This is a genomic window from Martelella sp. FLE1502, assembly GCF_053484255.1.
The window spans coordinates 1-57,671 of the sequence record NZ_JBAKFQ010000031.1 but is presented as its reverse complement, the minus strand read 5'-3'; the positions used below and the strand labels follow the sequence as shown (position 1 = coordinate 57,671).

General features: G+C 61.9%; 50 protein-coding genes, 1 tRNA gene and 3 pseudogenes. 22 read left to right on the top strand and 32 right to left on the bottom strand.

Annotated elements, in window-relative coordinates:
• Positions 1–180: 180 nt before the first annotated feature.
• From V6767_RS19995 to V6767_RS19980, 4 genes are read right to left on the bottom strand one after another with little or no spacing between them, the layout of a single operon-like run.
• The gene (locus tag V6767_RS19995; RefSeq protein ID WP_448475065.1) at positions 181–930 is read right to left on the bottom strand and encodes a M48 family metallopeptidase; all 750 of its coding nucleotides are present in this window, start codon (positions 928–930) and stop codon (positions 181–183) included.
• 1 nt (position 931) lies between these two features.
• Positions 932–3,946, bottom strand: a complete 3,015-nt coding sequence (locus V6767_RS19990) for a type I restriction endonuclease subunit R (RefSeq protein ID WP_448475064.1) — start codon at positions 3,944–3,946, stop codon at positions 932–934.
• Between the two features lie 6 nt (positions 3,947–3,952).
• The gene (locus V6767_RS19985; RefSeq protein ID WP_448475063.1) at positions 3,953–5,197 is read right to left on the bottom strand and encodes a restriction endonuclease subunit S; all 1,245 of its coding nucleotides are present in this window, start codon (positions 5,195–5,197) and stop codon (positions 3,953–3,955) included.
• Entirely contained in the window at positions 5,187–6,677 is a 1,491-nt protein-coding gene (locus V6767_RS19980; protein ID WP_448475062.1) for an N-6 DNA methylase, read from the bottom strand. Before V6767_RS19980 ends, V6767_RS19985 begins: the two co-directional genes overlap by 11 nt.
• 388 nt (positions 6,678–7,065) lie before the next feature.
• Between V6767_RS19980 and V6767_RS19975 the strand changes: the two genes are divergently transcribed.
• The 11 genes and pseudogenes from V6767_RS19975 (at position 7,066) to V6767_RS19925 (ending at position 17,064) form a co-directional block, all read left to right on the top strand.
• Positions 7,066–8,202: a Fic family protein gene (locus V6767_RS19975; RefSeq protein ID WP_448475061.1), complete on the top strand. Its 1,137-nt coding sequence runs from the start codon at positions 7,066–7,068 to the stop codon at positions 8,200–8,202.
• A gap of 116 nt (positions 8,203–8,318) precedes the next feature.
• Positions 8,319–8,408 (top strand) — tRNA-Ser (locus tag V6767_RS19970).
• A gap of 324 nt (positions 8,409–8,732) precedes the next feature.
• Entirely contained in the window at positions 8,733–9,791 is a 1,059-nt protein-coding gene (locus V6767_RS19965; protein ID WP_448475060.1) for an ABC transporter ATP-binding protein, read from the top strand.
• 59 nt (positions 9,792–9,850) lie between these two features.
• Positions 9,851–11,092: an extracellular solute-binding protein gene (locus V6767_RS19960; protein ID WP_448475059.1), complete on the top strand. Its 1,242-nt coding sequence runs from the start codon at positions 9,851–9,853 to the stop codon at positions 11,090–11,092.
• A gap of 66 nt (positions 11,093–11,158) precedes the next feature.
• Positions 11,159–12,079: a carbohydrate ABC transporter permease gene (locus V6767_RS19955; protein WP_230719205.1), complete on the top strand. Its 921-nt coding sequence runs from the start codon at positions 11,159–11,161 to the stop codon at positions 12,077–12,079.
• Positions 12,076–12,933: a carbohydrate ABC transporter permease gene (locus V6767_RS19950; RefSeq protein ID WP_448466700.1), complete on the top strand. Its 858-nt coding sequence runs from the start codon at positions 12,076–12,078 to the stop codon at positions 12,931–12,933. Before V6767_RS19955 ends, V6767_RS19950 begins: the two co-directional genes overlap by 4 nt.
• Positions 12,930–13,601, top strand: coding sequence for an N-acetylmannosamine-6-phosphate 2-epimerase (locus V6767_RS19945; RefSeq protein ID WP_448475058.1), 672 nt, complete (start codon positions 12,930–12,932; stop codon positions 13,599–13,601). The genes V6767_RS19950 and V6767_RS19945 overlap by 4 nt, the downstream gene beginning before the upstream one ends.
• 274 nt (positions 13,602–13,875) lie before the next feature.
• Positions 13,876–14,790, top strand: a complete 915-nt coding sequence (locus V6767_RS19940) for an N-acetylglucosamine kinase (RefSeq protein WP_448475057.1) — start codon at positions 13,876–13,878, stop codon at positions 14,788–14,790.
• A 181-nt stretch (positions 14,791–14,971) separates the two neighbouring features.
• Positions 14,972–15,277 (top strand): membrane dipeptidase, encoded by a 306-nt coding sequence (locus V6767_RS19935; protein ID WP_448475056.1) that lies wholly within the window; start codon positions 14,972–14,974, stop codon positions 15,275–15,277.
• A gap of 130 nt (positions 15,278–15,407) precedes the next feature.
• Positions 15,408–16,055: pseudogene (locus tag V6767_RS19930) on the top strand (diguanylate cyclase domain-containing protein); the annotation flags it as partial.
• A 28-nt stretch (positions 16,056–16,083) separates the two neighbouring features.
• Positions 16,084–17,064 (top strand): putative bifunctional diguanylate cyclase/phosphodiesterase, encoded by a 981-nt coding sequence (locus V6767_RS19925; protein ID WP_448475055.1) that lies wholly within the window; start codon positions 16,084–16,086, stop codon positions 17,062–17,064.
• 163 nt (positions 17,065–17,227) lie between these two features.
• On the opposite strand, the gene V6767_RS19920 is transcribed toward V6767_RS19925, so the two are convergent.
• Genes V6767_RS19920 through V6767_RS19905 form a run of 4 tightly spaced genes read right to left on the bottom strand, consistent with a single transcriptional unit; the run spans position 17,228 to position 18,647 of the window.
• Positions 17,228–17,446, bottom strand: a complete 219-nt coding sequence (locus V6767_RS19920) for a hypothetical protein (RefSeq protein WP_448475054.1) — start codon at positions 17,444–17,446, stop codon at positions 17,228–17,230.
• Positions 17,447–17,498: 52 nt separating this feature from the next.
• Positions 17,499–17,879, bottom strand: coding sequence for a DUF1801 domain-containing protein (locus V6767_RS19915; RefSeq protein WP_448475053.1), 381 nt, complete (start codon positions 17,877–17,879; stop codon positions 17,499–17,501).
• Positions 17,880–17,928: 49 nt separating this feature from the next.
• Positions 17,929–18,327 (bottom strand): SRPBCC family protein, encoded by a 399-nt coding sequence (locus V6767_RS19910; RefSeq protein ID WP_448475052.1) that lies wholly within the window; start codon positions 18,325–18,327, stop codon positions 17,929–17,931.
• Positions 18,324–18,647 (bottom strand): ArsR/SmtB family transcription factor, encoded by a 324-nt coding sequence (locus tag V6767_RS19905; RefSeq protein ID WP_448475051.1) that lies wholly within the window; start codon positions 18,645–18,647, stop codon positions 18,324–18,326. The genes V6767_RS19910 and V6767_RS19905 overlap by 4 nt, the downstream gene beginning before the upstream one ends.
• Positions 18,648–18,743: 96 nt before the next feature.
• On the opposite strand from V6767_RS19905, the pseudogene V6767_RS19900 reads away from it, so the two are divergent.
• Positions 18,744–18,953, top strand: a pseudogene (locus tag V6767_RS19900) (autotransporter domain-containing protein); the annotation flags it as partial.
• 30 nt (positions 18,954–18,983) lie between these two features.
• Positions 18,984–19,153 (top strand): annotated as a pseudogene (locus V6767_RS19895) (IS5/IS1182 family transposase); the annotation flags it as partial.
• Positions 19,154–19,361: 208 nt separating this feature from the next.
• Here the strand turns inward: V6767_RS19895 and V6767_RS19890 are convergent.
• The 4 genes from V6767_RS19890 to V6767_RS19875 form a co-directional block, all read right to left on the bottom strand.
• On the bottom strand, positions 19,362–19,964 hold the full coding sequence (locus V6767_RS19890) for a superoxide dismutase (protein WP_448475050.1): 603 nt from the start codon (positions 19,962–19,964) through the stop codon (positions 19,362–19,364).
• 172 nt (positions 19,965–20,136) lie between these two features.
• Positions 20,137–22,467: a membrane-bound PQQ-dependent dehydrogenase, glucose/quinate/shikimate family gene (locus V6767_RS19885; protein ID WP_448475049.1), complete on the bottom strand. Its 2,331-nt coding sequence runs from the start codon at positions 22,465–22,467 to the stop codon at positions 20,137–20,139.
• Between the two features lie 144 nt (positions 22,468–22,611).
• The gene (locus V6767_RS19880; protein ID WP_448475048.1) at positions 22,612–23,877 is read right to left on the bottom strand and encodes a DUF2254 domain-containing protein; all 1,266 of its coding nucleotides are present in this window, start codon (positions 23,875–23,877) and stop codon (positions 22,612–22,614) included.
• Between the two features lie 87 nt (positions 23,878–23,964).
• Entirely contained in the window at positions 23,965–26,079 is a 2,115-nt protein-coding gene (locus V6767_RS19875) for a S9 family peptidase (RefSeq protein ID WP_448475068.1), read from the bottom strand.
• 179 nt (positions 26,080–26,258) lie between these two features.
• Here V6767_RS19875 and V6767_RS19870 point away from each other — a divergent pair, with 179 nt between their 5' ends.
• Positions 26,259–26,648 (top strand): DUF930 domain-containing protein, encoded by a 390-nt coding sequence (locus tag V6767_RS19870; protein ID WP_448475047.1) that lies wholly within the window; start codon positions 26,259–26,261, stop codon positions 26,646–26,648.
• A 165-nt stretch (positions 26,649–26,813) separates the two neighbouring features.
• Here the strand turns inward: V6767_RS19870 and V6767_RS19865 are convergent, their stop codons facing one another.
• The 10 genes from V6767_RS19865 to V6767_RS19820 all read right to left on the bottom strand — a co-directional run bounded on the left by V6767_RS19865 (position 26,814) and on the right by V6767_RS19820 (position 36,950).
• Positions 26,814–26,957 carry a DUF1127 domain-containing protein gene (locus V6767_RS19865; protein WP_448475046.1) on the bottom strand — a complete coding sequence of 48 codons (144 nt, stop codon included), beginning with the start codon at positions 26,955–26,957 and terminating at the stop codon, positions 26,814–26,816.
• 220 nt (positions 26,958–27,177) lie between these two features.
• Positions 27,178–28,683, bottom strand: a complete 1,506-nt coding sequence (locus tag V6767_RS19860; protein WP_448475045.1) for a tripartite tricarboxylate transporter permease — start codon at positions 28,681–28,683, stop codon at positions 27,178–27,180.
• A gap of 3 nt (positions 28,684–28,686) precedes the next feature.
• Positions 28,687–29,154: a tripartite tricarboxylate transporter TctB family protein gene (locus tag V6767_RS19855; protein ID WP_448475044.1), complete on the bottom strand. Its 468-nt coding sequence runs from the start codon at positions 29,152–29,154 to the stop codon at positions 28,687–28,689.
• Between the two features lie 104 nt (positions 29,155–29,258).
• A complete protein-coding gene (locus tag V6767_RS19850) occupies positions 29,259–30,230 on the bottom strand; it encodes a Bug family tripartite tricarboxylate transporter substrate binding protein (protein ID WP_448475043.1) in 972 nt (323 codons plus the stop codon).
• A gap of 300 nt (positions 30,231–30,530) precedes the next feature.
• Complete coding sequence (locus V6767_RS19845; protein WP_448475042.1) at positions 30,531–31,313, bottom strand: ABC transporter ATP-binding protein; 783 nt, start codon at positions 31,311–31,313, stop codon at positions 30,531–30,533.
• Positions 31,310–32,116: an ATP-binding cassette domain-containing protein gene (locus V6767_RS19840; protein WP_448475041.1), complete on the bottom strand. Its 807-nt coding sequence runs from the start codon at positions 32,114–32,116 to the stop codon at positions 31,310–31,312. Before V6767_RS19840 ends, V6767_RS19845 begins: the two co-directional genes overlap by 4 nt.
• Positions 32,113–32,919, bottom strand: coding sequence for an ABC transporter permease (locus tag V6767_RS19835; RefSeq protein WP_448475040.1), 807 nt, complete (start codon positions 32,917–32,919; stop codon positions 32,113–32,115). The genes V6767_RS19840 and V6767_RS19835 overlap by 4 nt, the downstream gene beginning before the upstream one ends.
• The gene (locus tag V6767_RS19830; RefSeq protein WP_448475067.1) at positions 32,916–33,878 is read right to left on the bottom strand and encodes an ABC transporter permease; all 963 of its coding nucleotides are present in this window, start codon (positions 33,876–33,878) and stop codon (positions 32,916–32,918) included. Before V6767_RS19830 ends, V6767_RS19835 begins: the two co-directional genes overlap by 4 nt.
• A gap of 6 nt (positions 33,879–33,884) precedes the next feature.
• The gene (locus V6767_RS19825; RefSeq protein WP_448475039.1) at positions 33,885–35,375 is read right to left on the bottom strand and encodes an ABC transporter substrate-binding protein; all 1,491 of its coding nucleotides are present in this window, start codon (positions 35,373–35,375) and stop codon (positions 33,885–33,887) included.
• Positions 35,376–35,558: 183 nt separating this feature from the next.
• Positions 35,559–36,950, bottom strand: a complete 1,392-nt coding sequence (locus tag V6767_RS19820) for a helix-turn-helix domain-containing protein (protein WP_448475038.1) — start codon at positions 36,948–36,950, stop codon at positions 35,559–35,561.
• A 193-nt stretch (positions 36,951–37,143) separates the two neighbouring features.
• On the opposite strand from V6767_RS19820, the gene aceA reads away from it, so the two are divergent.
• The 4 genes from aceA to V6767_RS19800 all read left to right on the top strand — a co-directional run bounded on the left by aceA (position 37,144) and on the right by V6767_RS19800 (position 40,810).
• Positions 37,144–38,430, top strand: a complete 1,287-nt coding sequence (gene aceA / locus V6767_RS19815) for an isocitrate lyase (RefSeq protein ID WP_448475037.1) — start codon at positions 37,144–37,146, stop codon at positions 38,428–38,430.
• Between the two features lie 18 nt (positions 38,431–38,448).
• Positions 38,449–38,718, top strand: coding sequence for an SMc00767 family acetate metabolism repressor (locus tag V6767_RS19810; RefSeq protein ID WP_018065003.1), 270 nt, complete (start codon positions 38,449–38,451; stop codon positions 38,716–38,718).
• Between the two features lie 380 nt (positions 38,719–39,098).
• Positions 39,099–39,746: a DUF1007 family protein gene (locus V6767_RS19805; RefSeq protein ID WP_448475036.1), complete on the top strand. Its 648-nt coding sequence runs from the start codon at positions 39,099–39,101 to the stop codon at positions 39,744–39,746.
• A complete protein-coding gene (locus V6767_RS19800) occupies positions 39,734–40,810 on the top strand; it encodes a nickel/cobalt transporter (protein WP_448475035.1) in 1,077 nt (358 codons plus the stop codon). Before V6767_RS19805 ends, V6767_RS19800 begins: the two co-directional genes overlap by 13 nt.
• On the opposite strand, the gene V6767_RS19795 is transcribed toward V6767_RS19800, so the two are convergent.
• The 4 genes from V6767_RS19795 to cysP all read right to left on the bottom strand — a co-directional run bounded on the left by V6767_RS19795 (position 40,811) and on the right by cysP (position 44,593).
• Positions 40,811–41,563, bottom strand: coding sequence for an ABC transporter ATP-binding protein (locus V6767_RS19795; protein WP_448475034.1), 753 nt, complete (start codon positions 41,561–41,563; stop codon positions 40,811–40,813).
• A 12-nt stretch (positions 41,564–41,575) separates the two neighbouring features.
• Positions 41,576–42,412, bottom strand: a complete 837-nt coding sequence (gene cysW, locus V6767_RS19790) for a sulfate ABC transporter permease subunit CysW (RefSeq protein ID WP_448475033.1) — start codon at positions 42,410–42,412, stop codon at positions 41,576–41,578.
• Positions 42,413–42,415: 3 nt separating this feature from the next.
• Positions 42,416–43,261 carry a sulfate ABC transporter permease subunit CysT gene (gene cysT / locus V6767_RS19785; RefSeq protein ID WP_448475032.1) on the bottom strand — a complete coding sequence of 282 codons (846 nt, stop codon included), beginning with the start codon at positions 43,259–43,261 and terminating at the stop codon, positions 42,416–42,418.
• 333 nt (positions 43,262–43,594) lie between these two features.
• A complete protein-coding gene (gene cysP, locus V6767_RS19780) occupies positions 43,595–44,593 on the bottom strand; it encodes a thiosulfate ABC transporter substrate-binding protein CysP (protein WP_448475031.1) in 999 nt (332 codons plus the stop codon).
• A gap of 275 nt (positions 44,594–44,868) precedes the next feature.
• Here cysP and V6767_RS19775 point away from each other — a divergent pair, with 275 nt between their 5' ends.
• Positions 44,869–45,747: a 2-hydroxy-3-oxopropionate reductase gene (locus V6767_RS19775; protein ID WP_448475030.1), complete on the top strand. Its 879-nt coding sequence runs from the start codon at positions 44,869–44,871 to the stop codon at positions 45,745–45,747.
• A gap of 256 nt (positions 45,748–46,003) precedes the next feature.
• Here V6767_RS19775 and mce read toward each other — a convergent pair whose 3' ends face one another.
• From mce to V6767_RS19750, 5 genes are all read right to left on the bottom strand, one after another.
• Positions 46,004–46,405 (bottom strand): methylmalonyl-CoA epimerase, encoded by a 402-nt coding sequence (mce, locus tag V6767_RS19770; protein WP_448475029.1) that lies wholly within the window; start codon positions 46,403–46,405, stop codon positions 46,004–46,006.
• A complete protein-coding gene (gene scpA, locus V6767_RS19765; RefSeq protein ID WP_448475028.1) occupies positions 46,402–48,543 on the bottom strand; it encodes a methylmalonyl-CoA mutase in 2,142 nt (713 codons plus the stop codon). Before scpA ends, mce begins: the two co-directional genes overlap by 4 nt.
• Before the next feature lie 22 nt (positions 48,544–48,565).
• Positions 48,566–50,593, bottom strand: coding sequence for an acetyl-CoA carboxylase biotin carboxylase subunit (locus V6767_RS19760; RefSeq protein ID WP_448475027.1), 2,028 nt, complete (start codon positions 50,591–50,593; stop codon positions 48,566–48,568).
• Positions 50,590–50,967 carry a hypothetical protein gene (locus V6767_RS19755; protein ID WP_448475026.1) on the bottom strand — a complete coding sequence of 126 codons (378 nt, stop codon included), beginning with the start codon at positions 50,965–50,967 and terminating at the stop codon, positions 50,590–50,592. Before V6767_RS19755 ends, V6767_RS19760 begins: the two co-directional genes overlap by 4 nt.
• 171 nt (positions 50,968–51,138) lie before the next feature.
• Entirely contained in the window at positions 51,139–52,671 is a 1,533-nt protein-coding gene (locus V6767_RS19750) for an acyl-CoA carboxylase subunit beta (protein ID WP_448475025.1), read from the bottom strand.
• Positions 52,672–52,792: 121 nt separating this feature from the next.
• On the opposite strand from V6767_RS19750, the gene V6767_RS19745 reads away from it, so the two are divergent.
• Positions 52,793–54,202 (top strand): helix-turn-helix domain-containing protein, encoded by a 1,410-nt coding sequence (locus V6767_RS19745; protein WP_448475024.1) that lies wholly within the window; start codon positions 52,793–52,795, stop codon positions 54,200–54,202.
• An 8-nt stretch (positions 54,203–54,210) separates the two neighbouring features.
• Here the strand turns inward: V6767_RS19745 and V6767_RS19740 are convergent, their stop codons facing one another.
• Entirely contained in the window at positions 54,211–55,137 is a 927-nt protein-coding gene (locus V6767_RS19740) for a LysR family transcriptional regulator (RefSeq protein ID WP_448475023.1), read from the bottom strand.
• Positions 55,138–55,671: 534 nt separating this feature from the next.
• Between V6767_RS19740 and odc2 the strand changes: the two genes are divergently transcribed.
• Positions 55,672–56,805 carry an ornithine/lysine decarboxylase gene (gene odc2, locus V6767_RS19735; protein ID WP_448475022.1) on the top strand — a complete coding sequence of 378 codons (1,134 nt, stop codon included), beginning with the start codon at positions 55,672–55,674 and terminating at the stop codon, positions 56,803–56,805.
• Positions 56,806–56,912: 107 nt separating this feature from the next.
• Positions 56,913–57,500 carry a GNAT family N-acetyltransferase gene (locus V6767_RS19730; protein WP_448475021.1) on the top strand — a complete coding sequence of 196 codons (588 nt, stop codon included), beginning with the start codon at positions 56,913–56,915 and terminating at the stop codon, positions 57,498–57,500.
• Positions 57,501–57,671: the final 171 nt, after the last annotated feature.

Here is a 57,671-nt window from a genome sequence, read left to right as displayed (position 1 = left end):
TTTTTTTGCAAGCGCGGGACGCAATTTAGGAATAGCGGGTTCGCACCAAATCGCTCAGGAGAGTCAATGGCGCGTCTGGCATAGCAGTCGCTGTATTGCAACATTCAGCGCGACCACGCCAGCCAGCGAGCTTCTGTGAGTCAATGGTAACGCTTGTATGCGTGACGTAAGAGCCCAGCCTCACTTCGTCGCTTCGGGGACGATCTTTTCCCAGCCCAGCGTGTGCTCGTTCGTATCGAGCCATGCCTTGCGCTCTTTCCAATCGGGCACGATCCGACCGACTAGGTCCCAGAATTCCGGTTCGTGGTTACGGTGTTTCAGGTGGCATATTTCGTGCACGACGGCGTATTCGAGAACCGGTTTTGGCGCGAAGATGAGGTGCCAGTTGAGATTGATCCGCCTGTCTTGCCCGCAACTGCCCCACATGTGCTTCTGGTCCTTGATCACGATGCCGCGCGGCTTCAGGTCATGTCGATCTCCATGACGACGCGCGAATTCTTGAGCATCATCGCGGACGCGGCGTCTCAGCCACAGCCTCAGGGCACTTTCGATGAGACTGTCTGCTGATCCCGGAGCAAGATCGCGCGGCGTCTGGATGCGGAAGCCGTTGCGGAAGCTGATCTCTACGAGCGAACCGTCGAAGGGCTCGATGTGCAATTTTGTCATGCGTCCGCGATAGGGCACCTTGGCTCCGGTCACGAACTGATAGACGCGGGGTTGGGCCCTGGCGCGCACCTCCATATGCTGCAGGGTTTCGATGATCCAGCCACGGCGGCGCTCCAGCACCGCGTTGATCTGCGCATCGGTAGCACTCTCGGGAACGAGCAGCTCGAAAGCCTGCGGTGTGACGCTCAGATTTGCCCTGCTCGCGCGGGCAGAGCGCCGCACCGTATATTCTATTTCGCGCTCGCCAATACGAAAAACGGGCATCTCAGCGTTCCGCGAAATGCTTGAGAGCGTAGGACTCGACCTCCTCAGGGACCTCGCGGAATTTCGGGAGGCCGGCCTCATGGGCCATGAGACGCACTTGCTGGCGGAGGTTCTTGCGTAGGCCATCTTTTTCCCACCAGCCAGCGGGTGCGGATGTGGGGTCGGTATAGAGTTCCTCTAGCCTGACGGCGAGTTCCGCACCCTTCGAGCCCGCCTCGAAGCCATTGAGGATATGCAAAATGCCGTAGGCATCGGCGGATAGACCTGTGTCCACATGCGCCTCGTCCTCTTCGGCAATCTCCTTTGCCAGTTCTTCTGCGGCCTTCAGCTTGTCGGCCCAGCTTAGCTGCGCATTGTCCAGTTTCTGCAGCAACTGACGAAGGCGCTCGGAGAACTTGCCGTATTGATGCGGATTGTCATCGATCCGCTCGGTCACGGTCTTGCGCAGCTCCGTGGTCTTGCGGATGGCCGCCGTCATCAGGTCCTCGTCCGTCTTGTCAGCCGGGTCGAACTCCTCCCAGAACTCCGGATCGGTGATGTGGCGCAGCTTGACGGTGACGCTCAGACCGGTCGCCTCCAGATGCTGCTCCAGCATCTCGCGGATTTTCTCGCTGTAGTTCATCTGGTCAAAGGCCTCGCGATGCTCGAAGCGGCGTGTGCCGAAGATCAGGAAATTCGCCACCCATTTGAGGTCAGCAGTGAAACCCAGAACACTTGGGTCCGGACTGAGCGTCTCATAGAGAGCGATGAAACTGCGTGCCTTCGCCTTGAAGTCGAACCATTTGTCTTCTGTGCCGAGCAGGTCCAGGAACGCATTGTATTCCGCCAGCAGTTCATCTTTGTTGCGGCCTGAGCGCTTCAGCGGTTTCATCAACGCAGCGACAGCCGCATGCGCGGCCCGCAGCTGGTTGCGAAGATCATCTAGGTCGCGCATGGCGTTCTTCACATCATCGGCGCGGTAGGAGGACAGCGCGGCCTCCAGATGACCGGAAACGCCGATATAGTCGACAATCAGCCCGTTGCGCTTCCTCGCATCGGAGACGCGGTTGGTGCGGGCGATGGCCTGCAGCAGACCATGCTCCTTCAGCGGCTTGTCGAGATACATCACGCTTTCGATCGGGCAATCGAAGCCAGTCAGCAGCTTGTCGCAAACGATCAGAAACTGCGGGTCCTCTCCTCTACGGCCAAAGGCCTTCTTCACCAGCTTCTCCGCGCCGGCATCCAGATAGTTCGCTTTGAGCGCGGTGCGGATCGCCTGCTTGTGGGCGTCCTCGCTCGGCTTGCCGTCTTCCTGGTTGATCGAATAGACGCAGGCCGACATGGCTTCCGCGCGGACCAGGGCCTCGTCGGGCTCCATTCCCTCGGCCTCAAGGTCCTCGGCAATGACTCTCGTCAGCGCCTGCTTGTAAAGGATCACCGCCTCACGATCGATGGCGACGAGCTGCGCCTTGAAACCGTCCGGCCGGGCGTAGGCTTTGAAATGCGTCCAAATGTCGTAGGCGATCAGCTCAATCCGGCGCGGGTGCTTGACCAGATCCTCGATCTGCACGCCGCGCGTCTTGATCTCGTTGAGCTTGTCGTCGTCCAGCTCGGCAAACCATGTGTCGAACAGGATATCGATCTTCGCCTCGTCGATATGCCAGTCGGTCTTGCGGCCGGTATAGTAAATCGGCACGGTCGCGCCATCGGCCACCGCGTCATCGATGCCGTATTTGTCGAGATAGCCTTCGCCCGGCACGCCGAAATTCTCATAGGTGTTCTTGTCGTCCTTCTTCACCGGCGTGCCGGTAAAGCCGAAGAAACGGGCGTTGGGCAGCGTAGCGCGTAGATAGGCGCCGAGATCCTTTTCCTGCGTGCGGTGGGCCTCATCCACCATCACGATCCAGTTTTCCGAGTCGGCAATCGCCTCCTTCGAGCCCTGGAACTTGAAGATGGTGGAAAGCGCGGTGTGCCCGTCCTTTCCGCTGCGGATCAGCGCGTGCAAATCCTTGATGCTCTCGATTGCCGTCGGGTTCGGCAGGCCGCAGGCAACAAAGGTGCCGCTGATCTGGCTGTGCAGGTCGACGCGGTCGGTCAGCACCAGAATGTTCGGATTGGTCAGCGCCTCGGACTGGATCGTCCGGTGCGTCTTCAGCTTCAGCGCTGCAAACACCATGGTCAGCGATTTGCCGCTGCCCTGCGTGTGCCAGATCAGCCCCTGCCGGTGCTTGCCCTCAATCACGCGGTCGACGATGCGGTTGACGGCGCGGAACTGCTGGTAGCGGCAGATTTTCTTGATCGTGCCGGTCTCGGTCTTTTCAAACACGACATAATGCGCGATCAGGTCCAGCAGGCGGCGCGGCTCCAGCAGGCACCAGAGGCCCTTGGCCAGCGTGTCGGGAAAATCGGCGTCCGCCTTCGGCCAAGGATCGCGCCATGCGCCGAAATATTTCGAGCCGGAGCCGGTCGCGCCGTAGAGCACCAGCGCCCCGTCGGTGACGATGTTGAAGACATTGGAGAAGAACAGGCGCGGAATGTCCCGCTCATATTGCCTGATCTGCTCGAAGGCCTCGCCGGTCTTGTCCTTCACATTCAGCGGGCTTTTCGCCTCGATGACGACCAGCGGAATGCCGTTCACATAGACCACCACATCGGGCTTGCGCGTATTTTCCGCCTTCACCCTGAGCTGATGGGTCACGGAAAACCGGTTATTGCCGGGGTCAAGAAAATCGATCACCCGCAGCGTCTGGCGCGTTTCCTTGCCGGTCACCTTACGGGCATAATCGCCGCGCAGCACTTCCAGCCAGGCCTCGTTATCGCTGATCGCCGCAAGCTCACCATAGGCAGCCTCGGCAGAGGCGCGGTCGATCCCGTTGATGCGCATCAGCGCGTCGATGAGGTGCGGACGAAACAGAACCTGGTTCTCGCCATCGCGTAGAGCGGAATGTTCCGCAGGGGCGACGAAGCCATAGCCCATGGCTTGCAGATGCTCGATCGTGGGACGCTCGGCGAAATGCCATTCGGGACCTTGGCTCATAAGTGCTTACTCCGCAGCCACGGGCAGAGCATCGGTGACGCGCTTGCGGCCGGTGAGGAGGTCGGACATCAGGGCGGATTTCAAAAGGCTCAACCGCTTCAGGGTGTTCAGTTGCGTCTTGAGGTTCTTTTCAATTTCCAAAGCGATCTTGCTAATCTCGATCTGCTCTTCGAGTGTTGGGTGCGCCACTAAGATGTTCTCGAAAGTGCTTTTATTCACGATCGGCACTGCCTGCTTACCTGAAATCCTCTGTAGGTAGCTCCGAAGCGAGATGCAGGTTTCATAGACAAACAGTGAGACTTCCTCCCTGCAGCATATCGTATTGATTTGCTGATTGGTCATGCATGGTTCATTAAGAATACCCGTCTTTCCAACTGTTGAACCTATGCAAGTCACTGCTACAGCACCTGCCGGCATTACCCGACCCCGACGTGTTCCGTGCTCGCTCACATATCTGCTTGAATCGACGACGATCGCGCGCTCGTCAGAGAGGTCTCCAGGGGTCACAAACGGGGTGTCTCCTCCCCATGCTTCATCGTCCGAGGTGCTCGGTGTCTTTCCCGTGTAGACCTTTCCAAAACGGCTCAGCGGACCGACTTCCCAGCCCTCGGGGATTTCTCCGATCTCCGTCTGCCTGAAGCGTGTGTGGCCAATGCCTCTGCTCAGTAAGCGTTGCAATATGCCTTGCTTGACCTTTCTGGTCTGCTCGATCACCGCCAGCGTTGCAGCAATGGCCTCATCAACCCCGGACAAGATTTCGGCGATGCGGCGTTGCTCTTCGAGAGGGGGAAGCAAAAAAGAGAATGAAGATATAATTGATTTGCTGAGGCTAGCCTGATTAACAGCAGGTCGGCAACTCGATCGAAAATAGCTTCTTGCAGCCTTGTCCCGGAGAACTGAGAGCAAATATTCTGGCAAAATCTTGCTGCGATCCGCTCTCATCAGCATCAAATTCATGCCATGATACAAGACTTCGTCGGAAGAAAATATAGCAGTCTTACCGATATGAGCTGGACTATTTATGTGACTGAAGAATATGTCGCCTCGCTCTACGCGATATTTCGATAATTTTTCGTCCCAAGGGGTGAAGCCAAAGCGGCTGCTGTTAACGAAGCCGTCTGCGATAGTTTCAATTCGCGAAACGGGGGTGTCGCCGCCCACAGATTGATTGCATGAGAAGCCGTTGCGTAGCACGCTCAGAACCGCTCCAAGCTCAGAGCTCGTCCACCCCTCAGGCATCTCACGCGACATAACCAAGCTCCCGCAGAAAGCCCATCATCCGGGCTTCCGCTGCATCTCGCTCAGTCTGAAGTTCGACCAGCTTTTCCACTTCCGCCGCGACATCGACCGCCTCGGCCTGTTCGCCCAGATGAACATAGCGGCTGATATTGAGGTTGAAGGCATTCGCCTCGATTTCGCTTGTCGGGACCACCCGCGCCAGCCGCTCGGCATCGGTAAAATCACCATAGGCCTTTGCCAGCATGGCGACATTTTCCTCCGAGAGATGGTTCTGCGCCTTGCCTTCGACATACTGCTCCGCGCCGTTGACGATCAGGATTTTGCCCTTGCGCTCGGCCGGTTTGGTCTTCCGCAGGATCAGGATGCAGGCCGGAATGCCCGCGCCGTAAAAAAGGTTGGGTGCAAGGCCGATGACGGCTTCGACCAGATCGTCCCGGATCAGCCCCTCGCGAATCTTGCCCTCTGCGCCGCCGCGAAACAGCACGCCATGCGGCAGCACCACGCCGCAGATGCCGTCTTCCTTCAGGCTCGCCACCATATGCTGCACGAAGGCGAGGTCGCCATAGGATTTCGGCGGGCAGCCATAGCGATCGCGGCCATAGGCGTCGCCCTTCGACCAGACCTCGTGGCCCCAGTTTTTCAGCGAGAAGGGCGGGTTGGCCAGCACCCGGTCAAACGTGCGGATGGCCTTCACGCTGTCGCCCGTCAGGTGCTTCGGCTCCAGCAGCGTATCGCCGCGCGCCACCTGGGCGTCGTCGATATCATGCAGGAACAGGTTCATCTGGCAGATGGCCCAGGTGTTGAGGTTCCGCTCCTGGCCGAACAGCGACAGGCTTTTCGGGTTTTTGCCTTGCCGCTCCAAATGATGCACCGCTTCCAGCAGCATGCCGCCCGAGCCGCAGGTCGGGTCATAGATTGACATGCCTTCTTCCGGCTCAAGGCACTCGACGATCAGCCGCACAACCATTTTCGGCGTATAGAACTCGCCGCCCTTCTTGCCGGCATCATCGGCAAATTGCGCGATCAGATATTCATAGGCCTGACCCAGCACATCCGGCTCGACATCGGACTTGCGCAGGCGATAGGTCTCGAAATGCTGAAGCAGCTTTTCCAGCATGGCATCCGGAAAGCGCTCCTTGTTGTTGAAGTCGACATCCTGGAAGACGCCGCGCAGCTTCATGTTCGCGTCTTCAATGGCGCGGAAGGCGGCGTTCAGATGCGTGCCGATATCGGTGGTTTGCTTGCGCACATCCTTCCAGAAATGACCCTGCGGGATATCGAAGCGGTGCTCCTCCGGATCGGCCGCTATCTCCGCGTCGCCATAGCGTGCCAACCGCTCCTCATATTCCTCCTGCCAGACATCCGAGAGGCGTTTAAAGAACAGAAGCCCGAAAATGTAGTGCTTGTAATCGCCGGAATCGATCGATCCCCGCAGGATATCCGCCGCGCGCCAGAGATGGCTCTCCAGCTGCGAAAGGGTCAATGTTGTCACGATATTCATCCCTCACCGATGCTTTGAAAGCCACAATAGCAAAATGAAGCGCCGGGGCAATTTTTCTGGACATGAATGTTCTGGAGATTGCAGAGTGCCACCCTTGCCTGCTGGCACATGTCGGTCAGGCGGCAAGGCTGATTGCGGACGGGACGCTGCATCTCTATCGGTGTGATAGAGAGCGGCAAAGGGTTGTGAAGGCCGGTTAGCTTGTTGGCTTCCGAAGAAGCTGTAAATTGGAAGCCAACAGGATTTGACTGTCAGGGATGAGAGTCAAAAAGGCTTGAGTTCCAAACGGCGATATTTTTGGTAGACAAAGTTATTTGGCTGCCGCATGTTGCAGTCAAACTAATTTGACTCCCGTATTTCATGAAAATAGGAACTCAAAATGGAGCGTTATCCGGGCCTCGATTTCAGCGATGCGGTTGAATATCATTATGATCAATTTCCGCCGAAAAAAATAGAAACCGGGCGGCTGCTCTCACCCATCGCATCGGCTTCCGCCTCGCTCGCGCGTTATGATCAGATGTTGAAAGGCATGCACAACAGCGAAATTTTGCTTGCTCCATTGAGAAATCAGGAAGCTGTCGTCTCGTCACGTATGGAGGGCACCGTCAGCACGCTTGACGAAGTTCTGCGGTATGAAGCGGATCAGGAAGAAAGCGGAGAAGAGCTTGGCGGCAATTATCGGAATGAAGCTATTGAGGTGTTTCTCTATAGCCGCGCTCTAACTGCCGCTCAACGTTCAATGGAGCAAGGGGCTCCCCTATCCAGCTTTCTGGTTCGCAGCGCTCACCGGGTGCTGTTGGGATTTGGACGGGGCGCACATTTGACACCAGGGGATTTCAAGTCCGAACAGAATTATTTAGCAGATCGAGCACGTCGAAAAGTGCAGTTCGTTCCCATGCGCCCTGAACAACTCCCCGATGGTATGGAGCGTCTTTTCGCATTCATTGAAGATGATAGCTGGCAAATACTAATCAAAACGGCAATCGCACATTTGGAGTTTGAAGCCTTACACCCTTTCAAGGATGGAAACGGTCGAATTGGACGCATGCTGATCACGCTCATGCTATGGCAAAGTCGCGCGATTTCAGCGCCACATTTTTATATCAGTAGCTATTTTGAAGATAGGCGTGATGAATATATCGACCGGATGCGCGAAGTGTCTCGTTCAGGAGCGTGGACCGAGTGGATCGTATTTTTTCTGGAGGCTCTGGAGGCTCAGGCACAAAAAAACCTAGCTACAGCGGAACGGATCCGCGACCTTTATGAAGAGTTAAAAAAAGAGTTTCCCCAATTGCTCTCGTCTCAGTGGAGCACTGCAGCCCTGGACTTCTTGTTTTCCCGTCCGGTTTTCCGCAATAACGTGTTTACGAGCAAATCCGGAATTCCCGAGACCACTGCGCATCGCTTCACTCGCATTTTAGTTGAGAAGCAGCTTGTTCGAACACTTGAACCTTCAGCTGGACGACGCCCAGCGCTATATAGCTTCGAACCATTGCTGAAGATAGTGCGAGACTAAGGTGGAGGACGGCACACCCCGGCCACACGAAACCGGTGCCGCTGCCTCAATCTGCAAGACAAGCCTTTGCCCGCTAAGAGACACCCCGCGTTCAAACGCAGACCACGGCACTTTATGGAGAGGTGGCAGAGTGGTCGAATGCACCGCACTCGAAATGCGGCATACGGGCAACCGTATCGAGGGTTCGAATTCCTCCCTCGCCGCCAGAAAATCTTTTAAATTCAGATATTTATTTCTTTCGCGGCGCCGGCTTCAACTCGTGCGACTGCTTGAGGCCTGTGTGGGAATGATCGAGGGCCACGCTTGCGGCACTTTCCCGTCGCCGAGGGGCGTGTCGGCATCTCCCGGCGGCGGCTGGGAAACATTGCGAGGCCTTCAGCAGCGAAATTCCCCTAACGCAATGATACTTAAAGAAGTTCTATGAATCGGGCGGAAAACAACGCGATCGCTCCGAATTGACTCTTTACAGCCTCCGATAAAACAGCAATGATCCAATTGGTATTCTAATGGTATTGTTGAAGGGCTGATTTTTGGCGCGTCTATCACTCAAGGGTATCGTCAAGCGCTTCAAGGAAACGGAAGTGCTGCACGGGATCGATCTGGAGATCGGGGACCGTGAACTCATCATCTTTGTCGGACCGTCCGGCTGCGGAAAATCGACGCTGCTGCGGCTGATTGCGGGGCTTGATCCGATTACCGGCGGCACGCTTTCGATCAATGACAAGGTCATGAACGACGTAGCGCCCTCGAAGCGCGGGGCTGCCATGGTGTTTCAATCCTATGCGCTTTATCCGCATATGGATGTCTATGAGAACATGGCGTTCGGCGCGCGGTTGATGGGGCTTTCGAAGGATGAAATCGCCTCGCGCATTGCCGAAGTAACCCGGATGCTGAGGCTTGAGGACTATCTGAAACGCAAGCCGCGCCAGCTTTCCGGCGGGCAGCGCCAGCGCGTGGCCATCGCCCGCGCCATGGTGCGCAAGCCTGACGTTTTTCTGCTCGATGAACCGCTTTCAAATCTCGATGCCGCCCTTCGCGCCGACGTGCGCCTCGAGATTGCGCGCCTGCACCGCGATATCGGCGGCACGATGATCTATGTGACCCATGACCAGGTCGAGGCGATGACGCTGGCCGACCGGATCGTGGTGATGAACAATGGCTATATCGAACAGGTCGGCAGCCCCCGCGAACTGTTCGAAACGCCGGCCAACACCTTTGTGGCGACGTTCATCGGGTCGCCGAAGATGTCGCTTCTCGATGTCGACAGCACTGCTGGGAAACTTGCGATAGCGGGCACCGGCGCGATACGGGGCCCGGCCGGCATCGCGGAGGGCGCGCTCACCATCGGCGCCCGCCCGGACGGTCTTTCCGTTGTGGCGGGGCACGCCGGCGAAGGCTTTGCCGGCTCGGTGATCTATACCGAATATCTCGGCGACGATTCATATGTTTACGTTCGGCTGACAAGCGGCGAGCAGGTCACCATCAGGGTGCCGCCGACCGTCTTCTTCGATGCCGACGACGACGTCACCGTGCAGGCGCAGGCAGATGCGCTTCACGTCTTTGACAGGGCGAGCGGCCAGCGTGTTTGATAACGGCTTTACCGCTTGTCATCGGTAATTCAGGGGAACGGAACAAAAGGAGCAATCTGATGACACCCTTTGCCAAGACTTTTCTGGTGGCCACGGCCGTCGCCGGCATGACCGCGCCGGCCTTCGCCGAAGACATTTCCTTCTGGGGCTGGCGCGTGGAGGACGTGCCGCAATACGAAGAATTCATCGAGACGTTCGAGGCGGAAAACCCCGACATCAATGTCAATATCAGAATGATCGAAGCCGTCAATTACGGCACCATCCTGTCGACCGCGCTTGCGGGCGAGGCCGGTCCGGACGCGATGATGGTGCGCGCCTACGGCTCCTTCGAGAGCGTGGCATCCGGCGGTTATCTCATGCCGCTTTCGGAAGAAAACGTGCCGGCGCTGAAGGATTTCCCGGCCGATGCGCTGAAGGCGGAAACCCTGCGCGCAGACAACACCGTCTACGCCATTCCCTTCGCCTCGCAGACGATGATGGTGCTCTACAACAAGGATGTGTTCGCCGAGCTTGGTCTAGAGCCGCCGAAGACCTGGGACGATATGAAAGCGGCCGCCGAAGCGCTTCAGGAAGCCGGTCTCTACGCCTTTGCCAATGGCACGGCGGACGCATGGCAGAACGAGGTCATCACCTTCGGCCTCGGTTCATCGACCATGGGCAAGGCCTTTTACGACGATGTGATGAGCGGCGATGCCGATTTCACCGATCCGCGCTTCGTCGATGCGCTGACCCGCATCAAGGATATGAGCCAGTATTTCCCCGACGGCTTCATCGGGCTGGATTACGCCTCTTCGCAGCAGCTGTTTGCGACGGGCATGGCCGGCATGTTCGTCGGCGGTTCCTATGAAATCGCAGCCATGAAGGGCATGAACCCCGATATCAATATCGGCGCCATTCCCGCACCCGTGGTCAATGAGGGCGATGAAGGCCTTGTCGCCGTGTTCTATGACGGCGGCTATGCCGGCAATGCGGCGACCGAGCACAAGGATGCGGTGCTGAAATTCCTGAACTTCCTCGCCTCCAGGGAATTCGGCCAGGCCTTTGCCAACGAGCTCTCCAACATCTCGCCGATCCCGGGCGTCACCTTCGACAACCCCGATCTTGAGGCCGTTGCCGAACTGAACAAGACCTCGATGCCTTACATGATGCTGGTGAATTTCCGCTTCGACCAGCCCTCGGGCTCGACGCTGGTTCAGGAAAACGTCCAGAAGATGATGGCCGGCGAGGCAACGCCTGAAGAGGTCGGCGCAACCGTGACCGAGGGCCTGTCGAAATACTACGAGCCCTTCCAGAAAAACTGATTTCTCGACGTTTGGGAGCCGGCCTTTCAAGGCCGGCTCGCTCTGATCAAGACGGAAGCGAATGCAATGAACCGCCTGATGCCGACGCCACGTGGCCTTTGGATCACCTGCCTGATCCTGCCCGCTCTTGCGGTGATGCTGCTCTTTGTCGCCTACCCGATCGTTTCGGCGCTGGCCTACGCCTTCTATCACTGGAACGGCATGGCGCGAGGCGAGTTTGTCGGCTTCCAGAATTTCTACGATGTGCTGTTTACCGAACCGTATAAATCGACGGTTCAAAACGCCTTCATCAACAATGTCATCGTCTTTATCACGCTGATGGTGGTGCAAAACGGCGCTGCCTTCATTCTCGCCTATGCGCTGTGGCGCGAGTTTCCGCTGGCCCGGTTCCATCGCATCGCCGTGTTCTTGCCGGTTGTGCTGTCGACCGTGATTGTCGGCTATTTGTGGAAACTGTTCCTCAACCCGCTGTTCGGCATCGTCAACCAGACGCTGAAAGCGGTCGGCCTCGCCGGTCTGGCGCAGCCATGGCTCGGCCAGTCCGATACGGCGCTTGCCTCGCTCATTCTGGTCAACGCCTGGCACTGGGTCGGCTTTCCGACACTGATTTTCCTGGCCGCCATGCAGCGCATTCCTGGCGAAATCTACGATGCCGTGCGCATGGAGACCGAAAGCGAGTGGGTGAAGATCCGGAAAATCATCTGGCCGCTGGTGGCGCCGGCAGCGACCATCGTTTTCGTGCTGCAATTCATCGGGTCGTTCAACTGGTTCGAACTGCCCTATGTGATGGAGGGCATGAGCGGCTCGCCCTACGGCAATACCGATGTGCTGGCGCTCTATTTCTACCGCCTCGCCTTCGGCAATCCCGGCGCCGGAAGCTCGGACTTCGGCCACGGCTCGGCGCTGGCAGCGCTCGTCTTCATCTTTATCACGGTGTTTGCCACCGCCATGACGCTTTACCTGCGCCGCCGGGAGATTGAGCTTTGAGCGATACGACCTATACCGACCGCTCCGGCCTGATGCGCACATTCGGGCGCGATGGATTGCTGCAGATCCTGCTGATCGCCAATACCTTCATCATGATCGCGCCGATCGTCATCATGGTGTTTTCGGCCTTCAAGCCGTCAATGGCGATCTTCCGACAGCCCTTCGCGATTCCCGATTTCACCGATCTGTCGAACTTCGAGGCGATCTGGACCGAGACCCATTTCGTCCGCTATTTCTTCAACTCGCTGCTGATCACCGGCTCGTCCATCCTTGCCATTCTGGTGCTGGGGTCGATGGCGGCCTATGCGCTGGGGCGCTATAATTTCAAGGGCTCCAGCTTTCTGCTGCTGTTCTTCCTGGCCGGCCTGACCCTGCCGCTGAAGCTCGCCGTCATCCCGCTTTTCGTGCTGATGCGCAAGATGGGCCTGCTCGACAGCCAGCTGTCGCTGATCCTCATCTATATCGCCATGGGCCTGCCCTCGACCGTGTTCATCATGACCGGTTTCATCCGCTCGCTGCCCGGCGAGCTGGAAGATGCCGCGCGCATGGACGGCGCGTCGGAAGCGCGGATCATGTGGTCGGTCATGCTGCCGCTGGCGCGACCCGCCATGGTGATCGCCGCGATTCACAATCTCGTGCCGATCTGGAACGATTTCTTCTTCCCGCTGATCTTCATCCAGAACGATCTTCTGAAAACCCTGCCGCAGGGACTGACAAGCTTCATGGGAGAATACACCACCAATTGGGGCGTGCTGTTTGCCGGGCTGACCTTTGCCGCAGCCCCCATCACGCTGCTCTACATCATCCTGTCCCGCCAGTTCATCAATGGCATGACCTCGGGCGCGATCAAGTGACGCTGAAGCTGAAGAAAGGCGGGCTGGTGGTTTCCTGCCAGGCCCGCGCGGACAACCCGCTCCACGGCGCGTATTTCATGGGCGCGATGGCGCTCGCTGCGCGCGACGGCGGCGCATCCGCCATCCGCGCAAACGGCGTTGCAGACGTGCGGGCCGTCAAGGAAGCGGGCCTGCCCGTCATCGGCATCGACAAGCAGTTTTCGGATGCCGTGCCCGTCTATATCACGCCAACGCTTGCAGCCTGCGATGCGCTTGCCGAGGCCGGAGCCGATATTATCGGCATTGACGCCACGCCGCGCCCGCGCCGGGGCGACCAACCGGCAAAGCTCATTCGCCACATTACCGAAACGCTTGGCCTCGAGGCCTTCTGCGATATCGCAACATCCGACGAAGGGGCGGCCGCCGCAGATATGGGCGCAACCTATGTGGCGACAACGCTTTCCGGCTATACGGATTATACGGCCCGCACCGACGACATGCCGGACTACGCCCTGATCGAGGCGCTGGTCGCCCGCATCAAAACGCCGGTGGTGGCGGAGGGCCGGTTCTCGACGCCCGAACGCGCGCGCCGCGCGCTGGATTGCGGCGCTTATGCCGTCGTTGTCGGTACGGCGATTACCAATCCGCGCGAGATCACCCGCGGTTTTGTCAGGCAGATCGAGGGCTGATACCAAGAGTCGATGATTAGGACCCATATGATGCGCGCTGGAATGGCCATCCGAGTAGGAAAATACCGCAGAGCGATGCCGGAGCATCGCGCGAGGATTTTGACGCCCTCGGTGGCCATTCCAGCCGCACCCTTTCAGGGCCGGGCGCTTTTGAAAGCCCGCGTCGTTGAAAGTCCTCGCCGTAGCTATGGCTACGACTGCGGCTCTCGCCTAGCTGGCTTTCAAAATCGCTCCGGTCATATGGGTTCTAATCATCAACTCTTGGTATGAGGCCATGGACAGCTATTTCCTCGGCGGCGATATCGGCGGAACGGCATCGCGGTTTGTCCTTTGCGATCAGGCGGGAACGATCGTTCAGCGGGGGGCTGCGGCCGGCGCCACCGGCCACACCTTCAACGCCGAATCCCGCGCGACGCTTGAGAAAAGCATCGCCGCGATTGCCGCGCAGATCACCAAGCCGGTGGATTCGGCCGTCTTTGGCCTCACCGGCTATGGCCCGCGCGCGCGCAGCGATATCGAGGACATGCTGATTGCCGCGCTGAAGCTGACGCGGGCGAAGATTTTCATTTCCGACGATATCGAGCTTGCCTACCGCAGCCTGTTTGCGCTGGGAGAAGGCCACCTCGTTTCCGCCGGAACGGGATCGATTGCCGTTCACCTCGACAGCGAGGGCAGGCTTTTCCGCATTGGCGGGCGCGGCATCCTGATCGATGATGCGGGCTCCGGCGGCTGGATCGGCCTTGCTGCCGTGCGCGCGCTCTACCGCCGGCTCGACGAGGAGGGCGCGCCGGGCGATATGCAACTGCTCGCCGATGCGCTTTATGCCGCCGTCGGCTCTGACGACTGGTCGGATATGCGGGCCTATATCTATGCCGGCGACCGCGGGCGCATCGGCGCGCTCGCGCGTCCTGTTGCCGACGCAGCGGAGGCCGGCGACGCGTGCGCAAACGCGCTTCTGCGTGAGGCCGGCGCTGAACTCGCCCGCCTTGGCAACATCCTGATTGCCCGCAACGGCAACCACCCCGTCGCCTTTGTCGGCGGCGTGCTGAAGCTGCATCCCGTCATCGCCGAAACGATCCGCCAGAGGCTTGCCGGCGAGGCGCGCTTTCCCGTCCTCGATCAGGCAGAAGGCGCCGCCCGGCTCGCCCTTTCCTATTTTCACCCTGCATCTTCAGGACCTTCCGCCTGAATTCGACCATCGAAACTGCCTCCCGGACATGTTTGCGACCCGCTGTCTTGGCCAGATTTCTCCTCCGTCGTTTCGGGCCGATGGGACGGATTGCCTTTTGATCCGGAAGCTTTCGTTTCGGGGGTGTGGCGATTGAATAGCTGAATAACCCCGCGTCGTAGACGCCCTCGGTTTAGATTCTGTGCTGTCGTTCGAACGCGACGGGGTCGCGCGTCACTTCGAGGTCCTGATCGATCATCTCGGCGAGGACGGCGTCGCGCTCGGCTCGGATCTCGACGGCGCGATCGTGCCCAAGGCCGTTGGCGACGTATCGGGCGCGCATCGTATATTCCAAGCCCGCTCGGACCGGGGCTTCGGAGACGCTCTCGTCAGAAAACTCGCGGGCGAGAACTGGCTTGGGCGGGTGTCCGCGGATATTGCGATACGGATACGGCGAGCCGCCGACGCGCTGGGCTATGCGCCAAGTTTGTCGGCGTGCGACTGGTGAGGTTCATTGCCGGGCGGGCTTCGTGTTATGATTCGGCAGGAAGGGTCTTTTGGTTCTGCCGAACGGGTAGGTTCGCGGACATTGAGATCAGGCCCTGTTTATTGAAGTTCAGGCGTACGGAAGGCTGTCCATGTTCTCGCGTTCTACAATCCGAGCCACGGTCGACAACCTCCAGGCGGTTTTGAATGCCATGCCGCTGCCCGTGATCATGAAGGACCGCAATCATCGGGTCGTGGTTGCAAATGATGCCGCCTGCGTGTTTTTCGGGACGCCGCAGGAGGCCTTGCTCGGCTCGTTGGATGAGCAATTACCGGAGGACCAGCGCGCTGTCTTCTGGAAGGTCGACAATCAGGTGTTCGAGACCGGTGAGCCGAACGAGAATGAAGAGGTCGTCACCGACGCCAAGGGCGACGTGCATGTGATCGTGACCCGCAAGCGGCTTGTCGAACTCGACACGGCCGATGGCAGGGAGCCTTTCATCCTGGCCATTCTCTCGGATGTCACTAAGATTCGGGAGGCCGAGGCGCGGGCCGCCTATCTTGCCGAGCATGACCCGCTGACGGGTCTTTCAAACCGCAACCGCCTTACGGATACGCTCGCCGAGGCCGTCGCCGCTTCCGGGCGCTCGCAGGCCAAGGTCGGGCTTCTGCTTCTGGATCTTGACGGGTTCAAGCAGGTCAATGACCGATATGGTCACGTCGCCGGCGACGAGCTTCTTCGGGTGGTGGCCCGGCGGCTGTCCGGTCATGTCCGGTCCGGCGACACGGTGTCGCGGATCGGGGGGCGACGAATTCTGCGTCGTCCAGATGGGCGTCCAGCAACCGTCCGGCGCCTTCACGCTGGCCAAGCGCCTCATCCGCGCGCTCGAAGAACCGGTTCTCGTGGGGCAGACGCGCGTCTCCGTCTCGGTTTCCATCGGAATTGCGCTGTTTCCGGATGATGCGTCGGGCATGGACGAACTCTATAACAACGCCGACATGGCGCTCTATGCGGTCAAGCGGTCGGGCGGGAGCAGCTATCTTCGTTTCGACCATTCTGCAGAAGGACAGGTTTGGCAGGAATGGGACGTGGAAAAGGAGCTGCGCGCGGCGATCACCCATGGCGATATCGCGCTTGCCTATCAGCCCCTGTGCGACGGCATGGATTCGGTTGTCGTCGGATATGAAGCGCTCGCCCGGTGGACGCATCCCGAAAGAGGAGAGATTTCTCCGGACATCTTCATCCCGGTTGCCGAGAGAACCGGCATCATTCGCAGGCTTGGCGCCTGGATTTTGGAGACCGCGTGCCGTGAAGCGGCGGTGTGGCCGGACCATGTGCGCGTCTCCGTGAATGTCTCCTCGACCCAGCTTGAGGACGGGCACCTGGCCGGAACGGTCCGGCATGCGCTTGCCGTCTCCGGGCTTGCGCCCCGCCGCCTCGAACTGGAGATCAAGGAATCGGCTCTGATCGGCGCGACCGAGATGGTCGCGCAGACCTTTTCGCAATTGAAGGAGATCGGCGTTCTGCTGGCGCTGGATGATTTCGGCGCCGGAACCTCATCGATATCCAGCATTCAGCGCATGCCGTTCGACCGGATCAAGATCGACCGCAGTTTTGTCTCAAATCTGGATTCCGATGCCCGCTCGGTCGCGATCATCCGCGCGATTCTCGCGATCGGAAAGGAACTCAACCTGTCGGTCACGGCCGAAGGGGTGGAACACGAGAGCCAGCGCGTCGCCCTCAGGCACATGGGATGTCCCGAACTTCAGGGCTTCTCCTCGGACGGCCGGAGCCGCCTTCAAGGGTGAACGAACGCGTCGCGAAGGCAAGCGGGACGAAGGACGCGACATAGTGAACGCTCAGGGAGGCCGATGACCGCCATCTGAGGGACAAATGGATGACGCCGCCGATCGACGCAGCAGACAGCTCCCGCTAAATGGGGCTGTTCTTCCGCCTGCGCTGGATGCGGCATCACGCGCCTGACTTGCTGCCCCGCCCGCTGAAATAGGGCAGGGCGAACAGATAGAGGCCGGTGATCAGCATCAGGAACAAGGGGAGCAAGGGCAGGAAATACACCCATTCGGCGGGTTCCTTGCCGAACCCCTGGGCACCGAAGATGCCGATCACGATCAGGGTGAAAACGATCGACAGCCAGCGATGACATTGTCTTATCAGCTTGCTCCAGTTCAATTGTACCTCCTTACATGTTCGTTAGATGCGAAAAGGGCACGGGCGCGAGAGATCACGAGACATTTCGTGCCACGGCGGCGCGGATGAGCGCCGACAGCGCCTTTTCGTCGATCACGTCGCCCTTGCGGAAATCGATGGCCCGCCGAACATTGCCGTCGAGACTGGCATTGAACAGTCCGGTCGGGTCGGGCAGGGACGCGCCCTTGGCGAAGGTCATCTTGACCTTGTCCTTGTAGGTCTCGCCGGTGCAGATCATGCCGTCGCGATACCAGGTCGGGACGCCGCGCCATTTCCATGCCTCGACGATATCGGGCGCGGCCTCCTTGATCAGATCCCTGATGCGGGAGAGCGTTTCGCCCCGCCAGTCGCCCAGTTCCTCGATCCTTTCATCGATCTTCTGCGATGGGTTTGTCTCCTGTTGCGCATTCGTCATAGCCATGGTCCTCTTGTCTCTCGGTTCCGTGGTGCATGGCCCGCGCGCCTCAATCGATCTCGGCCAGTACCTGCTCCAGCCTGTCGAAGAAGCGCGGCCAGCCCATTTTCGCGCCGCCATAATAGTTCGGCTGATCCGTCCGGAAGCCGGTCTGCTCCATGCTCAGGCGCGTTCCCGTGCCGGTCGGCGTGAGGGTCCACCTGACCACAGAGCGCAGATCGCCGGCATCCCAGCTGTATTCCAGAGCCTTGTGTTCCTCGACCGCCCGAACCTCGCAGGCGACCTCGCCCCAATCCGCGCTGAATCCGAAGCGATGCCCCACTTCAGGCGTGAAGGCGGTCTTCATCAGCCATTCCCCGATCAGGTGGGATTGGGTGAGGGCGCGCCAGATCTTCTCCGGCGGGTGCGGCAGGTCGCGTTCGACGACAACGGTGCGGGTCTCGGTCAATTGTCCATCCTCTTCAGCAGGTCTTCGAGGTCGTCGAAGCGGCGCTCCCAGAAGCGTGCCATCCGTTCCGTCCAGTCCCTCAACGGCGCCAGGGCTTCAAGTTGCGGGCTGTAATGTGTCTGGCGGCCATCCTGCCGGTCGACGACGAGCCCGGCGCGCTTGAGCACGCCGAGATGTTTGGAGACGGCCGGCTGGGAAATCCCGGCGTGTTCCGTCAGCGCTTTGACCGTCTGATCCCCTTCGCGACACAGGCGCTCGAAGATCGCCCGGCGTGTCGGGTCCGCCAGGGTTTTGAACAGGTCGTCATGGGGTTGGGTCAACGGCAATTCATAGCTCTCCGGTTATGATTCATAGATAACCAATGAGTTATGAATTTTCAAGCAAAAAAGTGGGCATCAAATGGGGCCTGATCATCGATCCACGGTCTCAGTCGCGGCGGGGGTGCGTGGAATGCGTTCAGTCTGACGGGCGGGCGCGCCAATCGCTGGCACAGCCCCGATACTGCGCGCTCGGTCGCCTTTACCGGTTTCGCCGACAGCCTATCCGTCTCCTGCAACGCCAATACATTCCAGGCGTGGGGCGAGGCAGCCTACAGGTTCGAGACGGGCGCGGCCCGATACCAGCCCTTCGCTAACCTATGCCACGGCGGGCATTGTGCCACGGCGGGCATTGCTCAGGGCCTTGAGACCAGACACATCCTCGGCGTCACCGGCGACCACAATCCGATCCCGCCCAGGGATGGGATGATGCGCAAGTCGAAATACGTCTACGAGCCGGAAGTCGATGGCTATCGCTGCCCGAAGGCCAGTTGCTCGCCTATGCCACCCCCCGACCGCAATGGCCCTGACGAAGGCGCCAAAACACATGGGCTTGAGAAAACAAGGACTGTCTTGTCTCAATCAGAAAAGCTTCAGAAAAAAGCCGAGAATCGTTTTCAAACACAAAACTGAAAACCCGCCGAAAAATCGACGGGTTTGTCAGCAATCTGAGCCCGGCGCTTGGCCGGGCTTCTAAGGTCTTGTTCGGCGTCTGCCTTACTTGGTGGCGCCTTCGTAGAGTTCGGCGACGTAGTCCCAGTTGATGAGATTGTCGACGAAGGCTTCCAGATATTTCGGGCGGGCGTTTCGGTAGTCGATGTAGTAGGAGTGCTCCCACACGTCGACGCCGAGGATCGGCTTGGCGCCGTGGACCACAGGGTTTTCGCCGTTCGGGGTCTTCATGATTTCAAGCTTGCCGTCCTTGACCGCGACCCAGGCCCAGCCCGAGCCGAACTGGCCTACGCCGGCGGCAATGAAATCGGCCTTGAACTTGTCGAAGCCGCCAAGATCGGAGGAAATCGCGCTTTCGAGCGCGCCCGGCAGCTTGGTGCCGCCGCCATCCTTTTTCATCCACTTCCAGAAATGCATGTGGTTGAAGTGCTGGGCGGCATTGTTGAAGAGCGGCTGGTTGGAGCCGTAGGCCTTGACCATGACATCCTCGACGGAAAGACCGCCAAGACCCGCTTCTTCCGCCAGCTTGTTGCCGGTGGTCACATAGGTGTTGTGGTGCTTGTCGTGGTGGAATTCGAGCGTCTCGGCCGACATGTAGGGGGCGAGCGCGTCATAGGCGTAAGGCAGATCGGGCAGTTCAAAAGCCATGTTCAATACTCCTCAGTTAATAAATTGACGCTTGCGGGTTACATAGGAAGCCCTTCCCGGAAGGGCAACCGTCAGGCCCGGAAATATCCGGGCAAATTGCCGGAAGGAAAGGGCGTTCGGCGGCATTCCGGTACGCCCTTGCCCCGGCGGAAGGTCCGCCGGCCGGTCTATCCTAGCCCTCCGGCAGCTTGTAGGCGAGGATATAATCGCCCGTCTCGGTGCCGACCGAGCCATGGCCGCCGGCGACGATCAGCACATATTGGGTCCCGTCCGCGGTCTCGTAGGTCATCGGTGTCGCCTGGCCGCCGGCGGGGAGGCGAGCCTCCCAGAGCTGTTCGCCGGTGGTCACGTCATAGCCTCGGATGTAATTGTCCATGGTCGCGCCGAGGAAGGCGACGCCGCCCTTGGTCATGATCGGGCCGCCAATGCCGGGAACGCCCATCTTGATCTTCAGCGGCAGCGGCGTCATGTCCTGGATCGTGCCGTTCTTGTGCTTCCAGACGATCTCGCCGGTGGTGAGATCCGCGCCCGCCACATAGCCCCATGGCGGCGCCTGACAGGGCACGCCGAGCGGGCCGAGCAGGGTGGAGAAGGAAACGGCATAGTCGGCGCCATTGTTGGAATTGATGCCCTGGGTGGCCACCCCCGGCGTCGATTTCGGCACCAGCGTCGAGGTGTAGGCCATGTAGACCGGCATGGCGAACATCACCTGCCGCTCCGGATCGACGGCGACCGAGCCCCAATTGAGCGTGCCGAAATTGCCGGGATAGACGATCGTCCCATTGACGGAAGGCGGCGTGTAGCGGCCCTCGTAATTATACTGCTTCAGCTTGATGCGGCAGACGAGCTGATCGAGCAGGCTTGCCCCCCACATATCCTTGCCCTCAAGCTTCGGCGGGTTGAAGGAAAGCGCCGAAACGGGCTGGGTCAGCGACAGGTTCTCGCCTTCAAGCCCGCCCTCTTGAGGTGCGGCAACCTCCTTCACGGGGAGGATCGGCTCGCCCATTTCGCGGTTCAGCACGAAGACCTCGCCCTGTTTGGTCGCCTGCACCAGCGCCGGCACGCTCTCGCCGTTAATCGTCAGGTCGAGAAGGGCGGGCTGGGCCGGGACGTCCATGTCCCAGAGGTCATGGTGGACGCCCTGGAAATTCCAGACGGGCTCGCCGGTCTCGGCATCGAGAGCCACAACGGAAGACGAGTATTTCTCGACCGCGGGCGAGCGGTTGAGACCGATCTGGTCCGGCGTGCGGTTGCCGATCGGGGCGTAGATCAGGCCAAGCTCGCTGTCGCCGGACATGACCGACCAGCTGTTCGGCGAGTTCTTGGTATAGGTTTCGTCCGGGCCGAGCGGTTCGGTTTGCTCCGGATTGCCGGTATCGAAGTTCCAGATCAGTTCGCCGGTGTCGATATCATAGGCGCGGATCACGCCGGACGGGCTGTCGGTCGAGTAATTGTCGTTGACCGAGCCGCCGACCACGATCTTGCCGTTTATCGCCAGCGGCGGCGATGTCGAGTAATAGTAGCCCTGCGTCTTGTAAGGCATGTTTCTCTGAAGTTGCAGTGTGCCGTTGTCGGCAAAATCCTCGCAGATCGTCCCGTCTTCGGCATTGAGCGCGATCAGGCGGGCATCCGACGTCGGCAGGTAGACGCGGGTCTTGCAGCGCTCGCCTTCGGCAATGTCGGGGTCGTCGTAATAGGTCACGCCCCGGCAGGTCTGGTGCTGGCGATTGCCGTCGACCGGTACCTTCGGATCGAACTTCCATTTCTCCTCGCCGGTCTTCGCATCAAACGCCATCGCCCAGCTGTGCGGGGTGCAGACATAGAGCGTGTCGTCGACCATCAGCGGGGTATTTTCGTAGGTGGTCTCGACCACGTCGTTGGGCCCCATCATGTCGCCGGTCTGGATCTGCCAGGCAAGCTCCAGGTCGCCGACATTGTCCGGCGTGATCTGGTCGAGCGGCGACCAGCGCTGGCCCCTTTCGGTGCGGCCATAGCCATGCCATTCACCGTCGGGAACGGCATCGGCCGTTTCGGCGCTGGCGGTGCGGGCGCCGGGTAGAGACCCTTCGATCGCATGCGGGTCGGTAAACAGCGAGATGACCGCGACGACCATCGACACGAGAACTGCGGCAACCAGCGGCCACGGTCCGGCGCGGGCGGGTTTGTCTTTTTCCGGAAAGCCGTATTCATCGCGCAGGATCGGCCGGCGCACCCATGGCAGAAGCAGCCACAGGCCAAGCAACACCACGAGGCCGCCGCGCGCGCCGAGCTGCCACCAGTCGAAACCGACCTCCAGAAGCGCCCAGACAAGCGTTACCAATATGGTTGCGGCGTAGACCCAGTAAGCAAGCGCGGAGCGGGTAAACACAAAAAAGGCGGTCGCCAGAAATGCGGCGCCCGCAATCAAGTAAAACCAGCTGCCGCCGAGCGTGATCAGCCAGATACCGCCGCCGCCCAGAAACAGGCCGATCGCGGCGAAGATGAATGTCGTCAGAATAATCATTTGAAAGGGCCCCCGTAGACGCGTGTCTCATGCGGATGGCGCCGGCGTCATCCGCGGACATGGAAAGTCGGCCCCGTTCCGGGACGGACCTGAAGGCATAACGACGCGTGCGGCGGAATGTTCCTGACGACCTCGTTTCGAAGATCAGGGCAGCAGCCGGCCCTTTCTGGCGGAGGCTTCCAGGCGTTTGATATCGTTCTCGAAATCAAGCATCTTCCGGGCGCGTTCCAGTGCCTGGGCGGAGTAGCCGCGCGCATGCTCGCCATAGCCGGCAAAGGGCAGCAGCGACAGCGATTCAAAGGCATGCTGCAGCCGCAGGCCCACCTCCACCTTGTCCGCGCCGTCGCGGGAAATGCCCGTGAACGCCGCATCGAAGAAATCGTCGGTTTCGATGGCGGGAATGAAGACGCGACCGTGGTGCACGTCCGCTTTGGCCTTTTTACCCGAGGCCATGATGCGCACGAGATTGCCGATTACGTCGATCGCCGTGCCCGGATCGTTGATGCCGGGCGAGAGCGCCCGCATGGCGATCTGGGAGAGCACCGTCAACCCGTAAAGCGGGTCCTGGTCGTAGCTGCGGGCATTGCCGATGGTAAAGGCGCCGCGCAGGGTTTCCCGCGTCTCCTCATCGATCGCGCCGCCGTCGGGAAGCGCGATTCCGGCGATATGGCGTCCCGGCGTCACGAAGGCTCCGGGACGCTCGAATACGTGGATATTCGCCTCGAGCCGATCCGCGATATCATCGAGCGCCGGGACATCGATAAACCGCAGATAGCCGATCTGGTCGTGTTCGATCATCACAAGCCCGTGGGGAATGGGCCCTTCCTGCGGGTGGGCATGTAGATAGGGCGCCCGGCGATAATTCTCCATTGAGGGGCAAGCGGCCGATTCCACCTGCGAGATCGTTTTCGTGACCTGGCCGAGATGCCCGAGATAGTTGATCCAGCGCAGCAGCGTCACCACGATCAGCACGATGACCACGATGGTGACGAGGAACAGGATCATCCGGCCGCCGCCGCCATAGAGCGAAGTGTTGAGCGCGATCAGGCCGACAAGGCTGAAGATGAAGGCGCCGAGGAAGGTCGAAAGCGCCGACTGGGCAATCCGGTCCTGCAACAGCGTGCCGACGGCGCGCGGCGTGGCGTTGCTGGCGGCCGCCGTCGAGGCCTGCACCAGCGTGTTCAGCGAGAACACCAGCACGGAAAGCATGCTGGAGGCGATGATGGTCAGCAGGCTGTTGACCGCGCTACGGCCGATAATGTCCTGAAGACTGTCGGGGATGAGGGGATCGGCCATAATGCCGAGCAGGGCGGTCATGATGGCGGCGACGCAATAGAGTGATGCGACAAACCACACCTGGCGCATTGCCTGGAGCGCCATCCACCAGGTCTTTGACATCTCGAATTTCATTCAGTTCTGCCCCTTCCAGCCATGACATGAAACGTGCGGCGGAGCCTCTCGGTTCCGCCGGGGGCAGATGCCGGAGCCTGCCGGCCCTCAGCGCTCCGCCTTGCCCGCAACCTTCAGCGCGAAGGCATATTCCAGCGCCTTTTCTTCCAGCCTCTGGAACCGGCCGGATGCGCCGCCATGGCCCGCGTCCATATTGGTTCTGAGCAGGACCGGCGCCGTGCCGGTGGTGGTCTCGCGCAGCTTCGCCACCCATTTCGCCGGTTCCCAATAGGTCACGCGCGGATCGGTGAGCCCGGCGAGCGCCAGAATGGCGGGATAGGGCTTCGCCGCGACATTGTCATAGGGGCTGTAGCTGGAGATATAGTCATAGGCCTCCTCGGAGGCGATCGGGTTGCCCCATTCGTTCCATTCCGGCGGGGTAAGCGGCAGCGTGTCGTCCAGCATCGTTGTCAGCACATCGACGAAGGGAACGGCGGCGATGATGCCGGCGAATTTCTCCGGTGCCATGTTGGCGACCGCGCCCATCAGCATGCCGCCGGCGGAACCGCCTTCGGCGACGATATTGCCGTGGCTGGTGAAGCCCTCGGCCACCAGCGCGTCGGCGGCGGCGACGAAATCGGTGAAGGTGTTCTTCTTGTTGCCCATCTTGCCGTTTTCATACCAGGTGAAGCCCTTGTCCTTGCCGCCGCGGACATGGGCGATGGCATAGACGAAGCCGCGATCGACCAGCGACAGGCAATTGGTGGAAAACGAGGCGGGAATGGAAATGCCATAGGCGCCGTAGCCGTAGAGCAGACAGGGCGCGCTGCCATCGATCGGGGTATCCTTACGATAGACGATGCTGACCGGCACCAGTTCGCCATCGGCGGCCTTCGCCTGGATGCGGCGGGTGACATAGTCATCCGGGTTGTGGCCGGAAGGCACTTCCTGTGTCTTCAGCAGCGTGCGCTCGCGCGTCGCCATGTTGTAGTCGTAGAGCTGGCTCGGCGTCGTCATCGAGGAATAGGAAAAGCGGATCGTGTCGGTGTCGTATTCGGCAGCGCCCTGCAGGCCGAGCGAATAGGCCTCCTCATCGAAGGCGATGGCATGTTCCTCCCCGGTCGCCCGGTCGCGGATCACGATGCGGGGCAGGCCCGCGAAGCGCTCCAGCCAGACCAGATGGCGGGCGAAGGCGGTATGCGCGAGGATCAGCCGGCCCTCCTGATGCGGCACGACCTCCTTCCAGTTCTCCTTGCCGGGCGCGGCGACCGGCGCTTCCATGATCTTGAAATCCTTGGCCCCGCCGTCATTGGTGAGAATGTAGAACACGTCGCCGCCCTCGGTGACGTCGTATTCCACCATGGTCTCGCGCGCCGCTACCAGTTCAGGCGCGGCATCGAGGTTTGTTGTCGGGATGATCCGGACTTCGGAGGTCTGGTGGTCGTGGATGTCGATGTAGATGAAGTCATCGAGCAGCGAGCCAGCGATGCCGACGAAGAAGCCGGGATCGCTTTCCTCGTAGACCAGCCGGTCGTCGGCCTGTTTCGTGCCGATCACGTGATGGAACACCTTCGAGGGGCGGTGGTTCTCGTCGACTTCGGTGTAGAAGAAACTCTTGCCGTCGGGCGCCCAGACGCCGCTGCCACCGGTGTTCTCGATCCTGTCCTCGATATCCTTGCCGGTTTCAAGATCGCGAACCTGCAGCGTATAGAACTCCGATCCCTTGTCGTCATAGCTCCAGATCGCGCGGCTGTGATCCGTGGTCTGGTCGAAGCCGCCGAGATCGAAATAGGCCTTGTCCTTCGCCTCCAGATCGCCATCGAGCAGGATCTCGCGGATGCTCTCGTCATTGACATCGCCATCGCGCGGGATGCGGAAGAAATAGGGCTGTTCGGCCCCGGTGCGAAACGCGGTGCCGTAGGCATAGGGCCCTTCCTTCATCGGCACGGAGCTGTCGTCCTCCTTGATCCGGGCGCGCATTTCGGCAACCAGCTTCTTTTGCAACGCCTCGGTATCGGCCATCGCGGCCTTCATATAGGCGTTCTCGGCCTCCAGATGCGCGCGGATATCGGCTTCCAGGATCGTCGGGTCCTTGAACATCGCCTGCCAGTTGGCGGCCCTCAGCCAGGCGTAGTCATCCGTGCGGGTCTTGCCGTGGCGGGTATCGCTGAGGGGTTTCTTGATCGCCTTGGGGGCATCGGGCAGCGTCTTGAAGGGGGTCACGGGCAGGCCTTTCGGGTCATTCATGTCGGCGCAAGATAGGGGCGCGCCCGGACGACATCAAGCGTGGTCTCAGACTTGCCGTATTCGACTGCTCTGTGCTTACAATATGTGATGCGTTTGCGAATGCCGATTCCGGCCGGAAGCGCGAAAGACAGATTTCCACGACCGGAGACAGAGACTTGACCAAGGCCTTGCTTGCGCTGCTGACGCTGACGCTCGTTGCCACGCCCGCCCTCGCCATCAGCCAGCGGATCGAAAACGAGCTCGACCGGCTCGAACCCGAGGAAAAGCTGGAGCAGCGCTGCGATGTGGAGGCGCTGAGCCGGATCGACGCGGCGCGCAAGGACATGACGCCCGACAAGGTGATCGCCTACACATTCGCGCCGACAAAGGTGCGTGGCACGACAATCGATGCGCCGGGCGCGGCCGTGCGCTCGCATGGTCACTGGTACAGGCTCTCCTACCACTGCGCGACGGCAAGCGACGAACTCGCGGTCAAATCCTTCAGCTTCAAGCTCGGTGAGGAGATCCCGCGCAGCGCCTGGGAGCGTCTTTACCTTTATCCGTAGATCCGGTCGGCCTGAACGATCCGCAACTGCGCACATGAAAACGCCCACCGGGGGAGGAGGATCCGGTGGGCGTCATCGTGGTGATCGGCGATTTGGGAGGAGGAGGAGGATCGCCGATCGTAATCGAAGGGGGCCGGGAGGAGGATAGCACCCTTCGAAAACTTGTCAGATCGCGTCCTTGCGGGCGACGCTACGGATATCAGAGCGGCTGATACCGAGGTCGGAAAGTTCGCGATTGCTCATGCGGCCAAGCTCGGCGACGGTTTCGCGATACTTGAGCCAGTTGTTGAACGAGCGTTGAATGTTCATGTTGCGGCTCCTTTCTTGTGTTCGGTGCGCTGTTGTTGACTGGATATATACAGAGCCCGCGAAGCATGAGGCAGGGGGTTAACAGCAATGCCCCTATGCAAAAAACGCAGGGCTCGAAACGGCTGCCGTATAAATAGGCAGCGTGGCGAGCCGACAAGCACAAAACGCGGAGAGTTAGGTTGATGCGGCCCGTCGGGCCCTGAGTGTTGCGGACTGACGCTCAGTCCTCCTCGACGAACACTTCTGCACGGCGGCGATTGACCGTCGGGACCAGCACGATCACCAGGACGATCGCGGCCGCGATCAGCAGACCCAGGCTGATCGGGCTGGTGAGAAACACGCTGGCATCGCCCCCCGAAAGCAGCATGGTGCGCCTCATATAGACCTCCATCATCGGTCCCAGCACGAAGCCGAGCAGAAGTGGCGCGGGCTCGCAGTCGAGCTTGCTCAGCGCATAGCCGGCAGCGCCGGAGACTGACATCACGATCAGATCGAAGGGGTTCTCGTTGATCGAATAGACCCCGATCGCTGAAAAACCGACGATGGCCGGATAGAGGAAATTGGCGCGCACGCTCAGAAGCTTCACCCACAGCCCGATCAGCGGCAGGTTGAGCACGACAAGCATCAGATTGCCGATCCACATTGACACGATGACGCCCCAGAACAGCGAGGGCTGTTCGTTGATCAGGTTGGGGCCGGGGGTGATGCCCTGAATGATCAGCGCGCCGACCATCAGCGCCATCAGCGGGTTGGAGGGGATGCCGAGCGTCAGCATCGGCACGAAAGAGGTCTGCGCCCCGGCATTGTTGGCCGATTCGGGTCCTGCGACGCCGGCGATCGCGCCGCGACCGAAGGTCTCCGGCTTCTTCGAGACCTTCTTTTCCACCATGTAGGAGGCGAATGACGACAGCATCGCGCCGCCGCCCGGCAATATGCCGAGAAACGAGCCGAGAAACGTGCCACGCAGGATCGGCATGCCAGCCTCGCGCAGGTCCTGCCGGCTCGGCAGCAGGGCCGAGATGTCGGTTCTGAGCGGCTCGCGCGGGGTTTCATCCTCCAGGCCCTTGAGGATTTCGGAAAGGGCGTAGATGCCGACCCCGAAACCGAGGATCGGTATCCCTTCCGCCAGATCGAACATGCCGAAGGTGAAGCGTGCCTGACCGGTGTAGAGGTCGGTGCCGACCGTGCCGAGCAGCAGGCCGAACACGATCATGATGATGCCCTTGAGCACCGATCCGTGGGCAAGCGCGATCGAGGCCACCAGCCCCAGCACCATCAGCGAGAAGTAATCGGGCGGGGTGAATTTGAGCGCAAGCATTGTCAGCGGGATCGCGAAGATCGCGATCAGCAGCGTCGCGAAACAGCCGGCGATGAATGAGCCGATCGCCGCCAGCGCTAGCGCGGTGCCCGCCTTGCCCTGGCGGGCCAACTGATAACCGTCAATGGCGGTCACCGCCGAGGATGCCTCGCCCGGCAGGTTGATCAGGATGGCGGTGGTGGAGCCGCCATATTGCGCCCCGTAATAGATGCCGGCCAGCATGATCAGCGAGGCCTCCGGCGGAAAACCGAAGGTCACCGGCAGAAGAATGGCGATCGTGCCGAGCGGCCCGATGCCCGGCAGAACGCCGATGGCGGTGCCGAGAAAAACCCCGAGGAAGCAGAACAGCAGGTTGATCGGCTGAAAGACCGTTTCCAGTCCGAGGGAGAGATGCGCGAAAAGGTCCATGGATCAACCCGTGAAGACCGAACCCCAAAGGGGGATGGTCATGCTCAGAAGATAATGAAAGACGAGGACGCAGAAGAGACTGAAGGCCGCGGATAGCAGCAGCGCTTGGCGCAATGTCGTCACCCGGCTTGCAAGGCAGGAAGCGAATATTGCGAGAAAAACCGCGATCAACAGACCGAAGGGCTCGATCGCGAAGCCGAAGATCATCGGGCAGACGATGATGATCAGGATCGCCTGCGGCGGCGCGATGGAGAATGGCTCCGTTTCAGCGGGGGCGGGCAGGAACAGGACGATCAGGGCAAGCGCCGCCAGGATCGCCGACAGGACGACCGGAAAGAAGGCCGGTCCCATCCTGTCCAGCGTGCCCATGTTCATGGTCGTGAGCGCATAACCGCCCATGGCGGCGGAGATCATGAGGAATATGCCGGAGAAAATGACGTTCTTCCGCCGCGCGCCGCTGCTTGCACTCATGTCAATCTCCCGCCTGCTGAACCTGCCGCCTTGCCGCATAGCCCCCTAATCTTGTCGCCCCGTAGGGGGGAGAGCTCTCGGGAGCAAGCCGTCCGTTCGGCGCCCTAGTTGTTGCGGATATTGTACTTCTTGATGATATCGCGCCAGGTCGCTTCCTCGCGCACCGCCATCTCGCGCAGTTCCTCCGGCGTCGACGGGGTCGCGCGCTGGTAGTTCTTGGCGAAGGCCGCCTGCGCCTCGGGGCTGGCGAGGAAGGCGGCGATCGCCTCGTTCATCTGCGCAATCACCTCGGGCGGCGTTCCCTTGGGCGCGAGAATGCCGGACCACAGCGGCGCGACCAGATCGACGCCGGCCTCCTGAAATGTCGGCACATCCGGGAAGTCGGGGTTGCGCTCCGCAGACGCGATGCCCAGCGCCTTCATGCTGCCCGACTTCAGATGTTCGGTATAGGCCTCCGACAGGAAGTCGACCGAGATGTCGAGGCTGCCCGACAGCAGGTCGACGAGGGTCGGCGCGGTGCCCTGATAGGGGACGATCTTGAGATCGGCCTCGGCCTGTTCGCTCATCATCAGTTCGATCATGTGGCCGTAGGAGCCGATGCCGGGATTGCCGGCGCTGACCTCGCCCGGATGGGCCCTGGCGTATTCCATGAGTTCGCCGAGATCATCGGCGGGAAAATCCGCCCGCGCCACGACCACCATATCGCCATGGGTGATCTGGCTGACATAGTCGAAATCCTCAAGCGGGGTGTAGGGCAGACCGGTATAGGTGTTCGTGTAATTGGCGGAGGGTCCGGGAAAGCCGACCACGAAGGTGTAGCCGTCTGGCTTGGCGTGGGCGACCGAGGCCATGCCGAGCGTGCCGCCGGCGCCGGGCTTGTTGTCCACGATCACAGTCTGGCCAAGCTGCTCCTCGATATCGGCGGCCATCATGCGCACCAGGAAATCAGGCCCCGCCGGAAACGGAAAGACGATCCGGATCGGCTTGGCGTCGGGCCAGTCCTTGGCTTCCAAGGCCGTTGCCGGACCGAATACGGCACAGATCGCGCCGGCGGCTGCGATGGCTTTTCGAAACATTCTCATATGCTCCTCCCCAATAACGCCGTGCGGCTCTCCCAAACCGCATGGTCCACGCTAGTCCGATCGGCCACCGACAGCCAATTGGATCATGCCGCGTTTCAACGCGTGAAATGCTGGACGTCCTCACCCGCGGCGGACAGCGAAGTAATCCGGTCTCCCGAATGGACAGACCGGCCCCGCCAATCATGACAAACTCGTTATTTTCTTGAACCGCCCCATACGGCGCACCAGTTTAGCAGTCTCTCCCGCGGTGAAAGCCGCATGGCCCGGTCGGCGGCAAGCCTGGCCGGGCTTTTTTTATCCGCGTTTTTTGCGACCGATCCGGGCCAGCGTCGGTTCGGCGGCCAGCAGGCGCTTTGTATAGGCTTCGCGCGGGGCATCGAGCAGTTGCGGGACTGGCCCTTGCTCCACCACGCGGCCGGCCTGCATCACCACCGCGCGGTCGCAGATCTCGTCGACCACGGCGATATTGTGGGTGATCAACAGCACCGAGAGGCCATGCTCGGCGCGCATCGCCAGAATGAGCTTGAGAATTTGCGCCTGTACCGTCACGTCCAGCGCCGAGGTCGGCTCGTCGGCGACCAGTAGTTTCGGGCGGGTGATCAACGCGCGGGCGATCGCGATCCGCTGGCGCTGGCCGCCGGAAAATTCGTGCGGGTAAAGGTCGATGTCGCGATCCTTGAGACCGACCTCTTCCAGAAGGGCTGCCACCCGCATCCGCCGGGCCTTGCCGGTGGGCGCGTCCGGATCAAGCGCCAGCGGCTCGGCGACGATGCGGCCAACCGTCTGGCGCGGATCGAGCGCGCCATAGGGGTCCTGAAACACCATCTGGAAATGACGCCGCATCCGGCGCAGGTCGCGCGGCCGCTGCGAAAACAGGTCGGCGCCTTCGAACAGCACCCGACCCGCGCTCGGGCGGTCGAGCGCCATGACCAGCCGGGCAAGGGTCGATTTGCCGGACCCGCTCTCGCCGACAATGCCGAGGATTTCACCCGGCTCGAGCGCAATCGAGACATCGTCCAGGGCGGTGTGCCCGCCATAATGCCGGGTCAGTCCCTCGGTCTGCAGCAGCGGGGTCATGATCCGCCCTCCAGTCCGGCGCGCACCCGTCTGGGCAGCGATGCGAGCAGCGTCCTGGTATAGTCATGGGCGGGGTGGCGCAGCACGTCTTCGGTTCTGCCGTCCTCCATTTTCCGCCCGTCATGCATCACCAGAACCCGGTCGGACATGCGGGCGATGACGCCGATATCGTGGGAGATCAGGATCAGGCCGATGCCGAGTTCGGCGACGAGATCGTCGAGAATGTCGAGGATCTCGGCCTGCACGGTAACGTCGAGCGCCGTGGTCGGTTCATCGGCGATCAGCAGCCCGGGCTTGAGCGCCAGCGCGATCGCGATGCCGACCCGCTGGCGCTCGCCGCCGGAAAGTTCGTGCGGATAGGAATTTATTCTTGTCCTGGCATCGCGGATACGGACCATGTCCATCAGACGCAGCGCTTCTGCCTTGGCGTCGGCCCGCGAGATCGGACGATGCAGAAGCAGCGCCTCGGCGATCTGGCCGCCGGCGGTCATGGCCGGGTTCAGCGCGGTCATCGGTTCCTGAAAGATCATCCCGATCTTTGCCCCGCGCAGTCGGGTGAGCCTGCGTTCCGGCAGCGCCAGCAGGTTTTCGCCGTCGAGCAGGATTTCACCCTCCGCCCGGGCCGTTCGCGGCAGCAGGCCGATCACCGAGAGCGCCAGCACCGATTTGCCCGATCCGCTTTCGCCGACAATGCCGAGCGTCTCGCCCTTTGCCAGCGACAGGTCGATGCCGTGCAGCACCTCTCGCCGTCCGCCGCGCCGGTCGGGGAAACTGACCCTGAGATTGCGGATATCGAGCATCATGACGCCTCGCGCGGGTCGGTCAGCCGGCCGAGGCCATCGCCCAGAAGGTTGAGGCCGAGAACGGAGAAGGCGATGGCAAGGCCGGGGGCCAGCACCAGATGCGGCGCGCTTGCGAGATAGGTCTGGGCGTCGGCCAGCATCCGCCCCCAGCTCGGCGTCGGCGGCGCCACGCCGAGGCCGAGGAAGGAAAGACCGGCCTCGGTGAGGATCGCGAGCCCGGTCTGGATCGCGACCTGCACGATGATCTGGGCGGCGATATTGGGCAGTACGTGTTCGAGCGTGATCCGCGTTCCGGTCTTGCCGGCCATGCGGGCGGCGAGAATATAGTCGCGCGCCCAGACCTGCAGCGCCGCGCCCCGGCTGACGCGGGCGAAGACCGGCACCATGAACAGCGCGATGGCGGTGACGGTGGTTACCGGTCCGCCGCCAAGTACTGCGGCCAGCAGCAGGGCCGACAGCACCGGCGGGAAGGCGAAGACGATATCGTTGACGCGCATGATCGCGGCCTCGGCGACGCCCCGCCTTGCGGCCGCCATCGCGCCGAGCGCCGTGCCAAGCGTTCCCCCGATCGCGACCGCGGAAAACGCGATCGACAGCGAGGTCCATGCGCCGGCCATGATCATCGACAATTCGTCGCGGCCGAACTGATCCGCGCCGAACAGCCCGCCGGGGCCGGGGGGCTTGAGGCGGAGCGGAATGTTGATCGCGGCGGGATCCATCGGCGTCCAGAACCGGCTGAGGATCGCGGCGGCGACCAGCAGGGCGGTGATGACGCCGCCAAGAATGAGAGGCAGGTGTTTCATCGCGCAGCCTTCAGGCGCGGATCGATCACCGCGTAAAGCGTGTCGACCGCGAAATTGAGGCCCATGACGATGACGGCGAACAGCAGCGCGACATTCTGGATCACAATCAGGTCGCGCTGGGCGAGCGCCTGATAGGCAAGCGTGCCAAGGCCGGGCAGGGGGAACACGTTTTCGACCAGCACGGTGCCGGCCATCAGCACCGAGATCTGCATGCCGAGCATGGTGACGACCGGGATCAGCGCATTGGGCACGACATGACGCCACAGCGCCCAGGCGCGGCTTGCGCCCTTGGCCCGCGCCGTACGCACGAAATCCTCGCGTGCGACGTCGATGACAGCCGCGCGCGTCACCCGCGTCAGCACGGCAGCCTGCGGGATGGCAAGCGCGATCGCAGGCAGGGTCAGCGCATTCATTGCGGGCAGCAAGCCCGCCTGCCAGCCCGGAAAGCCGCCGGTCGGAAACCAGCCGAGCGTGAGCGCCACGCCGAGGATCAAGAGCAGGCCGATCCAGAAGCCGGGCACGGCAATGCCGATCTGGGAAAAGAAGGTCGCGACGATATCCGCCGGTCCGCCCGGCTTCTGACCCGCGAACACGCCGAGCGGCAGGGCGATCGCGAGCGACAGCGCCACGGCGTAACCGGCCAGCGGCAGGGTGACGGCGAGGCGCTCGCCGATCAGCGCGGCGACCGGCGTCGAATAGGTGTAGGACAGGCCGAGATCGCCGGTGAGCAGCCCTGCCAGCCAGTCGCCATAGCGCAGGAGGAAGGGTTGGTCGAGGCCGAGCTGGCTTCTGAGCGCGGCTAACGTATCCGGGGCCGCCGAGGTGCCGAGCATGATCTCCGCCGGATCGCCCGGAACCGCCGCCATCACCGCGAAGATGATGAAGGAGACGGCCAGCAGGCTTGCGGCGAGAAAGGCAAGATTTCCGGCGATGCGCCGCACCGCCGGCCGGGTTTGCAACACGGTCTACTCGCCCCAGTGCACGCCGGTCATGTCGTTGGAGGGAACCGGCTCGTTGGTCCACAGCCCCTCCAGGTCTGCGTTCCAGACGCCGATCTTGGGCCAGGCATAGAGAAACAGCGCCGGCACGTCCTCGGCCAGGATTTCCTGTGCCTTCTTGTAGCCCGCAAGCCGTTCCTCTTCGCTGGTGGCATTGGCGATCGCCGTCATCGTCGCGTCGAATTCGGGATTGTCATAGTTGAAGTAATAGGGATCACGGGCATAGATGCCGATATCGAGCGGCTCGGCATGGCCGATAATGGTCATGTCGTAATTGGTGTCCTTGAACACGTCCTGCAGCCATTTCGCCGGAAATTCGGAGGATTCGATCGTGGCGGTCACGCCGATCTGGGCGAAATAGGCCTGCATGATTTCCGCCGCCCGTTCGGCATAGCCGCGGTTCGGCGCCTTGATGGTGAATTCCAGCCCGTCGCCATAGCCGGCCTCGGCCAAGAGCGCCTTTGCCTGCTCCGGATCGTAGGGCAGCACGCCGGTGAGGTCCTCATAGCCGGCATCGGACGGCGAGAAATGGCTGCCGATCGGGGTGCCGTAGCCGGAATTGGTGGCGTCGATGATCGCCTGCCGGTCGATCGCCATCATCAGCGCCCGGCGCACACGGCGGTCGTCAAAGGGCGGTTTGGCATTGTTCATGCCGGCCACCACTTCCATGCCGGTGGTGCCGGGCACGACGTCGAAGGCGTCATTGGTCTCGAACGTGCTCACCAGTTCGGGGGCCGCGAATTCCGGTATGGCGTCGACCCCGCCGGAGGTGAGGGCCGCCGCCTGCGCCTGCGCATCGGCGATGAAGCGGAAGGTCACGGTTTCAAGCGCGGGTTTTTCGCCCCAGTAATTCGGGTTGCGGGCGAGGGTTACCTGATTGCCCTTCTTCCATTCACCGAATTCGAACGGGCCGGTGCCGACCGGAACGGTGGCGTTGGTCGCCTCGCTGTCCGGCTCCACCATCACGGCGGCCGGAAAGCCGAGCCAGTAGAGCAGGTCGTAAGCGGGGCGGGAAAGGGTAAGCGTCAGCGTGTGCGCGTCGGTCGCCTCGACGGTCTCGATAGCGCTATAAAGCGCCTTCTGCGGATTGACGCTGTCGTCCGCGATGATGCGGTCGATCGAGTATTTCGCGGTTTCGGCGGTAAACGGCTTGCCGTTGTGGAAGGTCACGCCCTCGCGCAGTTTGAACGTATAAGTCAGCCCGTCGTCGGAGACCTCCCACGCCTCGGCAAGCTGCGGGGCGATGTCGCCGTTCTCGTTCACCGTTGTCAGTCCCTCGAACAGGTTCTTCCAGACCACCTGGCCGATCGCGACCGGGGCGGCGGCCGTCGGGTCGAGCCCGGTCGGCTCGATCCCCATGCCGACGATGACGTCGCTGCGGGGTTCCGCAAGCGCCGGCGCGGCAATGAGGCCGGCGACAAGCGCGGCTGCGGCGAGGGTTGTGAATGTGCGGGTCATGCGCTCCTCCAAGCGGTGTCAGGTGGGAGCGTCTATAGCGGGAATGGTCGAGCGGTGTAAATAATTTAGCGCGTTTTTGGATAGAGTGTAACTATAAACAATACACTAGTTCTCGCACCAACTCGCTGTCTCGTTCACCGGCAGCTTGCTCTTGCCATTCGGGCCGCGATCCCATGGCGCATCTCAGCGGAAATCGAAGGCCGAAAGGCCGGCGACCATTTCGTCGAGGCCGAGCGGTCGCGTCACCGGCGGTTCGGCGCGCGACAGACAGCCGATCCGCTCGCAGAGCCTGCAGACCGGCCCGATGGGCGTGGCGGGCTGTTCCGGCTTGGCGTAGGCCGTCGCGGCGGCGTGCTCGAACGGCAGGCCGAGCAGCATCGCCGTCAGATGCGGCCGTTCGCCCGATACCGGCTCCGGCCCCTCCACCGTCCGCGACAGCGTCAGGAATTCCGCGCCATCCGGCATTGCGGTGCGCTGCACGATCAGCCGGCCCGCGTTTGCAAAGGAATCATAGACGTCGAGCCTCGGACATTCGCCGCGAAAGCCGCCTTCGCCGATTCGCCGCAGGATGTTGCCGGCCACATCGATTTCCATGGCGAAGAAAGGCGGTCCGGCATTGTCCGGCCGTTGCAGGCTGACCAGCCTTGTCGCGGCCTGGGCGAAGGAAACGCCGAACCGCCCGGCCAGAAGCGAGATGTCGTACCGGTCCCTGCGGGCGGCCTCCACGAACGGGCCGTAGGGCATCAGCAGCGCGTGGGCGGCGTAGCGGGCAAGCTCGAACCGCGCGATCCGCCGCGCCTCGTCGCCGGAGAGCGCCAGCGTCTCGATCGCTTCGGCGATCTCCTCCCGGAAGGCGAGCAGCGCCGCCTCGATCGCGATTTCGCGCTGGCGGTCATGGGGCGAAAACCGGGCGGAAATGAACAGCCGCATGGTGTGGCGGTCGAAGCGGCGGCCGAGATTGACCAGGGCATGCGGCGGCAGCACCCTGACCGCGATACCGTGCTTTGCGCGCAGCCAGTCCTTGAGCGCGGCCGACATTTCGTCGCCGGGAGCAAGTTCGGCGTGAAGCGCCTCGGCGGCGCGGTCGAGCGCGTCGAAATACCATGGTCGCCGCGATAGCGCCTCGCGCACCTCGTCATGCGGCAGCCGCCTTCCGGCAAGATGCGTCTGGCGGCCCTCCTCGGCGAGCAGCGCTGTCAGGTCGGACAGGCGGGCGGCCTGTTCCTGATAGGCGCGGTAGAGCTTCATCATCCCGATCGCCGCATTGGGCGCGGCCTCGGCGACCTCGATCAGTTCCTGATCGCCGGGCAACTCGCCAGACAGCAGCGGATCGGCGAACACCGCCTTGAGCTGGCCGATTGTGCCGCCGCTTTCCCCCTGCAGCGAGGCGATGTCGACATCGTAGACGGCGGCGAGTTTCAGCAGCAATTGCACCGTCAGCGGCCGCTGGTTGCGCTCTATCAGGTTCAGATAGGATGGCGAGATCGCCAGCGCCTCGGCCATCGCCGTCTGCGTCAACTCCATCTGCTTACGCAACCTGCGCAAGCGGGGGCCGGCGAATATCTTGCTCTCCATAACCCGAATTCCTTTTTACAAATTTTACAGATTTACAAAGCCGATCTGTAAAAGAGGCGACAATATAACCCGATTTCACGCCGAATACAGCTCATTTTATTGGATTTCACGCCTATTTCCCGTTAATCTTGTCACATCGAAAGCAGATGTCTCGGGTTGAGACGGACGCGAATACTAAAGTGAGGAGAAAGAAATGTCGGAATTTTACAAACTTGTCGAAGGCGCGGTCGAAGGCCGGTTTGACGGGATCGAGCGTCCCTATAGCGTCGAGGACGTGAAGCGCCTGCGCGGCTCCATGCCGATCCGCGCCACGCTTGCGGAGGAGGGCGCCAAGCGTCTGTGGACGCTGATCCATGACGAGGATTTCGTCAATGCGCTCGGCGCGCTCTCGGGCAATCAGGCCATGCAGATGGTCCGCGCCGGGCTGAAGGCGATCTATCTTTCCGGCTGGCAGGTCGCGGCCGACGCCAACACCGCCTCGGCGATGTATCCGGATCAGTCGCTCTACCCGGCCAATGCCGGGCCTGAACTGGTCAAGCGCATCAACAAGACGCTGCAGCGCGCCGACCAGATCGAGGTCTCGGAAGGTCAAGGCCTCTCCGTCGATACTTGGTTCGCGCCGATTGTCGCCGACGCCGAAGCCGGTTTCGGCGGCCCGCTCAACGCCTTCGAGATCATGAAGGCCTATATCGAGGCCGGCGCGGCGGGCGTCCATTTCGAGGACCAGCTTGCCTCGGAAAAGAAATGCGGCCATCTCGGTGGCAAGGTTCTGATCCCGACATCGGCCCATATCCGCAACCTGACGGCAGCCCGGCTCGCCGCCGACGTCATGGGCGTGCCGACGCTGGTGATCGCCCGCACCGACGCGGAAGCCGCCAAGCTTCTGACCTCGGACATCGACGAGCGCGACCGGCCCTTCGTCGACTACGATGCCGGGCGCACGCCGGAAGGCTTCTATCAGATCAAAAACGGGCTGGAATCCTGCATCGCCCGCGCGGTCGCCTATGCGCCGCATTGCGATCTCATCTGGTGCGAGACCTCTAAGCCTGATCTGGAACAGGCGAAACGCTTTGCCGAGGGCGTTCACAAGGCGCATCCGGGCAAGCTTCTGGCCTATAACTGCTCGCCGTCCTTCAACTGGAAGAAGAACCTCGACGATGCCGATATCGCACGGTTCCAGCGCGAGCTTGGCGCGATGGGCTACAAGTTCCAGTTCATCACGCTGGCGGGCTTCCATCAGCTCAACTACGGCATGTTCGAACTCGCCCGCGGCTACAAGGAGCGCCAGATGGCGGCCTATAGCGAGCTCCAGCAGGCGGAATTCGCGGCAGAGCGCAACGGCTACACCGCGACCCGTCACCAGCGCGAAGTCGGCACAGGCTATTTCGATGCCGTGTCGATGGCGATCACCGGCGGCGCCGGCTCGACCACCGCGATGGGCGAATCCACCGAAACCGCACAATTCGAGGCAGCAGAATAGGCAAGGGAGGACTACGCAATGACACCGAAACTCAACGTCAAGGAACGCGCCGAGGCGCAATCGGGCGAAATGTCCGCCGAGCAGCAGGCCGCCATCCGCATGGTCGCCAATGATCTCCACCGGCTGAACCAGGCGGTGATGCGGGCGGTCGATGCCGGCGTCTCGGTCGAGATCATCCGCTCGGCCCGCCACCACGGCGGCGGCAAGTGGGGCGACCTGCTGACGCCGATCATCATCGCCGGTGCCGCGGCCGCGCCGGCGCCGGAGGAAAATCTCAGCGCCCATTGAACGCGCGCATCACGACAAGGCGCGTCCCTTTGACGAGGGGCGCGCCTTGGACCGCTGAACAAGCATCACGCTTTGACCATCTTGGGTCTTCGGCCCTTCGTTCTTGTGTCATGCTCGGACTTGATCCGAGCATCCAGGCGGGTTGGTCGATAAGTTTGCGACGATTTATAACGAAACCTTGCCGAGTGGCCTGGATCCTCGGGTCAAGCCCGAGGATGACCCGGAATGTGGGAGACGCTCGTCAGTAAACGGAGGTGCGACCCTGTACCGAGGGGCGCGCTTGACGTTTCCGAGTGCATTTTACGCGCGCAAATCGCGCTCGCGCCAAAATCTGAGAAAACGGGCTTTTTTCTGACTCAGTTTTGCTCCAATGAAGCAGCATGACGTTTCACCGCAGCCTGAGCATCGCCGCCCTTTTCTGCCTCGCCGCCGCCCCGCAGGCCGGCGCCCATCCGCATGTCTTTGTCGATGCGCGGCTGGAAGTGGTTGCCGATGGCGACGGCAATGTCACCGCTCTGCAGAATGTCTGGCGCTTCGACGAGTTCTTCTCGTCCTCGGTCATTCTCGATTACGACGCCAACATGGACAATCAGCTGACCGGCGATGAGCTGACGGAAATCGGCGATACCGTGCGCCAGTCTCTCGCTGAATACGGCTACTACACCCAGATCAACGACAATGGCGAAGACGTGCCGCTGGCAGAGCCCGACGTCATCCATGCCGACATGATGGACGGGCAATTGCTGCTGATCTTCTCGGCAAAGCCGTCGAGGCCGGTCAAACTCGATGGTCATCTCACCTTCGGCATCTATGATTCCACCATGTACACCGCGATCGACTTTCAGCGCGATGAAGACCTTGTGATGATCGGCGATGCCTTTGAGCGTTGCAAGGCTGCGGTGGTGCGACCCGACCCCGATGAGATCATCTCCGAAAACAGCGATGCGCTGACGGCGGCGTTCTTCAACGATCCGACCGACATGAGCAAGCTGTTCGCAACCCGCCTGGACCTCACATGCACCGAATGATCCGCCCGATCGCGCTTGTCCTGCTTCTGGCGCTTCTGGCTTTTCTGATATTCGGCCTGAACCAGAAATCGTTCTCGGCCTCGCCGCTCGGCATCGGCTCGTCCGAGCCGTCATTCTCCTCATCCTTCGGCCCGCTGCAATCGGTGCTGATGACCATCAACCAGTATCAGCAGGAATTCTACCGCGCGCTGACGGCGGCGTTGAAGGCAATGAAGGATGATCCGATGAAGGTGCTGGGCCTCGTCGGCCTTTCCTTCGCCTATGGCGTGTTCCATGCCGCAGGCCCCGGCCATGGCAAGGCGGTGATCTCGTCCTACATGATCGCCAATGAAACCGAGCTGAAGCGCGGAATCGCGATCTCGCTCGTCGCTTCGCTGGCGCAGGGCGTGACGGCGATCCTGCTGGTGGGCGCGGCCTATCTGTTTCTGCGCGGCACGGCGGTTTCGATGCGGGACGCCACGCTGTTCATGGAGCGCGCGAGCTTTCTGCTGATCGCCGCTTTCGGGCTGTGGCTGCTCTATACCAAGACCCGTGCGATCTTCGCGGGCACAGGCCATGGGGCTCACGATCATGACCATGGACACGGTCATGGCCATGAGCACGGCGCGCACCACGCTGCCCACAACCACGATCATCTTCATGATCACGACCATCATCATGACCATGATCACCATGTGCATGGCCCCGATTGCGGCTGCGGCCATGTGCACATGCCGGAACCGAAGGATCTCGGCGGCAAGGATTTCGACTGGAAGGGCGCGGGCTCCGCCGTGCTGGCGATCGGCATGCGGCCCTGCTCGGGCGCGCTGATCGTGCTGACTTTCGCGCTGTTGAACGGGCTGATCCTCGGCGGCATCGCCTCGGTCTTCGCCATGGCGATCGGCACCGCGATCACGGTCTCGATCCTGGCGATCATCGCGGTCTCGGCCAAGGGGCTCGCAGTGCGGCTCGCCGGTCGCGGCTCGAAGCGCGCGACGCGGATCGGCTACGGCATCGAGATCGGCGGCGCGCTTCTGGTCACGCTTCTGGGCCTGACGCTGTTTGCCGCCTCCATGACAGGCTGATCAGATGCCGGCGCCCTGGTTCTGGTAATTGCTCATGCCTTCGAGGAATTCCGCGACGAACGGTGTCGCGGGCCGGCGCAGCAACTCCTCCGCCGTGCCAAACTGCTCGATATGTCCTTCGGACATGACGGCGATCCGGTCGGCGATCTCGAAGGCTTCCTCTTGGTCATGGGTCACCAGAATGGCGGAGATGCCTACCTTTCGTTGAAGATCGCGGAGCGCGCCGCGCAAGCCCTTGCGGATCTTGGTGTCGAGCGCGCTGAAGGGCTCGTCGAGCAGCAGCAGGCGCGGCTCGATCGCAAGCGCGCGCGCCAGCGCTACGCGTTGACGCTGGCCGCCGGAAAGTTGCGAAGGGTAGCGATCGGCAAGGTGCCCGATCTCGGCCATGTCCAGCAGGTCGCGCACCCGCTTGCCGATCTCCTCGCGTGAGGGGCGTTTGGCGCGCGGGCGCATCTTCAGCCCGAAGGCGGCGTTTGCGGCCACCGTCTTGTGCTCGAACAGCGCATAGCTCTGGAACACCATGCCGAAGCGGCGCAGTCGCGCTTCCAGCCCGGTAATGTCCTCACCCTCCATCAGGAGCCGGCCCTCGTCGGCGAATTGCAGCCCGGCGATGATCCTGAGCAGCGTGGTCTTGCCGGAGCCGGACGGTCCGAGCAGCGCCACGAACTCGCCTGGACGGATATCGAGGTCGACGCGGTCGAGCACCTTGTTGCTGGCGTAGGACTTGGAAATGTTTTCGACTGTGAGGGCCATTGTCGGTCTTTCTCAGTGCGCGTGCGGGTGGCGGGATTCGATCACCGATCGAAGGATCAGCGTGATCACCGCGATCACCGTCAAAATGGTGGCGGCGGCAAAGGCGCCGGTCACGTTGTAATCATCGTAGAGCAGCTGCACCTGCAGCGGCAGCGTCATGGTCTCGCCGCGAATGTTGCCGGAGACGACGCTGACCGCGCCGAATTCGCCGATGACGCGGGCATTCGCCAGGATCGCGCCATAGAGCAGCGCCCAGCGGATATTGGGCAAGGTGACGTGGAAGAAGGTCTGCCAGCCGTTCGCGCCGAGCGTCAGCGCCGCTTCCTCCTGATCGCGCCCGGCGACCTCCATCAGCGGGATCACCTCGCGGGCGACGAAGGGGCAGGTGACGAACAGCGACACCAGTACGATGCCGGTGAGATTGAACATCAGCTGGATGCCGTATTGATCGGCATAGCTGCCGACAAGGCCGGTGGAACCATAGACCAGCAGATAGCAAAGGCCCGCGACGATCGGGGAGATCGAGAACGGCAGCTCGATGATCGTGATCAGAACCCTCCGGCCCGGAAACCGGAACCGGGTCACGGCCCAGGCGGCACAGATGCCGAAGGCGATATTGACGGGCAAGGCGATCAGCGCGGTGATGACGGTCAGCTTGATCGCATGCAGGGTTTCCGGTTCGAGGAGGCCTGAGGCGTAAACGCCGATGCCTTCGGAAAAGGCGCGGGCGAAGATTGCAATGCTCGGCAGGCCCATGATGAGCGCGGCAAAGGCAACGGCGACAAGCACCAGCGCCGCCCGCTTCATGCTGCGTCTGCGCCTGAGCGCCTTGACTTGCGGATGGACCATGGCTCAGCCTCCCCTCGACATATGCCGTGCGGCGCGGTTCTGGGCGATGTTTGCGAGGATCAGCACGAGGAGCGCCAGCGCCAGCACCGTGCCGGCAATCGCGGCTGCGGCGGGGAAATCATATTCATCGAGTCGGATCATGATCAGCAATGAGGCGATCTCGGTCTTGAACGGCATGTTGCCGGCAATGAAGATCACCGCGCCGAACTCGCCGAGCGACCGGGCAAACGCGAGCGACGCGCCCATGATGAAGCTCGGGAAAAGTTGCGGAAACACGATATGGCGGAACACCTGGAAATCGGTGGCGCCGAGCGTCTGCGCGGCCTCTTCCAGATCGTGGCTCAGGCTTTCCATCACCGGCTGCACGGTGCGCACGCCGAAGGGCACGGAGGTAAAGGTCATGGCGAGCGCGATGCCCCACCATGTATAGGCGACCTTGATGTTGAACTCCGACAGGAGCATGCCCATCCACCCATTGCGGTCGTAGAGCGCCACCAGCGCAATGCCGGCAACGGCGGTCGGCAGCGCGAAGGGCAGGTCGATCAGCGCATCGAGCAGGCGTTTTCCGGGGAATTTATAGCGCACGATCACCCAGGCGAGCAGCAGGCCGAAACAGGCGTTGAACACGGTGGCAAGGGCTGCCGCCGAGATCGTGACCCGGAAGGCCGCGAGCGTGCGCGGATTGGTGATGATCCGCCAGTAATCGGCAAAGCCGAGCTGGCCAAGCTGCCAGAACAGCGCCGACAGCGGCAACAGGATGATCAGGGCGACAAACAGCAGCGTGGTCCCGAGCGTCAGCCCGAAACCCGGCATGACGCTGCGGTTCGCGCGTCTGGTCGCTGTCGACATGATGAACGTCATGATGGCCTTTTCGCGGTGATGCCGGAGGCTATAGCAATTCCTGCCGCATGGGGCACGGGTTTTGTTTGGTGCTAGGTGCCGAAGATGCCGCAGCCGCCAGCGAGGCGCACCGCCCTCACAACACGCCAATCTCCCCCCTTGAGGGGGAGATGCCCGGCAGGGCAGAGAGGGGTGAACCCTCTCAGAGAGCACAGAGTTCGCGGCTTGTGCCCGTTACCCCTCTCTGTCGCTTTCGCGACATCTCCCCCTCAAGGGGGGGAGATTGGGGCGGTGAGGTTTGTGCTCACCGCGACGCCCTGCGATACGGCGGCTTCGTGCCGGTTACCGAGCCGACTGGATCTGGTCCAGCACGCCGCCATCGGCGAAGTGGGTCTCGTTGGCCGCTTCCCAGCCGCCGAACACGTCTTCCACGGTGATCAGCTTCACGTCCGGGAACTTGTCGGCATATTCGGCCTTCACTTCCTCGTTGTGGACGCGGTTGTTGAACGAGGCGACGATTTCCTGGCCTTCCTTGGTGTAGAGGAATTCGAGATAGGCCTTGGAAACCTCTTCCGTGCCGCGCTCCTGGGCGACCTTGTCGACGACGGCGACCGGGAATTCGGCGAGCAGCGACATGGAGGGCACGACGCGCTCATATTCGTCTTCGCCGTACTGGGCGCGGATGTTTTCCACTTCCGCCTCGAAGGTGATCAGCACATCGCCGATGCCGCGTTCGATGAAGGTGGTGGTGGCACCGCGGCCGCCGGTGTCGAACACGGCGACATTGCCGAGGAAATCGCCGACGAATGCGCGCGCCTTCTCGTCATCCCCGCCGAACTGGTCGAGCGCGTAGCCATAGGCCGCGAGATAGGTGTAGCGGCCATTGCCGGAGGTTTTCGGGTTGGGGAATACCAGCTCCACGCCTTCAGCAGCGAGATCGTCCCAATCCTCGATGCCCTTCGGATTGCCCTTGCGCACCAGGAAGGCCGGCAGCGAGTAATAGGGCGAGGCGTTGTTCGGCAGCGCCTGCTGCCAGTCGGCCGCGACGAAGCCGTTATCGGCCAGGATCTGCACATCGAGCACCTGGTTGAAGGTGACGAGGTCGGCCTTCAGGCCCTGCAGGATGGCGCGCGCCTGCTTGGAGGAGCCGGCATGTGACTGCTTGATCACGACATCGTCGCCGGTCTCGGCCTTCCAGTATTCGGCAAAGGCCGGGTTGATCGTCGCGTAGAGTTCGCGGGCGATGTCATAGGAAACATTGAGGATTTCCACCTGATCGGCCTTGGCCGGTGTGGTGAAGAGCAGGGCGGCGCCGAGAGCGGCGAGGAGTGTCTTCTTCATGAAATGAACCAATCTGCTGAATGGAAGGATCGTGAGGCGGAGATTATGAAAAGTGGCGAATTTGCGCCAAGAAAACCCTTCGCCCGAAGGCTGCTTCTTTGGAAAATTATGGTCGCGTTTCGTCCCTGAAACGGCTTTTGTTTTCGTGGCGCGCGGATCGGCCCGGCGGCCATCGCCTGAAAATTTGGTCCCCATCCCGTGCGGAGATGCGAACGCGTGCTATAGGTTCGCAGAACCCGTGACAAGGTCTTCTACTATCGCGAAGGAACAGTTTCATGAAAATCGGATTTATCGGCCTCGGCCTGATGGGGCGCCCGATGGCGGCCAACCTGATCGAAGCCGGCCACGAACTCTTCATCAACCGGGTGAAGCCGGTCTCGCAATTCCTCGTCGAAAAGGGCGCGACCGCCTGCGATACGCCGAAGGCGGTGGCCGAGGCCGCCGAGATTGTCATCACCATCGTATCCGATACGCCGGATGTGGAAGAGGTGCTGTTCGGCGAGAACGGCGCGGTCCACGGCTTGTCGGAGGGCAAGATGGTGATCGACATGAGCACGATCTCGCCGGTCGCAACGCGGGACTTCGCCGAAAAACTGGCCGCGATCGGCTGCGCCTATCTCGATGCGCCGGTCTCCGGCGGCGATATAGGCGCGAAGAACGCCACGCTGACGATCATGGTCGGCGGCGCGGACGAGGACTTTTCCCGCGGCAAGCCGTTGTTCGAGGCAATGGGCAAGACCATCACCCATATCGGCCCGGTGGGCGACGGCCAGACCGCCAAGCTCGCCAACCAGATCGTGGTTGGGCTGACGGTGGAGGCAGTGTGCGAAGCGCTGCTGTTTGCCAAGAAGGCCGGCGCGGACCCCGCCAAGGTGCGCGAGGCGCTGATGGGCGGCTTTGCCGGGTCGCCGATCCTCAAGATCCACGGTGAGCGGATGCTCAACCGCACCTTCGATCCCGGTTTCAGCATGCGGCTGCAGCGCAAGGACATGTCGCTCGTCGTCAACGCCGCCCGCGAGATCGGCCTCGCCCTGCCCAACGCCGCCTCCACCGAGCAGCTGATGAACGCCGCAATCGCCCGCGGCGACGGCGAGCTCGACAATTCCGCGCTGATCCGGACGCTGGAAGCGATGGCGGGGGTTGAAGACTCTTAATGTGTTGCTGCCGAGCGAAGACGCTTTGTAGAGTTCAGGTCTTGACGCTTGCTCCAACTATTCTCTCCCGCTTGCGGGAGAGATACCCCCGAAAGGGGGAGTGAGGGTGGTGCAGCGTTTTGATGTGTGAGGGCGTTCGCGGGGATAGACTCCCCCCTCACTGTCGCTTTCGCGACATCTCTCCCCTCCGGGGCGAGAAGACTGGGGGGCTATGCGGCGAGGTCTGCGTGGCGATCCGGCAACTCAATCGAGGAATTTATTCCTGTTCGAATTCGATCAGTGCGCCCTGAAAATCCTTGGGATGGGCGAAGAGGACCGGTTTGCCGTGGGCACCGGTCTTCGGCTTGCCGTCACCGAGGACGCGGATGCTGTGTTCGTCAAGCTTGGCCGAGGCAGTCGTGATGTCCTCCACCTCGAAACAGAGGTGATGGATGCCGCCGCTCGGGTTCTTGTCGAGAAAGCCGGCGATCGGCGAGCCGTCGCCAAGGGGGTGCAGCAGCTCGATCTTGGTGTTGTCGAGGGTGATGAACACCACCGTGACGCCATGCTCCGGCAGGTCCTGCGGCTCGGAAACCTTTGCGCCCAGCGCCTGGTAGCTTGCGGCGGCCTCGGCGAGGTCCGGCACGGCGATGGCGACGTGATTGAGGCGGGTGATCATCGGTTCCTCCGCTTGCCTTCGAGCAGGTCGAGCAGCGAATTGGCGGAATCCAGCACATTGGTGCCGGGGCCGTAGACGGCGGCGACGCCGTTTTCGAGCAGGAAATCATAATCCTTGCGCGGAATGACCCCGCCGACGACCACGATCACCTCGTCCGCGCCGCGCTTCTTCAGCGCGTTGACAAGCTGCGGGGCCAGCGTCCTGTGGCCGGCGGCAAGCGAGGACATGCCGACGATATCCACCTTCTCGCTCAACGCGAGATCGGCGGCTTCCTCCGGCGTCTGGAACAGCGGGCCGGCGACGACGTCGAAGCCGATATCGCCATAGCCGGACGCGATCACCTTGGCCCCGCGGTCATGCCCGTCCTGGCCGAGCTTGGCGATCAGCACGCGCGGCGCGCGGCCCTTTGTCTCGGCATAGGCCTTCAGCCGGTCGGTGATCACGGCATATTCCGGATCGTCCTTATAGGCCGCGCCATAAATGTTGCGCACCACTTTGGGGGTGGCGGCGTAACTGCCGAATGCCTCGCGCATCGCATCGGAAATCTCGCCGACGGTGGCGCGGGCCCGCGCCGCCTCGACGGCCGCCCCCAGCAGGTTGCCCTCACCGGTTTTCGCCACCTCGGCAAGGCGGGCAAGCGCCCGGTCGCAGGCCTTCGGATCGCGTTGGCGGCGGGTTTGTTCGATCCGGCGGATCTGGGAGGCGCGCACCGCCGAATTGTCGATATCGAGCGTTTCGATCGGCTCCTCGTTTTCAAGCCGGAACTTGTTGACGCCGACGATCACCTCCTCGCCCCTGTCGACGGCGGCCTGGCGGCGGGTGGCAGCCTCCTCGATCATCTTCTTCGGCAGGCCGGCGTCGACGGCGGCGGTCATGCCGCCTTCCGCCTCGATCTTCTCCATCAGCGCCCACGCCTTATCGGCAAGGTCGTTGGTCAGGCTCTCGACGTAATAGGAGCCGGCCAGCGGATCGACCACCTTGGTAATCCCGGTTTCGTTCTGCAGGATCAACTGGGTGTTGCGAGCGATGCGCGCGGAAAATTCGGTCGGCAGCGCCATCGCCTCATCCAACGCATTGGTGTGCAGCGACTGGGTGCCGCCAAGCGCGGCCGACATCGCCTCGTAAGCGGTGCGAATGACGTTGTTATAGGGATCCTGCTCCTGAAGCGAGACGCCCGAGGTCTGGCAATGGGTCCTGAGCATCAGCGAGGATGCCTTCTTCGGCGAGAACTCCTCCATGATCCGCGTCCACAAAAGGCGCGCGGCGCGCAGCTTGGCGGCCTCCATGAAGAAGTTCATGCCGATCGCGAAGAAGAACGAGAGCCGTCCCGCAAAGGCATCGACATCGAGGCCTTTGGCAATCGCCGCGCGGACATATTCACGCCCGTCAGCGAGCGTGAAGGCCAGTTCCTGCACCAGCGTCGCGCCCGCCTCCTGGATGTGGTAGCCGGAAATCGAGATCGAGTTGAACTTCGGCATTTCCTGTGCGGTATATTCGATGATGTCCGCGATGATCCGCATCGAGGGTTCGGGCGGATAGATATAGGTGTTGCGGACCATGAACTCCTTCAGGATGTCGTTCTGGATGGTGCCGCTGAGTTTTTCGCGGGGCACGCCCTGTTCCTCGCCGGCGACGATGAAGCTTGCGAGAATCGGGATCACCGCGCCGTTCATGGTCATCGACACCGAGATCGTCTCCAGCGGGATGCCGTCGAACAGGATCTTCATGTCCTCGACCGAGTCGATTGCTACCCCGGCCTTGCCGACATCGCCCTCCACGCGCGGATGATCGCTGTCATAGCCGCGATGGGTGGCGAGGTCAAAGGCGACGGAAACGCCCTGCTGGCCGGCGGCGAGGTTGCGGCGGTAGAAGGCGTTGCTCTCTTCCGCCGTGGAAAACCCGGCATACTGACGGATGGTCCAGGGCCGGCCCGCATACATGGTGGCGCGCGGCCCGCGCACGAAGGGGGCAAAGCCCGGCAAGCTGCCGATATGGTCGACGCCCTCCAGGTCTTCCGCCGTATAGAGCGGCTTGACGGCAATGCCTTCCGGCGTGTTCCAGGTCAGCTCCTCGACCGGCTTTTTCGCCTCCTTTTCGGCGAGCGCCTTCCAGTCCGCGATGGTCTTGTCGTTCGCCATGGTCATTTCCTCCCGCCGGTCATCACTCAAATTCCATGATCATTTCATCGACGGCGAGGCTTGCGCCGGTTTCGACGGCGATCGCCTTTACCACGCCGCGCTTTTCGGCGCGCAGGATGTTTTCCATCTTCATCGCCTCGACCGTGGCAAGCGCCTGACCGGCCTCCACCGTGTCGCCGGCGGCGACCGACAGCGCGGTGATCACGCCCGGCATCGGGCAGAGCAGCATTTTCGAGGTGTCCGGCGGCATTTTGTGCGGCATCAGTTTGGCAAGTGCCGCCACATGCGGCGAGCGGACCCTTGCCGTGACATCCATGCCCCGCCAGCGCAGCCGGATCGCCGGTCCTTTGAGATCCACCTTGATGCCGAGCGAAACGCCATCGACCTCGAATGCGGCGTGGCTCATGCCCGGTTTCCAGGCGCTGGCAAGGCTTGAGGTCTTGCCATCGGCGAAGGTGATCGTGGCCTTTTCGGTCGTGGCTTTGTCGCCGGCGGCGACCGTCAGCGTGAAGGCGTGGCCGGCAAGCGTCACCACCCAATCGGCGCCGACGGAGCGGCGGTGATTGTCGATGGTGCCGGAAATATGGGCGGCGCGGTCCTGAACCCGGTAATTGATCAGCGCCGCGATCGCCGCCAATGTGCGGGCGGCATGGTCGTCGGGTTCGACGCCGGCAAAGCCGTCGGGAAATTCCTCGGCAATATAAGCGGTGGTCAGCCGGCCGGCGCGGAACCGCTCCTGGCGCATCACGGCCGAGAGGAAGGGCAGGTTGTGGCCGATGCCCTCGACCTCGAAATTGTCGAGCGCGTCGCTCATCGCGTCGATCGCGCTGGCGCGGTCGGGGGCGTGGGTGCAGAGCTTTGCGATCATCGGGTCGTAATACATCGAAATCTCGCCGCCCTCGGTGACGCCGGTATCGTTGCGCACCACAGAGCCGTCGGGATAGGCCCCCTCCTGCGGCGGCCGGTAGCGCGTCAGCCTGCCGATTGAGGGCAGGAAGTTGCGATAGGGGTCTTCGGCGTAAAGCCGGCTTTCAATCGCCCAGCCGGTGAGCTTGACGTCGTCCTGACCGATCGTCAGCGCCTCGCCGGATGCCACCCGGATCATCTGCTCGACCAGATCGAGGCCGGTGACGAGCTCGGTCACCGGATGCTCCACCTGCAGCCGGGTGTTCATTTCCAGGAAGTAGAATTTGTTTTCCTTGCCATCGACAATGAATTCCACCGTGCCGGCGGAGTGGTAGCCGACCGCCTTGGCGAGCGCCACGGCCTGCTCGCCCATGGCCTTGCGGGTTTCTTCATCGAGGAATGGCGAGGGCGCTTCCTCGATGACCTTCTGGTTACGGCGCTGGATCGAGCATTCGCGCTCGCCGAGATAGATGCAGTTGCCATGCTTGTCGCCCAGCACCTGGATTTCGATGTGGCGCGGCTCGGTGACGAATTTCTCGATGAATATCCGGTCGTCGCCGAAGGCGTTCTTCGCCTCGTTCCTGGAGGACTGGAAGCCTTCGCGCGCCTCGCCTGCGTTCCAGGCAATGCGCATGCCCTTGCCGCCGCCGCCGGCCGAGGCCTTGATCATCACCGGATAGCCGATCTCGTCGGAAATACGCACCGCCTCATCGGCGCTGGCTATCAGGCCCATATGGCCGGGCACGGTGGAAACGCCAGCTTCGGCCGCAAGCTTCTTCGAGGTGATCTTGTCGCCCATCGCCTCGATCGCGCCGACCGGCGGACCGATGAAGGCGATGCCTTCCTTCTCCAATGCGGCTGCAAAGACAGGGTTTTCGGATAGGAACCCATAACCCGGATGCACGGAATCCGCGCCGGTCTGCCGGATTGCATCGAGAATCTTGTCGATCACGATATAGGACTGCGCCGACGGGGCCGGGCCGATATGCACGGCCTCATCGGCCATCTTCACATGCAGCGCATCGCGGTCGGCATCGGAATAGACGGCGACCGTTGCAATACCCATGCTCTTTGCCGTCTTAATGACCCGGCAGGCGATTTCGCCGCGATTGGCGATGAGGATTTTCGTAAGCGACACCGTCAAACCTCCAGATGATCTTCAAACGATTCCGGGAAACTGGCCCGCGCCACCGGCTCGTTGATCACCAGCATGGCTTCATAGGACTGCGGATCGAAATCCTGCTCGACCGCGACGACCTCGCGGCCGAACAGCAGAGAAAGACGCGCCGCGTCGAGATTGCCGCGCTCGAACGGCTGGTCGCCGAAATGGTGCCAGAGCGCGTGCAGAAAGGCCGCATCGATCAGATGTTCCTTTGAGCCCTGCCGGGCCTTGCGCGGCAGGGCCTTGATCGGCGTCACCCGTTTGGGATTGGCGCGGCGGATGACGAACTGGACGCCGGTGCCCGGCATGCCGGATGGGAATCCGCGATGCTTCGTCATGTCAGGCAGTTTGGCCATTCCATTCTCCTTGAGCGGCGTCGTTGCGCCTTAAACTAATCCGTCGAAATCCGAGGCGGCGTGAGGTTCGCTGAGCACCGACTTACCCGAAATTTTAGTAACGATCGAACCGTGCTCGACGCGCAGACGCTATGAGCATTATATAACCCGGCCTCCGCGACAGTCTGCCTCTTAAAGCGGTATCGTGTCGTGCTTCTTCCAGTGCGTGTCCGCCCTCTTGTTGCGCAGCGAGGCGAAGGCGCGGGCGATGCGGCGGCGGGAGGAATGCGGCATGATCACCTCGTCGATGAAACCGCGTTCGGCGGCGACGAAGGGGTTGGCGAAGCGCTCCTCGTATTCGGCAACCTTTGCGGCGATCTTCTCGGCATCGCCGAGATCGGCGCGGTGGAGGATTTCGGTGGCACCCTTGGCGCCCATCACCGCGATTTCCGCCGTCGGCCAGGCATAGTTGATATCTGCGCCGATATGTTTCGACGCCATCACGTCATAGGCGCCGCCATAGGCCTTGCGGGTGATCAGCGTCACCATCGGCACGGTCGCCTGGGCATAGGCGAACAGCAGCTTCGCGCCATGCTTGATGACGCCGCCGTACTCCTGGCCGGTGCCCGGCAGGAAGCCCGGCACGTCGACCAGCGTCAAAAGCGGAATGTTGAAGGCATCGCAGAACCGCACGAAACGGGCGGCCTTGCGTGAACTGTCGATATCGAGGCAGCCGGCCAGCACCATCGGCTGGTTGGCAACGACGCCGACGGTCTGGCCCTCGATCCGCAGGAAGCCGGTGATGACATTTCTGGCATAGGCTTCCTGGAGCTCGAAGAAATCGCCCTCGTCGGCAAGCGCCAGGATCAGTTCCTTCATGTCATAGGGCTTGTTGGAGCTGTCGGGGATCAGCGTGTCGAGGCGTTGCTCGATCCGGCCCGGATCGTCATGGAACGGGCGCACCGGCGGCTTTTCGCGGTTGTTGAGCGGCAGAAAATCGAACAGCAGCCGGACCTGTTCCAGCGTTTCGATGTCGTTCTCATAAGCCCCGTCGGCGACCGAGGATTTCTTCGTATGGGTATCGGCGCCGCCGAGTTCTTCCGCCGTGATCACCTCGTTGGTGACGGTCTTGACCACATCCGGGCCGGTGACGAACATGAAGGAGCTATCGCGCACCATGAAGATGAAATCGGTCATCGCCGGCGAATAGACCGCGCCGCCCGCGCACGGACCCATGATCACGGAAATCTGGGGGATCACCCCGGAGGCCTCGACATTGCGGCGGAACACCTCGGCATAGCCGGCCAGCGAGGCGACGCCCTCCTGAATGCGCGCGCCGCCCGAATCATTGAGGCCGATCACCGGCGCGCCGTTCTTTACCGCCATGTCCATGATCTTGCAGATCTTCTGGGCATGGGTTTCCGACAGCGAGCCGCCAAGCACGGTGAAATCCTGCGAGAACACATAGACCTGTCGACCGTTGATCGTGCCCCAGCCGGTGACCACGCCATCGCCCGGCACCTTCTGCCCGGCCATACCGAAATCGACGCAGCGATGGGTGACATACATGTCGTATTCTTCGAACGAGCCTTCGTCGAACAGCACGTCGATGCGCTCGCGCGCCGTCAGCTTGCCCTTGGCATGCTGGGCGTCGATGCGGCGCTGACCGCCGCCGAGGCGGGCGTCCGCGCGGCGGCTTTCCAATTGTTCCAGAACTGTTCGCATGCCTCTTCCCTATTTCCAGACGAACCGTGGCCATAACGCAAAGCCGAACCGCAGAATATGTTTGAACGCGTGAGTTTGTTAAATTATAAAATGGCAAAACTGAAATTGCGAAATTGCGAACATGGCCACCGGAAAACTCTTCATCGGACGCAAGGTGCGTGAACTCAGGCTTCAGGGCAACATGACCCAGAGCCAGTGCGCCGAACGGCTCGGCATTTCGACCAGCTACCTCAACCAGATCGAGAACAACCAGCGACCGGTTTCGGCTGCCGTGCTGCTGGCGCTGGCGGAGAAATTCCAGCTCGATCTCAGCGATCTTTCCTCGGGGGAGGGCGACCGGCTGCTCTCGGCTCTGTCGGAGGCGCTGACGGACCCGGTGTTCGAGAACTATACGCCCGGCCTCCAGGAGCTGAAACTCGTGGTCCAGAACGCGCCCGGCTTTGCCCACGCGCTGGTCGCCGCCCATCAGGCCTATCGGCGGATGAATGAGCAGCTTGCGGGCTTTGACGACACGATTTCGCGCGCAAGCCCGCTGGAGGCGACGCCTTACGAGGAGGTGCGCGACTTCTTTCACTTCGTCGACAATTACCTGCACGATCTCGACATCGCCGCCGAAAAGCTTGCAGCGGAAATCGGCATCGGCGAGGCGGACGACGCAGCGCTTCTGGCTGCCCATCTGGAAAGGGCGCATGGCGTTCGCGTGCTTCGGATCGGGCCGGAAAGCGCGCTGATCCGGCAATATGATCCCAAGCAGCGCACGCTGGCGGTCAACGCCTCGGTGCCGCAATCGACCCGCAATTTCCAGATGGCGTTGCAGATCGGGCAGTTGCATGCGGCCGATCTTATCGACAGGATCGCGGCGGAGGCGGGGTTCCGCTCGCCTGAGGCCGTCGATATCTGCCGCGCCGGGCTACAGAACTATTTCGCCGGCGCCCTGATCATGCCCTATCGCAAATTCCTCACCGCCGCCCACGAGCTGCGCCATGATATCGAGTTGCTGTCGGCCCGCTTCGGCTCCTCGCTGGAACAGGTCTGTCACCGGCTTTCGACGCTGCAGCGGCCAGGACAGAAGGGCGTGCCGATCTTTTTCGCGAGGGTCGATCGCGCGGGCAACATCACCAAGCGCCACAGCGCCGCCAAGCTGCAATTCGCCCGTTTCGGCGCGGCCTGTCCGCTCTGGAACGTGCACCAGGCTTTCGAGCAGCCCGACCGGATCATCCGCCAGCTTGCCGAAACGCCGGACGGTGCGCGCTATCTCTGTCTGGCGACCCAGATCACCAAGGGCGGCGGCGGCTTCTTTGCGCCCAAACCCACCTATGCGATCGCGCTCGGCTGCGAGGTCTCCTATGCCGGCGCCTTTGTGTATGCCGACGATCTCGACGCCGACAACCGTGCCGCCTTCAATCCGATCGGCATTTCCTGCCGGATCTGCGAGCGCACCAGATGCCCGAGCCGCGCCGTGCCGCCGCTCAAACGCAAGATCGCCGTCGACCAGAATCAGCGGCATTTCTTGCCGTACGAATTGATGTGAAGGCGCGGCTATCGCGCGGTTTTTGCTCCGGTCTCGGTGCAGTTGTTCGGGAACCATTTCGTCAGGAAATCGACGAAGGTGCGCACCTTCTGCGGCAGATAGCGGCGGTGAGGGTAGATGGCGTAGATCGCCGCGCTGGTCGGCAATTGATCGTCGAACAGCGTGACGAGTTCTCCCGACGCGATCGGCTCGCGGGCGACGAAATCCGGCACCAGCGCCACGCCCAGCCCGGCAATCGCGCCGCGCATGGTCGCGATCGGCGAATTCACCGAAACCGGCCCGTGGATCGGCACGGTGTAGACGGTGCCGTCCTCGGGGTTCTTGAACCTGAGCGAGCCGTGGGACTTCGGGTTGGTATCGACCAGGAACGGCACATGCGCCAGATCTGCGGGCTTTTCCAGCGGGCGGTCGAGCGCCGCCAGCCATGTCGGCGACACGCAGACCAGCGAGCGGAAATCGGCAAGCTTGCGCGCGATCAGCGCGGAATCCTCAAGGCTGGTGATCCGGATCGCGACATCATAACCCTCCTCGACCAGGTCCACGAACCGGTCCTCGGCCACGATTTCCAGCGACAGATCCGGATGGGCGGCAGTGAAATCGAGCAGCGACCGGCCGACCGGGGCATCGATGAAGGTGCGGGGCACCGACACCTTAAGCTTGCCGCGCAGGTCGGAATTGTTGGCGCGCACCGTATCGGAGAGATTGTCGACGTCCTGCACGATGTCGATAACGCGACGATGATAGAGCTGGCCGGCCTCCGTCAGCGAGAATTGCCGCGTGGTGCGGTTCAACAGCAGCACGCCGAGATCGTCCTCCAGCTCGCGCACATATTTCGAAAGCAGCGCCTTGGAACGGCCGGTCTTGCGGGCGGCGGCGGAAAAGCCTTCTGCCTCGACCACGTCGATAAAGGCCCGCATTCTCGTCAAAGTGTCCATTGCCGCTCCTTGAAAGGGCTTGCGAAAAAATTACTGAAGTTTTGTCAATCAGATAGCATCTTCAACGGGATACAGGGGAAGATTTTGGGGTTCCCCCACTTGATTTTCAAGTCCGGTTTTAATATCTCTCCGCTTGCCCAAAGTCGCGCGTGCCTGTGGGTGTCCGCCGAACTCTCGAATGGTGAGGGTCACGGTAAGGTACCTGGAACTAACCCCTCCAGTCGCTTCCCGGCCAACCGGTCAAGCGAGGACATCTTGAAGCAACGACGGTGCGGGCCTTTCTGGTGTCTCCCGGATTTCCATCCCCGGGGTACTAAAGAGGCACATACCTTCATTGCCGGAAGTGCGGCGGGTCAATCCCCCAATCCAAGGCAGACAAAGCCGGATCATCCTTGCTCGCAGGGCTGATTCAAACTTGAGCGTTCGCCGCAACCGTTCCCCGGGGTCTCCACCGGCCGGGTTCGTGCGCGGATCGATGCGCCCTTTGTCATCCGGAAAATACCGGATCAGAATGCTTCAGAAGGGGTTAGAACAATGACCACCGAGCGTATCGCCGAATTCTTCCGCACCCGCCGTCCCGATGGCCCTTGCCTGGTCGTGGACCGCGAAGTCGTGCGCGACAACTACACCGCCTTCCGCCGCGCGCTGCCCAACAGCGACATCTTCTACGCGGTCAAGGCAAACCCGGCTCCGCAGATCCTGGAGCTGCTCGCAGGCCTCGGCTCCAACTTCGATTGCGCGTCCGTCGCCGAAATCGAAATGGCGCTGGAAGCCGGTGCGACCGCCGACCGCATCTCCTTCGGCAACACCATCAAGAAGGAACGCGACATCGCCCGCGCCCATGCGCTCGGCGTCAACCTGTTCGCCGTCGATTGCCATGAGGAAGTCGAGAAGATTTCCCGTGCAGCCCCCGGCGCGCGCGTGTTCTGCCGCGTTCTGACCGATGGCGAAGGCGCCGAATGGCCGCTGTCGCGCAAGTTCGGCTGCGTTCCGGCCATGGCCGTCGACGTGCTGGTCTATGCCCATCAGCTGGGTCTGACAAGCTACGGCGTGTCCTTCCATGTCGGCTCGCAGATGACCAAGGTCGAAGCCTGGGACGCAGCGCTTTCCGATGCCAAGCGGGTGTTTGCGCAGCTTGCCAAGCAGGGCATCTACCTGCAGATGGTCAACATGGGCGGCGGTTTCCCGACCAAGTATCTGCGCGACGTGCCGACGGCGGAAGCCTATGGCCAGGCGATCTTCGCGGCGCTGTCCCGCCACTTCGGCAACCAGCTCCCGCGCACGATCATCGAGCCGGGCCGCGGCATGGTCGGCAATGCCGGCGTCATCAAGTCGGAAGTGGTGCTGATCTCGAAGAAGTCCGACGATGACAAGCATCGCTGGGTGTTCCTCGACATCGGCAAGTTCGGCGGTCTCGCCGAAACCATGGACGAGGCGATCCGTTACCCGATCCGCACCGAGCGCGACGGCGACGAGATGGAGCCCTGCGTTCTCGCCGGTCCGACCTGCGACAGCGCCGATGTGATGTACGAGAAGAACATGTATCCGCTGCCGATCTCGCTGACGATCGGCGACGAGGTTCTGATCGAAGGCACCGGCGCCTACACCACGACCTATGCGTCGGTGGCGTTCAACGGCTTCGAGCCGCTGAAATCCTACGTCATCTGAGGATTTCCCTTGCACATCGGTGCGGCTTGAGGAGAGCCGCACCGGGATAGCCGACCGGGGCCACGCCCCGGCCATCCTGTTGCACTGTAATTTTGGGGGATAATCCGATGGCCCCGGTTCTCGCTGAAATCGCTGTTCAGTCCTTCGTCATCGCCGAAGAGGCCTCTTTCGACGTGCCCGCGCGCGAAGCGCTGCTCGATCGCGCCATGGGGCCGATGCGCAAGAAAAAATCGTCGGAGAAGATCCGCCGCAAGCGGCTGCCGGCCGATGGTCTGGCACTCGTTGCCCGCGATGACGTCGGCATGCTGATCGGCACTGTGCGCCTGTGGCACGTGGATGCCGGCATCGGCTCCGATGGTCGCGGCGTGCCAGCACTTTTGCTCGGCCCGCTCGCCGTCGAGCCCGGCCTTTCCGGCAAGGGCGTCGGCGGTGCGCTGATGCGCGCCGCGATCGCGGAAGCCGCCGCCCGCGGCCACGGCGCGATCCTGCTGGTCGGCGACCCGGAATATTACGCCCGCTTCGGCTTTTGTGCCGACAAGGCCGAGCTCCTGGTCATGCCCGGCCCGTTCGAACGCCGCCGTTTCCTCGGCCTCGAGCTGAAGGACGGCCACCTCGAAGGCGCCGCCGGCGTTCTCGTGGCCTCGGGCCGCAAGATTCCGTCCGCACGGGTCAAACCCTTCCGCCGCGCGGCCTGAGGTTCCTTCACCTTACAAAGCTCCGCTGATTTCCGATCAGCGGAGCTTTTCGTTTGGCCGCCTTCGCCGAATTCATTGCGCCGCACCAGTCCACCGGCCTTCCGCTGGCCTTGCAGCCACAATCTCCCCCCTTGAGGCAGGGCTATCGCATATGAGCGATCATTGAGATTA

What these genes read in the sequence shown, in the direction of transcription:
- V6767_RS19995 (WP_448475065.1), bottom strand. Translation starts at nt 930, where the DNA reads ATGCCCGTTTTTCGTATTGGCGAGCGCGAAATAGAATATACGGTGCGG.
- V6767_RS19990 (WP_448475064.1), bottom strand. Translation starts at nt 3,946, where the DNA reads ATGAGCCAAGGTCCCGAATGGCATTTCGCCGAGCGTCCCACGATCGAG.
- V6767_RS19985 (WP_448475063.1), bottom strand. Translation starts at nt 5,197, where the DNA reads ATGTCGCGTGAGATGCCTGAGGGGTGGACGAGCTCTGAGCTTGGAGCG.
- V6767_RS19975 (WP_448475061.1), top strand. Translation starts at nt 7,066, where the DNA reads ATGGAGCGTTATCCGGGCCTCGATTTCAGCGATGCGGTTGAATATCAT.
- V6767_RS19960 (WP_448475059.1), top strand. Translation starts at nt 9,851, where the DNA reads ATGACACCCTTTGCCAAGACTTTTCTGGTGGCCACGGCCGTCGCCGGC.
- V6767_RS19955 (WP_230719205.1), top strand. Translation starts at nt 11,159, where the DNA reads ATGAACCGCCTGATGCCGACGCCACGTGGCCTTTGGATCACCTGCCTG.
- V6767_RS19940 (WP_448475057.1), top strand. Translation starts at nt 13,876, where the DNA reads ATGGACAGCTATTTCCTCGGCGGCGATATCGGCGGAACGGCATCGCGG.
- V6767_RS19925 (WP_448475055.1), top strand. Translation starts at nt 16,084, where the DNA reads ATGGGCGTCCAGCAACCGTCCGGCGCCTTCACGCTGGCCAAGCGCCTC.
- V6767_RS19915 (WP_448475053.1), bottom strand. Translation starts at nt 17,879, where the DNA reads ATGACGAATGCGCAACAGGAGACAAACCCATCGCAGAAGATCGATGAA.
- V6767_RS19890 (WP_448475050.1), bottom strand. Translation starts at nt 19,964, where the DNA reads ATGGCTTTTGAACTGCCCGATCTGCCTTACGCCTATGACGCGCTCGCC.
- V6767_RS19885 (WP_448475049.1), bottom strand. Translation starts at nt 22,467, where the DNA reads ATGATTATTCTGACGACATTCATCTTCGCCGCGATCGGCCTGTTTCTG.
- V6767_RS19880 (WP_448475048.1), bottom strand. Translation starts at nt 23,877, where the DNA reads ATGAAATTCGAGATGTCAAAGACCTGGTGGATGGCGCTCCAGGCAATG.
- V6767_RS19865 (WP_448475046.1), bottom strand. Translation starts at nt 26,957, where the DNA reads ATGAACATTCAACGCTCGTTCAACAACTGGCTCAAGTATCGCGAAACC.
- V6767_RS19860 (WP_448475045.1), bottom strand. Translation starts at nt 28,683, where the DNA reads ATGGACCTTTTCGCGCATCTCTCCCTCGGACTGGAAACGGTCTTTCAG.
- V6767_RS19855 (WP_448475044.1), bottom strand. Translation starts at nt 29,154, where the DNA reads ATGAGTGCAAGCAGCGGCGCGCGGCGGAAGAACGTCATTTTCTCCGGC.
- V6767_RS19850 (WP_448475043.1), bottom strand. Translation starts at nt 30,230, where the DNA reads ATGTTTCGAAAAGCCATCGCAGCCGCCGGCGCGATCTGTGCCGTATTC.
- V6767_RS19845 (WP_448475042.1), bottom strand. Translation starts at nt 31,313, where the DNA reads ATGACCCCGCTGCTGCAGACCGAGGGACTGACCCGGCATTATGGCGGG.
- V6767_RS19840 (WP_448475041.1), bottom strand. Translation starts at nt 32,116, where the DNA reads ATGATGCTCGATATCCGCAATCTCAGGGTCAGTTTCCCCGACCGGCGC.
- V6767_RS19835 (WP_448475040.1), bottom strand. Translation starts at nt 32,919, where the DNA reads ATGAAACACCTGCCTCTCATTCTTGGCGGCGTCATCACCGCCCTGCTG.
- V6767_RS19825 (WP_448475039.1), bottom strand. Translation starts at nt 35,375, where the DNA reads ATGACCCGCACATTCACAACCCTCGCCGCAGCCGCGCTTGTCGCCGGC.
- V6767_RS19820 (WP_448475038.1), bottom strand. Translation starts at nt 36,950, where the DNA reads ATGGAGAGCAAGATATTCGCCGGCCCCCGCTTGCGCAGGTTGCGTAAG.
- aceA (WP_448475037.1), top strand. Translation starts at nt 37,144, where the DNA reads ATGTCGGAATTTTACAAACTTGTCGAAGGCGCGGTCGAAGGCCGGTTT.
- V6767_RS19810 (WP_018065003.1), top strand. Translation starts at nt 38,449, where the DNA reads ATGACACCGAAACTCAACGTCAAGGAACGCGCCGAGGCGCAATCGGGC.
- V6767_RS19805 (WP_448475036.1), top strand. Translation starts at nt 39,099, where the DNA reads ATGACGTTTCACCGCAGCCTGAGCATCGCCGCCCTTTTCTGCCTCGCC.
- V6767_RS19800 (WP_448475035.1), top strand. Translation starts at nt 39,734, where the DNA reads ATGCACCGAATGATCCGCCCGATCGCGCTTGTCCTGCTTCTGGCGCTT.
- V6767_RS19795 (WP_448475034.1), bottom strand. Translation starts at nt 41,563, where the DNA reads ATGGCCCTCACAGTCGAAAACATTTCCAAGTCCTACGCCAGCAACAAG.
- cysW (WP_448475033.1), bottom strand. Translation starts at nt 42,412, where the DNA reads ATGGTCCATCCGCAAGTCAAGGCGCTCAGGCGCAGACGCAGCATGAAG.
- cysT (WP_448475032.1), bottom strand. Translation starts at nt 43,261, where the DNA reads ATGTCGACAGCGACCAGACGCGCGAACCGCAGCGTCATGCCGGGTTTC.
- cysP (WP_448475031.1), bottom strand. Translation starts at nt 44,593, where the DNA reads ATGAAGAAGACACTCCTCGCCGCTCTCGGCGCCGCCCTGCTCTTCACC.
- V6767_RS19775 (WP_448475030.1), top strand. Translation starts at nt 44,869, where the DNA reads ATGAAAATCGGATTTATCGGCCTCGGCCTGATGGGGCGCCCGATGGCG.
- mce (WP_448475029.1), bottom strand. Translation starts at nt 46,405, where the DNA reads ATGATCACCCGCCTCAATCACGTCGCCATCGCCGTGCCGGACCTCGCC.
- scpA (WP_448475028.1), bottom strand. Translation starts at nt 48,543, where the DNA reads ATGGCGAACGACAAGACCATCGCGGACTGGAAGGCGCTCGCCGAAAAG.
- V6767_RS19755 (WP_448475026.1), bottom strand. Translation starts at nt 50,967, where the DNA reads ATGGCCAAACTGCCTGACATGACGAAGCATCGCGGATTCCCATCCGGC.
- V6767_RS19750 (WP_448475025.1), bottom strand. Translation starts at nt 52,671, where the DNA reads ATGCGAACAGTTCTGGAACAATTGGAAAGCCGCCGCGCGGACGCCCGC.
- V6767_RS19745 (WP_448475024.1), top strand. Translation starts at nt 52,793, where the DNA reads ATGGCCACCGGAAAACTCTTCATCGGACGCAAGGTGCGTGAACTCAGG.
- V6767_RS19740 (WP_448475023.1), bottom strand. Translation starts at nt 55,137, where the DNA reads ATGGACACTTTGACGAGAATGCGGGCCTTTATCGACGTGGTCGAGGCA.
- odc2 (WP_448475022.1), top strand. Translation starts at nt 55,672, where the DNA reads ATGACCACCGAGCGTATCGCCGAATTCTTCCGCACCCGCCGTCCCGAT.
- V6767_RS19730 (WP_448475021.1), top strand. Translation starts at nt 56,913, where the DNA reads ATGGCCCCGGTTCTCGCTGAAATCGCTGTTCAGTCCTTCGTCATCGCC.